At 65.1% G+C, this 55577-nt stretch carries 54 protein-coding genes and 1 pseudogene (2 of these 55 only partly in view); 28 read left to right on the top strand and 27 right to left on the bottom strand.

Going from position 1 to position 55577, the window contains the following annotated elements; all coding sequences use genetic code 11:
* Positions 1-43 (top strand): annotated as a pseudogene (locus tag ACQCSW_RS00545) (FUSC family protein) (its annotated part extends 140 nt beyond the left edge of the window); the annotation flags it as partial.
* Between the two features lie 56 nt (positions 44-99).
* Here the strand turns inward: ACQCSW_RS00545 and ACQCSW_RS00540 are convergent.
* The 8 genes from ACQCSW_RS00540 to purB all read right to left on the bottom strand — a co-directional run bounded on the left by ACQCSW_RS00540 (position 100) and on the right by purB (position 8544).
* Positions 100-726: a thymidine kinase gene (locus ACQCSW_RS00540; protein WP_354251184.1), complete on the bottom strand. Its 627-nt coding sequence runs from the start codon at positions 724-726 to the stop codon at positions 100-102.
* A gap of 115 nt (positions 727-841) precedes the next feature.
* On the bottom strand, positions 842-2647 hold the full coding sequence (locus ACQCSW_RS00535) for an ABC transporter permease (RefSeq protein ID WP_426988978.1): 1806 nt from the start codon (positions 2645-2647) through the stop codon (positions 842-844).
* Positions 2644-3711 (bottom strand): ABC transporter ATP-binding protein, encoded by a 1068-nt coding sequence (locus ACQCSW_RS00530; protein ID WP_426988976.1) that lies wholly within the window; start codon positions 3709-3711, stop codon positions 2644-2646. The genes ACQCSW_RS00535 and ACQCSW_RS00530 overlap by 4 nt, the downstream gene beginning before the upstream one ends.
* A 40-nt stretch (positions 3712-3751) precedes the next feature.
* Positions 3752-4828, bottom strand: coding sequence for an extracellular solute-binding protein (locus ACQCSW_RS00525; protein ID WP_426988974.1), 1077 nt, complete (start codon positions 4826-4828; stop codon positions 3752-3754).
* A 217-nt stretch (positions 4829-5045) separates the two neighbouring features.
* Entirely contained in the window at positions 5046-5480 is a 435-nt protein-coding gene (locus tag ACQCSW_RS00520; protein WP_082575848.1) for an acyl-CoA thioesterase, read from the bottom strand.
* A gap of 76 nt (positions 5481-5556) precedes the next feature.
* Positions 5557-6060 carry a GNAT family N-acetyltransferase gene (locus ACQCSW_RS00515; protein ID WP_426988972.1) on the bottom strand — a complete coding sequence of 168 codons (504 nt, stop codon included), beginning with the start codon at positions 6058-6060 and terminating at the stop codon, positions 5557-5559.
* Positions 6061-6157: 97 nt separating this feature from the next.
* Positions 6158-6829: a histidine phosphatase family protein gene (locus ACQCSW_RS00510; protein ID WP_426988970.1), complete on the bottom strand. Its 672-nt coding sequence runs from the start codon at positions 6827-6829 to the stop codon at positions 6158-6160.
* Between the two features lie 272 nt (positions 6830-7101).
* Positions 7102-8544, bottom strand: a complete 1443-nt coding sequence (gene purB, locus ACQCSW_RS00505; RefSeq protein WP_426988968.1) for an adenylosuccinate lyase — start codon at positions 8542-8544, stop codon at positions 7102-7104.
* Positions 8545-8732: 188 nt separating this feature from the next.
* Between purB and ACQCSW_RS00500 the strand changes: the two genes are divergently transcribed.
* Both ACQCSW_RS00500 and ACQCSW_RS00495 read left to right on the top strand, forming a co-directional pair.
* Positions 8733-9035, top strand: coding sequence for a hypothetical protein (locus ACQCSW_RS00500; RefSeq protein ID WP_426988966.1), 303 nt, complete (start codon positions 8733-8735; stop codon positions 9033-9035).
* On the top strand, positions 9035-10525 hold the full coding sequence (locus tag ACQCSW_RS00495; protein WP_426988964.1) for a hypothetical protein: 1491 nt from the start codon (positions 9035-9037) through the stop codon (positions 10523-10525). The genes ACQCSW_RS00500 and ACQCSW_RS00495 overlap by 1 nt, the downstream gene beginning before the upstream one ends.
* A gap of 23 nt (positions 10526-10548) precedes the next feature.
* Here the strand turns inward: ACQCSW_RS00495 and ACQCSW_RS00490 are convergent, their stop codons facing one another.
* Positions 10549-10977 carry a phage holin family protein gene (locus ACQCSW_RS00490; protein WP_426988962.1) on the bottom strand — a complete coding sequence of 143 codons (429 nt, stop codon included), beginning with the start codon at positions 10975-10977 and terminating at the stop codon, positions 10549-10551.
* A 72-nt stretch (positions 10978-11049) separates the two neighbouring features.
* Here ACQCSW_RS00490 and ACQCSW_RS00485 point away from each other — a divergent pair, with 72 nt between their 5' ends.
* From ACQCSW_RS00485 to ACQCSW_RS00465, 5 genes are all read left to right on the top strand, one after another.
* The gene (locus tag ACQCSW_RS00485; protein WP_426988960.1) at positions 11050-12168 is read left to right on the top strand and encodes a histidinol-phosphate transaminase; all 1119 of its coding nucleotides are present in this window, start codon (positions 11050-11052) and stop codon (positions 12166-12168) included.
* 150 nt (positions 12169-12318) lie between these two features.
* Complete coding sequence (locus tag ACQCSW_RS00480; RefSeq protein WP_426988958.1) at positions 12319-13587, top strand: thiamine pyrophosphate-dependent dehydrogenase E1 component subunit alpha; 1269 nt, start codon at positions 12319-12321, stop codon at positions 13585-13587.
* Complete coding sequence (locus ACQCSW_RS00475) at positions 13587-14567, top strand: alpha-ketoacid dehydrogenase subunit beta (protein WP_111908307.1); 981 nt, start codon at positions 13587-13589, stop codon at positions 14565-14567. Before ACQCSW_RS00480 ends, ACQCSW_RS00475 begins: the two co-directional genes overlap by 1 nt.
* 58 nt (positions 14568-14625) lie before the next feature.
* Positions 14626-16068, top strand: coding sequence for a dihydrolipoamide acetyltransferase family protein (locus ACQCSW_RS00470; protein ID WP_426988956.1), 1443 nt, complete (start codon positions 14626-14628; stop codon positions 16066-16068).
* A 19-nt stretch (positions 16069-16087) separates the two neighbouring features.
* The gene (locus tag ACQCSW_RS00465; RefSeq protein WP_426990588.1) at positions 16088-16705 is read left to right on the top strand and encodes a phosphatase PAP2 family protein; all 618 of its coding nucleotides are present in this window, start codon (positions 16088-16090) and stop codon (positions 16703-16705) included.
* A 331-nt stretch (positions 16706-17036) separates the two neighbouring features.
* On the opposite strand, the gene ACQCSW_RS00460 is transcribed toward ACQCSW_RS00465, so the two are convergent.
* From ACQCSW_RS00460 to ACQCSW_RS00445, 4 genes are all read right to left on the bottom strand, one after another.
* A complete protein-coding gene (locus ACQCSW_RS00460; protein WP_111908305.1) occupies positions 17037-17465 on the bottom strand; it encodes a universal stress protein in 429 nt (142 codons plus the stop codon).
* 53 nt (positions 17466-17518) lie between these two features.
* Positions 17519-18823 carry a PLP-dependent aminotransferase family protein gene (locus ACQCSW_RS00455; protein ID WP_426988953.1) on the bottom strand — a complete coding sequence of 435 codons (1305 nt, stop codon included), beginning with the start codon at positions 18821-18823 and terminating at the stop codon, positions 17519-17521.
* A 56-nt stretch (positions 18824-18879) separates the two neighbouring features.
* On the bottom strand, positions 18880-19725 hold the full coding sequence (locus ACQCSW_RS00450; protein WP_426988952.1) for a GerMN domain-containing protein: 846 nt from the start codon (positions 19723-19725) through the stop codon (positions 18880-18882).
* A 216-nt stretch (positions 19726-19941) separates the two neighbouring features.
* On the bottom strand, positions 19942-20499 hold the full coding sequence (locus ACQCSW_RS00445; RefSeq protein WP_426988950.1) for an NAD(P)H-dependent oxidoreductase: 558 nt from the start codon (positions 20497-20499) through the stop codon (positions 19942-19944).
* A 121-nt stretch (positions 20500-20620) separates the two neighbouring features.
* Here ACQCSW_RS00445 and ACQCSW_RS00440 point away from each other — a divergent pair, with 121 nt between their 5' ends.
* The 7 genes from ACQCSW_RS00440 (at position 20621) to ACQCSW_RS00410 (ending at position 30510) form a co-directional block, all read left to right on the top strand.
* Complete coding sequence (locus ACQCSW_RS00440) at positions 20621-21229, top strand: TetR/AcrR family transcriptional regulator (protein WP_426988948.1); 609 nt, start codon at positions 20621-20623, stop codon at positions 21227-21229.
* A gap of 361 nt (positions 21230-21590) precedes the next feature.
* Positions 21591-22574, top strand: a complete 984-nt coding sequence (locus ACQCSW_RS00435; RefSeq protein ID WP_426988946.1) for an ABC transporter permease — start codon at positions 21591-21593, stop codon at positions 22572-22574.
* A 2-nt stretch (positions 22575-22576) separates the two neighbouring features.
* Positions 22577-23551 carry an ABC transporter permease gene (locus ACQCSW_RS00430; protein WP_354251166.1) on the top strand — a complete coding sequence of 325 codons (975 nt, stop codon included), beginning with the start codon at positions 22577-22579 and terminating at the stop codon, positions 23549-23551.
* On the top strand, positions 23548-25755 hold the full coding sequence (locus ACQCSW_RS00425; RefSeq protein ID WP_426988944.1) for a dipeptide ABC transporter ATP-binding protein: 2208 nt from the start codon (positions 23548-23550) through the stop codon (positions 25753-25755). Before ACQCSW_RS00430 ends, ACQCSW_RS00425 begins: the two co-directional genes overlap by 4 nt.
* Positions 25756-25828: 73 nt before the next feature.
* Entirely contained in the window at positions 25829-27547 is a 1719-nt protein-coding gene (locus ACQCSW_RS00420) for an ABC transporter family substrate-binding protein (protein ID WP_426988942.1), read from the top strand.
* A 173-nt stretch (positions 27548-27720) separates the two neighbouring features.
* Positions 27721-28791, top strand: coding sequence for a Gfo/Idh/MocA family protein (locus ACQCSW_RS00415; protein ID WP_426988940.1), 1071 nt, complete (start codon positions 27721-27723; stop codon positions 28789-28791).
* A 189-nt stretch (positions 28792-28980) separates the two neighbouring features.
* On the top strand, positions 28981-30510 hold the full coding sequence (locus ACQCSW_RS00410; RefSeq protein WP_426988938.1) for a S8 family serine peptidase: 1530 nt from the start codon (positions 28981-28983) through the stop codon (positions 30508-30510).
* A 93-nt stretch (positions 30511-30603) separates the two neighbouring features.
* Here ACQCSW_RS00410 and ald read toward each other — a convergent pair whose 3' ends face one another.
* Positions 30604-31722 (bottom strand): alanine dehydrogenase, encoded by a 1119-nt coding sequence (gene ald, locus ACQCSW_RS00405; protein ID WP_426988936.1) that lies wholly within the window; start codon positions 31720-31722, stop codon positions 30604-30606.
* Positions 31723-31955: 233 nt separating this feature from the next.
* On the opposite strand from ald, the gene ACQCSW_RS00400 reads away from it, so the two are divergent.
* Positions 31956-33173 (top strand): PucR family transcriptional regulator, encoded by a 1218-nt coding sequence (locus ACQCSW_RS00400; RefSeq protein WP_426988934.1) that lies wholly within the window; start codon positions 31956-31958, stop codon positions 33171-33173.
* A 12-nt stretch (positions 33174-33185) separates the two neighbouring features.
* Here the strand turns inward: ACQCSW_RS00400 and ACQCSW_RS00395 are convergent, their stop codons facing one another.
* From ACQCSW_RS00395 to ptsP, 5 genes are all read right to left on the bottom strand, one after another.
* Positions 33186-33581 carry a helix-turn-helix domain-containing protein gene (locus ACQCSW_RS00395; RefSeq protein WP_426988932.1) on the bottom strand — a complete coding sequence of 132 codons (396 nt, stop codon included), beginning with the start codon at positions 33579-33581 and terminating at the stop codon, positions 33186-33188.
* A gap of 100 nt (positions 33582-33681) precedes the next feature.
* Positions 33682-34056, bottom strand: coding sequence for a hypothetical protein (locus ACQCSW_RS00390; RefSeq protein WP_426988930.1), 375 nt, complete (start codon positions 34054-34056; stop codon positions 33682-33684).
* Positions 34057-34080: 24 nt separating this feature from the next.
* Entirely contained in the window at positions 34081-34545 is a 465-nt protein-coding gene (locus tag ACQCSW_RS00385; protein WP_426988928.1) for a hypothetical protein, read from the bottom strand.
* Between the two features lie 115 nt (positions 34546-34660).
* Positions 34661-34939 (bottom strand): HPr family phosphocarrier protein, encoded by a 279-nt coding sequence (locus ACQCSW_RS00380; protein WP_056341927.1) that lies wholly within the window; start codon positions 34937-34939, stop codon positions 34661-34663.
* 65 nt (positions 34940-35004) lie between these two features.
* Positions 35005-36690 (bottom strand): phosphoenolpyruvate--protein phosphotransferase, encoded by a 1686-nt coding sequence (gene ptsP, locus ACQCSW_RS00375; protein WP_426988926.1) that lies wholly within the window; start codon positions 36688-36690, stop codon positions 35005-35007.
* 159 nt (positions 36691-36849) lie between these two features.
* Between ptsP and ACQCSW_RS00370 the strand changes: the two genes are divergently transcribed.
* Genes ACQCSW_RS00370 through ACQCSW_RS00360 form a run of 3 tightly spaced genes read left to right on the top strand, consistent with a single transcriptional unit; the run spans position 36850 to position 40839 of the window.
* Positions 36850-37578, top strand: a complete 729-nt coding sequence (locus tag ACQCSW_RS00370; protein ID WP_354251156.1) for a TetR/AcrR family transcriptional regulator — start codon at positions 36850-36852, stop codon at positions 37576-37578.
* A 49-nt stretch (positions 37579-37627) separates the two neighbouring features.
* Entirely contained in the window at positions 37628-39676 is a 2049-nt protein-coding gene (locus tag ACQCSW_RS00365; protein ID WP_426988923.1) for a PTS mannitol transporter subunit IICBA, read from the top strand.
* Positions 39676-40839: a mannitol-1-phosphate 5-dehydrogenase gene (locus ACQCSW_RS00360; protein ID WP_426988921.1), complete on the top strand. Its 1164-nt coding sequence runs from the start codon at positions 39676-39678 to the stop codon at positions 40837-40839. Before ACQCSW_RS00365 ends, ACQCSW_RS00360 begins: the two co-directional genes overlap by 1 nt.
* 441 nt (positions 40840-41280) lie before the next feature.
* Here the strand turns inward: ACQCSW_RS00360 and ACQCSW_RS00355 are convergent, their stop codons facing one another.
* The gene (locus ACQCSW_RS00355; RefSeq protein WP_426988920.1) at positions 41281-41583 is read right to left on the bottom strand and encodes a hypothetical protein; all 303 of its coding nucleotides are present in this window, start codon (positions 41581-41583) and stop codon (positions 41281-41283) included.
* Between the two features lie 346 nt (positions 41584-41929).
* On the bottom strand, positions 41930-42253 hold the full coding sequence (locus tag ACQCSW_RS00350) for a hypothetical protein (RefSeq protein WP_426988918.1): 324 nt from the start codon (positions 42251-42253) through the stop codon (positions 41930-41932).
* Positions 42254-42404: 151 nt separating this feature from the next.
* On the opposite strand from ACQCSW_RS00350, the gene ACQCSW_RS00345 reads away from it, so the two are divergent.
* Both ACQCSW_RS00345 and ACQCSW_RS00340 read left to right on the top strand, forming a co-directional pair.
* A complete protein-coding gene (locus tag ACQCSW_RS00345; RefSeq protein WP_426988916.1) occupies positions 42405-42737 on the top strand; it encodes a hypothetical protein in 333 nt (110 codons plus the stop codon).
* Positions 42738-42871: 134 nt separating this feature from the next.
* A complete protein-coding gene (locus ACQCSW_RS00340) occupies positions 42872-43393 on the top strand; it encodes an N-acetyltransferase family protein (protein WP_426988914.1) in 522 nt (173 codons plus the stop codon).
* Positions 43394-43401: 8 nt separating this feature from the next.
* On the opposite strand, the gene ACQCSW_RS00335 is transcribed toward ACQCSW_RS00340, so the two are convergent.
* The 4 genes from ACQCSW_RS00335 to rraA all read right to left on the bottom strand — a co-directional run bounded on the left by ACQCSW_RS00335 (position 43402) and on the right by rraA (position 48129).
* Entirely contained in the window at positions 43402-44841 is a 1440-nt protein-coding gene (locus ACQCSW_RS00335; RefSeq protein WP_426988912.1) for a sugar porter family MFS transporter, read from the bottom strand.
* A gap of 214 nt (positions 44842-45055) precedes the next feature.
* Positions 45056-45487: an SRPBCC family protein gene (locus tag ACQCSW_RS00330; RefSeq protein ID WP_426988910.1), complete on the bottom strand. Its 432-nt coding sequence runs from the start codon at positions 45485-45487 to the stop codon at positions 45056-45058.
* A 344-nt stretch (positions 45488-45831) separates the two neighbouring features.
* Positions 45832-47490, bottom strand: coding sequence for an MDR family MFS transporter (locus ACQCSW_RS00325; protein ID WP_426988908.1), 1659 nt, complete (start codon positions 47488-47490; stop codon positions 45832-45834).
* Positions 47491-47631: 141 nt separating this feature from the next.
* Complete coding sequence (gene rraA / locus ACQCSW_RS00320) at positions 47632-48129, bottom strand: ribonuclease E activity regulator RraA (protein ID WP_426988906.1); 498 nt, start codon at positions 48127-48129, stop codon at positions 47632-47634.
* A 129-nt stretch (positions 48130-48258) separates the two neighbouring features.
* Here rraA and ACQCSW_RS00315 point away from each other — a divergent pair, with 129 nt between their 5' ends.
* From ACQCSW_RS00315 to ACQCSW_RS00290, 6 genes are all read left to right on the top strand, one after another.
* Entirely contained in the window at positions 48259-49563 is a 1305-nt protein-coding gene (locus tag ACQCSW_RS00315; protein WP_426988904.1) for an MFS transporter, read from the top strand.
* A 102-nt stretch (positions 49564-49665) separates the two neighbouring features.
* Positions 49666-50274 (top strand): TetR/AcrR family transcriptional regulator, encoded by a 609-nt coding sequence (locus ACQCSW_RS00310; RefSeq protein WP_426988902.1) that lies wholly within the window; start codon positions 49666-49668, stop codon positions 50272-50274.
* A gap of 287 nt (positions 50275-50561) precedes the next feature.
* Positions 50562-51761: an NAD(P)-dependent malic enzyme gene (locus ACQCSW_RS00305; RefSeq protein WP_426988900.1), complete on the top strand. Its 1200-nt coding sequence runs from the start codon at positions 50562-50564 to the stop codon at positions 51759-51761.
* A gap of 116 nt (positions 51762-51877) precedes the next feature.
* On the top strand, positions 51878-52378 hold the full coding sequence (locus tag ACQCSW_RS00300; protein WP_426988899.1) for a DUF456 domain-containing protein: 501 nt from the start codon (positions 51878-51880) through the stop codon (positions 52376-52378).
* Positions 52379-52413: 35 nt separating this feature from the next.
* Positions 52414-53379: a hypothetical protein gene (locus tag ACQCSW_RS00295; protein WP_426988897.1), complete on the top strand. Its 966-nt coding sequence runs from the start codon at positions 52414-52416 to the stop codon at positions 53377-53379.
* A gap of 67 nt (positions 53380-53446) precedes the next feature.
* A complete protein-coding gene (locus ACQCSW_RS00290) occupies positions 53447-53824 on the top strand; it encodes a nuclear transport factor 2 family protein (RefSeq protein WP_426988895.1) in 378 nt (125 codons plus the stop codon).
* Between the two features lie 33 nt (positions 53825-53857).
* Here ACQCSW_RS00290 and ACQCSW_RS00285 read toward each other — a convergent pair whose 3' ends face one another.
* Positions 53858-54511, bottom strand: coding sequence for a LysE family translocator (locus tag ACQCSW_RS00285; protein ID WP_426988893.1), 654 nt, complete (start codon positions 54509-54511; stop codon positions 53858-53860).
* Positions 54512-54615: 104 nt separating this feature from the next.
* Between ACQCSW_RS00285 and ACQCSW_RS00280 the strand changes: the two genes are divergently transcribed.
* Positions 54616-55071, top strand: a complete 456-nt coding sequence (locus tag ACQCSW_RS00280; RefSeq protein WP_426988891.1) for an Lrp/AsnC family transcriptional regulator — start codon at positions 54616-54618, stop codon at positions 55069-55071.
* 61 nt (positions 55072-55132) lie between these two features.
* On the opposite strand, the gene ACQCSW_RS00275 is transcribed toward ACQCSW_RS00280, so the two are convergent.
* Positions 55133-55577, bottom strand: the 3' portion of a protein-coding gene (locus ACQCSW_RS00275) for a hypothetical protein (protein ID WP_426988889.1). Its footprint extends 221 nt past the window's final position; 445 of the gene's 666 nt are visible here — the last part of the coding sequence; the start codon falls outside the window, past its right edge — the gene reads right to left on this strand; the stop codon is at positions 55133-55135.

Genomic DNA, 55577 nt, shown 5'->3' with positions numbered 1-55577 from the left:
GGTGCTGGCACCTGCGCTCTGGCGGCGGGTGCGCCGGATGTGAGCCGAGCCGGATGTAAGCTGCGCCCGGATGTAATCTGGCGCCGGATGGGGACAAATTCAGGAGCCCAGGCGGCCGCCGGACTCCTCAAGGTAGCAGGAGCCGCACAGGGATTCGTACCAGACGTCCTGTCCGTCGATGGCCACCTGGTCGCCGTCGAACACCACCTCGTTGCCGACGCGCCGGGTGTTGAAGATGGCCTTGCGTCCGCACCGGCAAATGGTCTTGAGTTCTTCCAGCGTGTGGGCGACCTCCATGAGCCGGCGTGATCCCGGGAAGGCGCGGGTCAGGAAGTCTGTCCTGATGCCGTAGGCGAGTACCGGCACGTTGTCCAGGACGGCGATGCGGAAAAGGTCATCCACCTGGTCCGGGGTCAGGAACTGGGCCTCGTCCACCAGAAAGCAGGCCACTGGCTTCTGGTCCATGTGCTCCAGCAGGGCATCCGGGTCATCGCCGGCGGCATGGGCGGCGAAGAGCTCGCGCACCGGTGTGGTGGCGGAGATCAGGAAGTCCACCGACCGGGTCATGCCCAGCCGGGACACGATGTCGGTATCGCCTTTGGTGTCCACATCGGGCTTGGCGAGCAGGACGCGCTGGCCCCGCTCCTCATAGTTGAAGGCGGCCTGCAGGAGTCCGGTGGACTTTCCTGAGTTCATGGCGCCGTAGCGGAAGTAGAGCTTGGCCACGAGGGTCCTTTCAATGGTCCGGCTATCGATCCTATGCCGTACGCCCCAGGCACGCGGCTGCCGCCCGCCCCGTGGACGTTGCTCCGCCGCCGTCGGACTCTGTTCCGCCGGCCGGTCAGCGCACGGGAGCCGCAGGCTTCTTGTCGCCCGAAACGTCGCCCAACGAGGAACCCGGAACCGGCGCGGCCGGGATCCCGCGGGGGCGCTTCTGCGTTGCGCGGCCTCTGCTGGTCCGGCCGTAGACCAAGTACATCGTCAATCCGGTAATGACCATCAGCAGCACGGTGTATACGAACGTGTTGGCCACGCCGGCTACGCCTTCAGCGCCATCGGTGTTCGCCTTGATGACCAGGCCAAGGGGCTGGACCAGCGGGTGGGCCAGGAAGATGGCGGTGTCGTAGTCGTCCAGCATGCTGTTGAAATTCAGGGCTGTAATGGCGGCAGCGGCCGGAAGCACCAATGGCAGGAGGATGCGGCGGAACACGTAGAGGGTCTTTGCACCCATGATGGCCGCAGCTTCCTCCAGTGACGAGTTCACCGAGGCGAAAGATGCCTTGAGCATGCGGAGGGTGAATGGGATCTTGACGGTCACGAACGCGATCAGCAGGATCACTGTGGTGCCGGTGAGCACCGCACCGCCCACCAGCGGATTGGGGTGGTCGTAGCTGATGATCAGGCCCAGGGCGAGGAGCGCCGACGGCAGGATCCAAGGGATGTGGAGCAGGTACTCGAAAACCGTGGTGACCCAGTTCTTGTATTTTTGCAGCAGCCGGGCCACAAACAGCAGCCCGACCACCGCGATGATGGCGGCGAGTGCACTGTAAACGACGCTGATGATGAACGGCCGGAGCCCCGACTGCTGTGTCAGGACCCGCGCGTAATTGTCCAGGGTGAGGCTGCCGAAGGAGATCTGCCCGGTTTGGATGGCGGCGCCGTCGGCAAACGAGTACACCACAATCAGCACCACCGGCAGCGTGTACACCGCGAACAGCAGATAGGCGATGGTGTGGACGACGGCGTTGGCCGACGGGTTGCTGATCTGCTGTTTCTGCAGGGCCGACGAAACCTTGGAGACCGAGAAGTACGTGCCGCCCTTTTCCAGCCGTGACATTACCGCGAGCATCAGCATGGTGGCCACGCCAAGGATGACGGCAAGGAGGGCTGCCAGGTCCCGGGACGTGGGGCTGTTGGTGAAGGTCAGGATCATGGGAGTGATGGTCTGGAAATCCCTGCCACCCAGCACCTGGGGGGCACTGAGGGCACCCAGGCCGGTGAGGAAGGACAGGATGGTGACGGCGAACAGCGTGGGCTTGAGCATGGGAAGGACAACGCGGCGCAGAATGGTCCAGTCGGACGCGCCGAGGTTTTTGGCGGCCTCGATGGTCTGGTAATCCACACCTTTAAGCGCGTTGGCCACGAACAGCATGTGGTTGGTGGTGGTGGCGAAGGTCATCACTACCAGGACTGCAAAGAAGCCGGAGAACCACGCCGGATCCATAGTGGGAAACACTCTCACCAGCAGGGATGTGACGATGCCCTTGTCCCCGTAAATGAACTTGTAGCCTGCGGCCAGCACGATCCCGCCGTAGATGAACGTGGAGGCGTAGCCCAGGAACAGGATTCGTGACCCGCGGATCCTGAAGTACTGCGTGACCAGCACAATGAAAATCCCCACCACGTTGACCGTGACGGACAGGGCCACGGCCAGCAGGAAGCTGTTGCCCAGGGACTTCATGGCCCGCTGCGAGGAAAACAGTTTTTCGGCGGCACGGCCGGAGAAGCTGCCGTCCGGAAAGAACGTGGCAATCAGGACGTTGAGGTTGGGCCACACCAGGAACGCCGCGATGAACCAAGTGAGGATCACGCCCACGATCAGGACGAACGGGGAGCGGACCATACTCTTGGCGGACGGAGCGCTCATGGCAGGGACACTGCCTGGTCCTGTCTGTCGAGCGCCCTGCCGCTGTCCGGGTGGTACTGCAGGATGTGTCTGGGCTGGACGTAAAGGGTGGTCGGGGCGCCGGCCGCCGGGTGCACACCGCCGTCCTCCTTGACCAGCAGCCGGATCTCCGCGCCGTGGCTGCGCACAACATAGCGGCTGTGGAGGCCGTGGTAGGTGCGTGACACCACTTTCCCGGAAAGGCCGACGGCGGTTCCGCCGTTCGCGGGCGGGTTAAGGGACGCCTTTTCCACACGGAGGTAAGAGTTCGCTGCGAGGCTGAGTCCGGCGCCGGAGATCCGGTTCACCTCGGCCATGAACTCGCGAGTGAGGGCGGAACTGTCACCGATGAAGTTGCAGACAAATTCCGTGGCTGCCTGGTCGTAGATGCTCTGGGGTGTGCCCACCTGCTCCACCACGCCCTTGTTGAAGACAGCCACCCGGTCGCTCATGGCCAGGGCCTCATCCTGGTCGTGCGTTACGTAGACCGTGGTGATCCCGAACTCGCTTTGCAGGTCCTTGAGCTGCTGGCGCAACTGGTGCCTGAGCTTCGCGTCCAGGTTGGACAGCGGTTCGTCCAGGAGCAGGATCTTGGGCTTGAGCACCAGGGCGCGGGCAACTGCCACGCGTTGCTGCTGGCCGCCCGAAAGCTCCGCCACGTTCTTATGCAGCTGTTCATCGCTGAGCTCCACGCGGTGCGCGATGTCGCGCACCAGGCGGTCGCTTTCGGCTGATTTCTCCTTTCGGACCCGGAGGCCGAACGCGATGTTTTCCCAAATGCTCATGCTGGGGAACAGCGCATAGTTCTGGAACACCATGCCCACCTGGCGTTTGTCGCTGGGCAGCTTCGTGACGTTCTTCCCGTCCACGTTCACGGTTCCCTTGGAGGGTTCAATGAACCCTGCCAGCGTACGCAGCGCCGTCGTTTTGCCGCAGCCGGATGGACCCAGCAGGGTGAAGAATTCTCCCGGCCTGACATGGAGGTCAAGGTTGGGGATGGCAGTAAAATCGCCGAACGTGACTTCGATGTTGACCAAGCGGATCATGGCAAAACCTGTCTGAGTGGGACTGGGAGGGTAGGGACGATTACTGCATGTACTCCAGCTCGATTTTCTCCACCCACGAGCCCATGTTTTCCTGGACGAATTCCCAGTCAATGTCCTGCTGCTTGAGGCCGGCGAAGAAGTCCACCACGTCAGGGTTGGCCTGCGCTGCTGCGCTCTTGTTCACTGGCATCGAGTTGAACTGCTTGGCCCAGGCGCCCTGGACGTCCGCGCTGCCGAACCAGTCGATGAACTTCTGCGCCTCTTCCTTCTTGTCTGTCCCCTTGACCAGGGCCACCTGCTCCACGGCGAGGGGAACGCCGACCGACGGCTTGACGGTCTCCACGTTGACCTTGAAGGTCTTCTCACGTTCGGCGATGATCGAGGACGGCATCTGGCCCATGTCCGCTTCGCCGCTGGCTATGCGGGCAAAAAGATCAGTCTTGGGCACCGCGGGGCTGCCGTGCTGGAAGTATTGCTCCGCCTGCTTCCAGCCCTCATCGGAAATGCCGAGGTCACCGGAGTCGTCCTTGTAGCGGGTGAGGATACCGGCGAACACCAGCTGCGCCGTGGCTGTACCTATGCCCGTGACCCGCTCGTAGCGGTCCTTGAATTCGTCCTTGGTCCAGAGATCCGTCCAGTCCTTGGGAGCGGCATCGGCGGTGACCTTGTCTGAGTTGTAGCCCAGGAGGATGGCCTGCTTTACCAGCGGCCAATAGGCCTCCCCGTCACCGAGGGCTTGGTCAACTTCGCCTGCCCACGCCGGTTTGTAGGCCTCAAGGGCGTCCGCGGCCTTGATCTGTGCGAAGTACATGTTGTTCAGTCCAAACGCCACATCAGCAATCGGGTTGTTCTTTTCGGCGATCAGCTTGTTGGTGGCGTCTGCTCCGCCGGCGCCTACAACTTCGACCTTAAAGCCGGCTTTCGCGGCCTCCGCGGTCAACCACTCACCCCGGCCTTCACCATTGGAATTCGTATAGACCACCAGCGTTTCGCCGGAAGGAGCACCGGAAGAGGGGGAGGGATCGCCGGACGCGGCGGGGGTTGCCGCACCGGCGCCGCAGCCGGCCAGCAGGGTAACGGCGACGGCGGCTGCCATCAAAGTCTGCAATTTACGCACGATCAGGACTCATTTCTGGACTTGTCTCGAAGCATTGTCCGGCAAGCCTATAGCTGGGCACGACATCTGGGGGCCTTTAAAGCTATCGATTCGATAAACAACCCAGCTGTCGAGTCTGGCCCCATTGCCGGAACATTCAGGGCACAGCGCGTAAACGCGCGGTGAATGTTGTGGAGGCAGGCGGGGGCCGGACGGCGCAAGGCGCGTCCCGCCGTCGTCAGTCCTGAATGAGGGTTTCGGTCAGGTGATGAGTGGGAATCCTGTCCCGCTCATACGTGATTTCGGTGTAGCCGTGGGGCTCGGGCTTGCCGGCCGGGCTGAGGTTCACAAAGACGATCTCTTCGATGGTGAGGATGCTCTGGCGCGTGATCATGTTGCGGACTTCGGCGCGCATGGTCAATGACGTCCGGCCGAAGCGAGTTGCGGTCAGGCCCATTTCCACCAGGTCTCCCTGCACCGCGGAGCTCACGAAGTTGATCTCCGAGATGTACTTCGTGACCGCGCGGCCGTTGCCGAGCTGGAGGATGGCGTAGATCGCGGCTTCCTCATCGATCCATTTCAGCAGGCTTCCGCCGAAGAGGGTCCCGTTGGCGTTCAGGTCCTCCGGCCGGATCCATTTGCGGGTGCGGAAGGTGATGTCAGTGGATTCCATATGGCGAGGTTAGCGTGCCGCGGCGCAGGTTACGTGGTGGCAGTTGTTGTGTAACGGACCGCCGCCCGGATTTGGCTCAGGCCATGGCAGTGTGGGCGGCGCTGTGCGAGTCAATCGACTTGGCGTAGCAGTATGAATGCTCCACTCCCACGTAAGCGCCAAAGTTGGGGACGGATTCGAAGCCGGAGTTCTGGTAGAAGTTCCGGCCGTCCGGCTGCGCCGAGCCTGCTTCGGCCTTGATGCGTGTGATGCCCTGCTTGTGTGCCTCGGCTTCGAGGGCAGCCAGGATGGAGCTGGCCACGCCCGATCCGCGCGTATACGGGAGCACGTAGAGCCGCTTGATTTCGGCCTGGGCGCTGTCCAGGAGCCGGAGCCCGCCGCAGCCCACGGGCTGTCCCGAGCCTTTGTCGTACGCCACCAGGAACACGGCACAGTCAGCGCCCGACGGCGGGGTCCCCGGTTCGTGGTCAGGCGTACCGAAGCGGGCGTCCAGTTCTGCCTGCTGGGCCCTGCGCAGATCGGCGCCCACGGGGTTGGACCAGGTGACGGACCGGATGTTGAGCCGCGGATTGGTCTGCATGACTGCCTCGTTTCGCCGAAGGGTGATGCAGATCAAGCATACGAGCTCACCATTAACGCCGTGTTTCCTGTGCGTAAGGGGATGGAGAACTTGCCTGCTACCCCTGGGTGCCGGTGGGGTCCTCGGCTGTCGGATCCGCAAGAGCGAGGCCGCCCACCGGGCTCCCGTCCCAGTGGATCAGCTTCCAGCCGGCGCCGGGGTCCCCTTCCAAGGCCACGATGCCGGTGTTGGACAGGACATGCCGGGCCGCGAACTCATGGTCGGCGCCGGCGGCGCGGAGCCCTGTCCAGGTGCGGATGGCGGCGCCATGACTCACCACGGCCGCGACGGCGGAGCCCCCATTGCTGGCCGCGCGCTCGGCAATCCGGTTGATGGCGGCGTCGAACCGCTCGAAAAACTCGTGGCCGTCCGGGCCGGCAGGCATCCTGCGGTCCAAGTCACCGGCGGCCCACGCGAACACTGTCCCCATGTATCGCATGTGCGACTCGTGGTCGGTCAGTTTCTCCAGTGCCCCTGCTTCGATTTCGTGCAGTCCATCCAGGACTTCAGCCTCAATCCCGTGGAGCCGGGACAGCGGGGCGGCCGTGATCTGGGTCCGCAGAAGCGTTGATGCGTATAGGGCGCCTATCTGCTCGTTGGCCAGGGACCGTGCCATGGCCTCTGCCTGGCGTTCGCCCAGCTCGGTCAGCCCGGGCCCGGGGTGCGCGGTGTCCAGCTGGCCGAGTACGTTGCCGGGGGTCTGTCCGTGGCGGATGAGGAGCAGCTTCATGACTCCAGTTTCGCATCCGGCGGCGAGATCCGTCGTCTGCCTGCCTGCCTGCCGGTCCGACGTCGTGCGTTCCTGCCCAGTTGCCGGTGCCCGCGGGTGGCAAGACACGGTGTGTCGCCCGTGCTACGCCTGTGGCCGGGCCGGCAACTGGGCGGGAACGAACCGGGCGCGGCCACCGCAACCCAAAAGGAAGGCGCCGGGCCCTCAAAGGACCCGGCGCCGCCGTCGTACGTTTATGGCCGGTAGTTCTATACGCTCAACCACCGGGCTGCTTACTTGAGGTGGTCCACCAGCTGGTCCGCGATGCCGGTGTACTTGCCGGGCGTGAGGGCGAGCAGCCGCGCCTCGGCCTCGGGGGAGAGTCCCAGGCTCTGAACGAACTCCTGCATGCGGGTGGCATCCACACGCTGGCCGCGGGTGAGGTCCTTGAGCCGCTCGTACGGGTTTTCCATGCCTTCAACGCCGGCGATCGCCTCGGCGCGCATGACCATCTGGATGGCCTCACCCAGGACTTCCCAGTTGGTGTCCAGGTCGCCGGCGAGCACGTCTTCGGCAACGTCGAGGCGGTCCAGGCCCTTGGCCACATTGGAGATCGCCAGGAGGGAGTGGCCGAATGCCACACCGATGTTGCGCTGGCTGGAGGAGTCGGTAAGGTCGCGCTGCCAACGGGAGGTCACCAGCGTGGAGCCCAGCACGTCCAGGAGGCCGGAGGAGATTTCCAGGTTGGCCTCGGCGTTCTCGAACCGGATGGGGTTGACCTTGTGCGGCATCGTGGAGGACCCGGTGGCGCCGGCCACGGGGATCTGGGCGAAGTAGCCGATGGAGATGTAGCTCCACATGTCCGTGCAGACGTTGTGCAGGATCCGGTTGAACCGGGCGACGTCGGCGTAGAGCTCGGCCTGCCAGTCGTGGCTTTCGATCTGGGTGGTCAACGGGTTCCAGGCCAGGCCCAGGCCCTCGACGAAGGACTTGGCCACCTGCTGCCAGTCAGCGCCGGGGACAGAGGCCACGTGGGCTGCGTACGTGCCGGTGGCGCCGTTGATCTTGCCCAGGTATTCGGTCTTCGCGATCCGGTCCAGCTGGCGGGTCAGGCGGTGCGCGATGACGGCCAGTTCCTTGCCTAGGGTGGTGGGCGTAGCGGGCTGGCCGTGCGTGCGGGACAGCATGGGGACCGCGCGGTTGTCCTCGGCCATCTTGCTGATCTGGGCAACGAGGGCGCGTGCGGCGGGCAGCCACACGTCCTCCACAGCACCCTTGACGCCCAGGGCGTAGGAGAGGTTGTTGATGTCCTCGGACGTGCAGCCGAAGTGGACCAGGGCGGTCAGGTTCTCGATGCCGACGGCGGGCAGGCGGCGGCCGATGTAGTACTCCACTGCCTTCACGTCATGGACGGTGACGGCTTCGATTTCGGCCAGCTCGGACACCGAGGCGGAGTCGAATTCGGTGACGATCGCGCGGAGCTTTTCCTGCTGTTCCGCAGTGAGTTGGCCTGCGCCGGGGAGGACGTTGTTGCTGGTCAGGTGGATGAGCCATTCGACTTCCACGGCCACACGGTCACGGTTCAGGGCTGCCTCGGACAGGTAATCAACGAGGGGCGCGACGGCGGACTGGTAGCGGCCGTCCAGCGGACCCAGGGCGATCTGGTCCGGTGACGCGGCGAGGGCCAGACGTCCGGAGGGCGTGCGGGTATCAGCTGTGGCGGCAGTTTCAGGCATGTGCTGATTGTTTCATGAACTCTTCACTGCCGCTTAAGCGGTCCGTCTGATGTGAACAGCGGCGTGACTTGTCCACATAGCCGACGGCGGTGCTTCCGCCGTGTGGGCGGCTTTCCGTAGCGTCGGGGTTCAGACATTGTCATTGACGGATCAGATATTCGTACGGGTACCCGGGAGGGGGAACGGGCATGGGCAGTGACGTGACGGCAGCGGACATGGCGGCATGCATGTCCCGCGGTTATGAGGTTCAGCAGTTGGCGGCCCGGGTTGACCTTTGCTTGGGGAGGGTGGAAAAGGTCCTCGGCGGCTTTCGCGAGATCCACCTCCTGGACTGGCAGTCGCCCGCGGGGCGGGCATACCGGAATTCGGTAGCCCTCCAGGAGGTGGCGCTTGGAACTGCGCGCGTGCGGCTCGAGGATGCATTGGCTTCGGTGAGACGCCATGCGCAGGCGGTGGGAACTTCGGCCGGCAACCAAGCGGGGCGGTACTGATGGGCGAGGTGACGCCGTCGGGCAGCGGCGGACCAATACAGCTGACAGGGCCTGCCATGGACGGGGGCCTGGAAATCAGGGGCGGCGTTGGCGGAATCAGTTTTCAGTTGGAGGAACTCATGGGCGGCGCCGAAAAGCTCGACGCCGCTGCGGAGGAGTTGGCTGCCGTGGAAGTGGAGGTTCGCCGCATCTGGGAAGACCTGTGCCCGTACCAGGACGAAGCGCGTCCCACCGGCACGGCGGCCCTGATTGGCGTCGGAGAGGCGCAGTGGAGCGTCCAGGCGGTCAGGACGGAGCTGCAGCGCATCAGCCAGCAGGTACGGGACTGCAAAAGGGACTACGAGACGGCGGAAGCATGGGCGGGATTCTCGCGCGGTATGGGCGGCGGCCTGACCAGCACCGAAACTCTCGGTCGGCAAGCGGTAGATCTCGGGTTGGGCTTTGTTCCAAACAGGGAAGTCGCGGAACTTGCCACTGGCCCCTTGGCCATGGCTGCCTTGCTGGCAGTCTCGCCGGAACGCTTTTTCGTGGCACTCGGGGTAGACATGGCGGCCGGCAGGCACGTCGCGTCCGCCGTTCCTTTGCTCAATGGCGCGGCAGGAAGTTCCGTCCGTACCCTGCAGCCGCGTCCGGTGACGGTGGACCGGAAGGAGACGCTGTCTGTTGAATTCGATGGTTCTCTGGCCGCGCTGCTTGAACGGGCGCGGGTCATCGGTGAGCGAGGTGAGGGCTACGTGGAAGTCATCGAGGTGGATAACGGGGGACAGAAGGCCTACGTGGTGGTCATTCCCGGAACGCAGGCCGGCGGTGAACTGGGCGGGGCCAACCCCTTCGATGAAGCGGGCATCGTTGAAGGTTTGGGTCACCGCTCCGCGGAAGTCAACGCGGCCGTGCTGGAAGCTTTGCGGGCCACTGGCGCCGAGAAAGGATCGCCAGTAGTGGCCGTCGGCTACAGCCAAGGGGGAATCCATGCCATGAACCTCGCCGCCGACGAACTGTTCCTCAGCGAGTACGACATGAAATATGTGCTCACGGCAGGGTCCCCCGTAGGTGGCATTGTTCCGGACGCCGACGTCACTGCTCTCCATCTGGAGCACAGGCAGGATTGGGTGCCCGGAACTGACGGCACACCGAACACGGACGCTGGAAACCGGGTTACGGTGACCCTCAACAACCCTGTAACCACGCCTGAAGGTGACGATTTCGGTATTGGTCCGGGCCATCGGCTCAGCAACTACACGGGAGGCGCGCGGCTCGTCGCGGAGAGCGACGATCCCTCCCTCATGGCGTCAACCGCGGTTCTTGCCGGCGTGCTGGGAGCCGGCGGCACGGCAACGGCCACACGCTTCGCACTGACGCGAACGAAGCCCCCCGAGCCGGCGAGCGTGCGCGGGCCGGAGCCGACGCCCATGCCGCAATCCCCGCCGCAACCGCCAGAAGCGGACCGGCCGGTATCGTCAGGAAGCCGGTATGCCGAGCGACGCCGTTGAGCAGCGCCGCTGACCGATTCGGTCTAGCGCCGGCGGCCGCCTGGCACCCTGCCCGCCACCAGCGAAATGAGCGTGATAATAATGGCGGCGAGGACCGCCGTCCAAAAGAACGAGTCGATGGTGAAATGCACCGGCGTGTAACTGCTGAGCCAGGACGTCAGATACAGCATGGCGGCGTTGATGACGATGGTGAACAGGCCCAGCGTGAGGATGGTGATGGGCAAGGACAGGAAGCTGACCAGGGGGCGGACAAACGCGTTCACCACGCCGAAGATTAACCCGATGAACAGGTACGCGAGAATGAGGCCAATGGTCTCCGTGCCCTGCATTACGCCCGTGTTGGCCACCGCCTCGGTAGTGGCCGAAGTAGAGATATCCAAGCCCGGCAGTATCCAGCTGGCAATCCAGAGGGCCAGCCCGTTGATGAGGACCCGAACAATAAATGAGCGCATACGCCCATGCTGTCACACTGACCCTGAGCCCCGCCCCGGCCCGTGCCGTTCGGGCGAAGTAGGCTAGTTTGCATGACTTCATCACAGATCCTGCCCGGCGAAATCCGGCCGCGCCCCGTGGTGGGCCGGCTTCCCCGCTACGCCGCAGGCAAGCCTCCCGTCGCCGTGGATGGGCTGGCCAGCTACAAGCTTTCCTCCAACGAGAACCCCCTGCCCCCGCTGCCGGCAGTGCTGGAGGCCATTTCCAACCAGACGGACTTCAACCGCTACCCCGACCCGCTCAGCAGCAAGCTTCGTGCGGCGCTCGCCGAGTTCCTGGCGGTGCCGGCCGAGGACGTGGTCACCGGCGCCGGAAGCCTCGGCGCCCTCAACCAGCTGCTGTCCACGTTCGCCGGCCAGAACGACGACGGCAAAGCGGACGAAGTGATCTATGCGTGGCGCTCCTTCGAGGCCTACCCCATCAGCGTGGGCCTGGTGGGCGCGGAAAGCGTCCGCATCCCGCTGACGGCAGAGGGACGTCACGACCTGGATGCCATGGCTGCAGCCGTCACGGTCCGCACCAGGGTCATCCTGCTCTGCACCCCGAACAACCCCACCGGTCCCATCCTGACCACTGCCGAAACGGAGCGGTTCATCCAGGCGGTCCCGTCCGACGTCGTGGTGGTTATTGATGAGGCCTACCAGGAATTCGTCCGGGCCAACGATGGCGTGGACGGCATCGGGATGTACCGCAAATACGCGAACGTTGTGGTGCTCCGGACGTTCTCCAAGGCGCACGGGCTGGCGGGCCTCCGCGTGGGCTACAGCGTCTCGAACCCCGGATTGACCCAGCACTTGCGCGTGGCCGCCACGCCCTTCGCCGTGTCACAGATCGCCGAACAGGCTGCCATTGTCTCGCTGCAGAATTACCCGCTGGTTGTAGAAAGGGTACAAAGTATTGTGGACGAACGAACCCGGGTAACCTCCGGGCTGCGTGAACTCGGCTGGTTTGTACCCGAGGCGCAGGGCAACTTCGTCTGGTTGAACCTGGGCGAAAACAGCTCAGAATTTGCCGAGCTGGCGGGCGCACAGGCGCTGTCGGTACGCGCTTTCGGCGGTGAAGGCGTGCGGGTCAGCATCGGCGAGCCGGAGGCCAACAGCCGCTTCCTCGAGCTCTGTGCGAACTATACAAAGGCGCCACGACGTTCCTAGCGCTTAACATGTATCAGGAGCGGCACCTACTGAAGATAAAGTAAGGATCAGTAAGCCAATATATATGCCAGCAGGGGAATGCATTCCTCAAGTGGCATATATCCCAGCGACATTGCAAATGCATCCGCATGCGGCAAGCAAGGAGACGGTATGGGCGCCACACATCTGCCCTCCACCGAGTTCGATGAGACAGCGGCAGACGACCAGCTCGAGGCCGCGGCCGAGGCCCAACTGGGCAACCCGGCCGAGCCTATGGTGCAGCTGCTGGCGCCTGACGGGACCCTGGGGACAGACCCGGTTTTCTCGGCGTACGCCGAGCGGCTGGACGGTGAAAAGCTGTGTGGCTTCTACGCTGACATGGCCAAGATCCGCCGCTTTGATGTGGAGGCAACCGCACTCCAGCGCCAAGGCCAGCTGGCGCTGTGGGTCCCGCTGACCGGCCAGGAGGCCGCGCAGATCGGCTCCGGGCGGGCCAGCCAGCCGCAGGACTACATCTTCCCCACCTACCGCGAGCATGGCGTGGCGCTGACCCGCAATGTGGACCTCGCGGAGCTCCTGCGCCAGTTCCGCGGCGTCTCGAACGGTGGCTGGAACCCGAAGGACACCAACTTCCATCTCTACACCCTGGTCCTCGCCGCGCAGACACCGCACGCCGTCGGGTACGCCATGGGGATCCAGCGGGACCAGAAGCTCGCGGCCGCTGCAGTCGCCGCGGATGGGGCGCAGGACCGGCCGGCCGAGCCCAAGGCTGCCGTGATGGTCTACTTCGGTGACGGTGCCAGCTCCGAGGGCGACGTCCACGAATCCATGGTGTTCGCCTCCTCCTACAACGCGCCGGTGGTGTTCTTCTGCCAGAACAACCACTGGGCCATCTCCGTTCCCAGCTCGGTGCAGACCCGCATTCCGCTGTCCAACCGTGCCAAGGGTTACGGTTTCCCGGGAGTCCGGGTGGACGGCAACGATGCGATCGCCGTCCACGCCGTGACCGAGTGGGCGCTCGAACATGCCCGCGAGGGCAACGGTCCGGTGCTGATCGAGGCGTTCACGTACCGCGTCGGTGCGCACACCACAGCTGATGACCCCACGAAGTACCGGGAATCCGCAGAGGAAACCCTGTGGCGCGCCAAAGACCCGCTTGACCGCCTGGAAAAGTACCTGCGGGCCGAGGGACTTGCCGATGACGCGTTCTTTGAACAGGTCAAGGCCGACGGCGACGAACTCGCCGCCTATGTCCGCAAGACCACCTACGACCTCGAGGCCCCGGACATCCGGACCGCCTTCGCCAACACCTACGTCGAGGCCCACCCCCTGGTGGCCGAGGAACTGGCCTGGTTTGAGGAATACAGCGCAGGGTTCGCCGAAACGCCGGAGCGCGACAGCGCGGACCCCGATGAAGCATCGACAGGAGTGGCCCGCTGATGACCACCATGACCATAGCCAAGGCCATTAACGAGGGCCTGCGCGCCACCCTGGACAACAACCCGCGGACCCTGCTCATGGGCGAGGACATCGGGGCCTTGGGCGGCGTCTACCGCGTCACCGACGGCCTCCTCGCGGAGTTCGGCGCGGACCGTGTGGTGGACACGCCGCTCGCGGAGTCCGGCATCATCGGCACGGCCATCGGCCTTGCCCTGCGCGGCTACCTGCCCGTCTGCGAGATCCAGTTTGACGGGTTTGTGTTCCCCGGCTTCAACCAGATCACCACCCAGCTGGCCAAGATGCACGCCCGCAGCAACGGCAACCTCACCGTTCCCGTCGTTGTGCGGATCCCTTACGGCGGCGGTATCGGCTCCATTGAGCACCATTCGGAATCACCGGAGGCGCTGTTCGCCCACACGGCCGGCCTGCGGATCATCACACCGTCCAACGCCCACGACGCCTACTGGATGATCCGGCAGGCAGTGGAGTGCCAGGACCCAGTGATCGTCTTTGAACCCAAGCGCCGCTACTGGCTCAAGGGCGAGGTCGACACCGATTCGCCCGGCGCTTCGGCCGATCCCTTCAAAGCGCATGTGCTCCGCGAGGGCACGGACGCCACAGTGGTGGCCTACGGACCGCTCGTGCCGGTGGCCCTTGCCGCTGCCGACGCCGCTGCCGAGGACGGCCACAGCATCGAGGTCATCGACCTGCGCTCCATTTCGCCGATCGACTTCGACACCGTCACGGCGTCCGCCAAGAAGACAGGCCGGCTCGTTGTGGCGCATGAGGCACCGACCTTCGGCGGCATCGGCGGCGAGATCGCAGCCCGCGTCAGTGAGCGGGCGTTCCTTGCGCTGGAAGCACCCGTGATCCGTGTGGGCGGCTTCCACATGCCGTACCCGGTGGCGAAAGTCGAGGAAGACTACCTCCCCGACATCGACCGCATCCTCGAGGCGCTGGACCGCGCCCTGGCCTACTAGGCGCAGGCACCTTTCCCGCTCACGCTTCCCGCTCACGCTTGCCGCGAAAGAGGACACCATGACTCTGAACAAGTTCAACCTGCCCGACGTGGGCGAAGGCCTTACCGAGGCGGAAATCGTCTCCTGGAAGGTGAAGCCGGGGGACACCGTTGCCATTAATGACGTCCTGTGCGAGATCGAGACCGCCAAGTCGCTCGTTGAGCTGCCGTCCCCCTTCGCCGGCACCGTCACCGAACTGCTGGTTCCCGAGGGCGTGACCATCGACGTCGGAACCGCCATCATCAGCGTCTCTGACGCCGTCTCCGGCGACCCGACGCCGGCCGATGTCCCGGCCCCCGCGACTCCGGTCCAGCCGTTGTACGGCAAGCTTCCCGCGGACGACGCCGGCACCTCGGGCAGTGCCCTGGCCGGCGGTCCGCTGGTGGGGTCGGGCCCTAAGGCCGACGCCGTCAAGCGCCGTCCCCGGAAGGCGGCACCCGCCGCCCCGGTCCCGGTGGGCGAGCCTGTCGTCGCTCTGGTGGTGGAGCCTGTCGAGGCCCAGGCAATCACCGAAGCCGTCGATAACCGACCCACTCTCGGCGGAACGATCACTGGCCTCGTGAACCGCGTCCTGGCCAAACCTCCGGTCCGCAAGATCGCCCGGGATCTGGGGATTGACCTCGCCGATGTGGTGGCCACCGGCTCGCGCGGCGAAGTCACGCGCGAGGACCTGGTCAGCTACCAGTCCCAACGCGATGCAGAGCTGGATCAGGCCGAGGGGTTCTGGGGCAAGGCAGGCAAGCCCCAGGACCAGCGGATTGAACGGATTCCGGTCAAGGGCGTCCGCAAGGCAACGGCCAAGGCCATGGTGGAGTCGGCTTTCTCGGCGCCGCACGTGAGCATCTTTGTTGATGTTGATGCCAGTCGGACCATGGAATTCGTCAAGCGGCTGAAGGCTTCACGCGACTTTGAGGGAATCAAGGTTTCCCCGCTGCTGATCCTTGCCAAGGCCGTCATTTGGGCTGCAGCCAGGAACCCCAGCGTCAACGCCACCTGGGTGGACAACGTGGACGGGACCGACGCCGCGGAGATCCAGGTCAAGCACTATCTGAACCTGGGCATCGCCGCGGCCACCCCGCGGGGGCTGATGGTTCCGAACATCAAGGACGCGCAGGACCTGTCGCTCAAGGAGCTGGCGCTGGCGCTGAACAACCTGGCAACCACCGCCCGGGCGGGCAAGACCCAGCCCGCCGAAATGCAGGGCGGAACGCTCACCATCACCAACATCGGGGCGCTGGGGATCGATACCGGAACGCCGATCATCAACCCGGGCGAAGTGGCCATCGTGGCCTTCGGAACGATCAAGCAGAAACCGTGGGTTCTGGACGGCGAAGTCATTCCGCGCTGGATCACCACACTCGGCGGCTCGTTTGACCACCGGGTAGTGGACGGGGACCTGTCCGCCCGCTTTATGGCCGACGTCGCCGCCATCCTTGAGGAGCCGGCGCTGCTGCTGGACTAGGGACGCCGGGACTAAGAACATCAAAACCGAGAACCAGGCCGCCATTCGCGCAAGGAACCGAACAGCCAGATGGCTGACAGAGGTGTTCCAGCCGCCGGTGGTGGTGACGATTCAGCTGCTGATCAGCCCAGTGATCGAGGCCGGGTTCCCCGGCACCATCGGATATGGAGCCTTAGCTGCCTTGTTTGTGTGCGTGCTGCCGTTGGTCGCGCTCCTCGTGCTCGTGAGGCTGGGCAGGGTCACGGACCACCACGTCAGCAACCGCAAACAGCGCGCGCCCGTTCTGCTGATGGCGCTAGGGTCTGTGGTCGCAGGCCTGGTGGTGCTGCAAGCCGCCGGTGCGCCGCGAAGCGTGATGGTCATGGTGCTGGCCATCGTCGCCGGCATCATCGTGTTGGCCGCCGTGAGCCCCTTCTGGAAGATGAGCGGCCACGCGGCCGCGGTGTCGTCGGTGGCAGTTATTTCCGTCCTGATGATGGGGCCGGTGTGGCTGCCACTGGTGCTGCTGATTCCAGCCGTCGGTTGGTCGCGGGTGGTGCTCCGCGCGCACACCGTGGCTCAGGTGGTGGCCGGATCGCTGTTTGGCGGGCTGGTGATGGCCGGCCTGTGGTGGCTCCTGCGCGGCTGGCTCCTTTAGCGGTAAGCCTAAGTGTCAGTAACCCTAGGCGGAGTAGGCCGTCAGCATCTCGACCATCTCGGGATTCCTGCCCATGGCGCCGGCCAAGGCAGCCGATGTTGCGAACGTCAGGCCGCCGATGATCAGGGCCACGCCTGAGAGGGCCGCGAAGAATTTCCAGTCGCCGCGCAGGACGCTCTGCCCCTTTGGCTGGAGTGGAGAGTGGTTGTCCGCTCCGTTGAGGGCACTTCCATTTTATCGCCTGCCGGGTGCTGAAACCGGCTTTAAAGGGGGTGAGAACGGACACCACGCACCGCCGCGGCGCGGCTGGTGCATGGTGTCCCGTTGTCAGTTAGTCGGCGTCGTAGGTGTTGGCGATGTAGACGTCGCACGGGGCATTGTGGGCTACGCTGTTGGCCACGCTTCCCAGTACACGGCCAATGCCGCGCATCCGCCGGTTGCCCACCACGATCATCTTGGCGCCCAGGCGCTCGGCTTCCTTGATGAGCGCATCGGCAGGCTTGCCGCGGGCGGCCGAGTAGGTCACCTTGATGGAACCGGCCAGGGCCTCGGCCACTGTCTTGGCAACATGCTCGGCACCGTCGGCGTCGGAAACGATCCACTGGTCGCTGCCCGAGCCGAAGACCTCGGTACGGTCGCTGTCGAAGGCTGAGACGACGTGCAGCGAGGCGCCCACGGCGGCGGCGAGATCCCGGGCCGATTCGGCGGCCTTCTTGGCGGTCCCGCTGCCGTCAACCCCGACAACAATAATTCCGCTCATGCTTTGTACTCCTTGTTCAGTATCAATCTTGGCCACACTCAGTGTGGCCAACGTTACAGCCCTGCAAGGGCTTGGCGCAGTACCGGGGCTAAGCGGCGGACACCTTCCTTGATGGCGTCGGGCGGCACTGCGCTGAACGCCAGCCGCAGCTTATTGGACGGCGAATCAGACGGGGTGAAGGCAGCCCCGGGGATAAAGACGACGCCGGCGTCGATCGCCTTCTGCAGCAGGGGATAGGTATCCACGCCTTCCGGCAGCGTGACCCAGACGAAGAAGCCGCCCTCCGGGCTGGTCCAGCTGGTGCCGGTGGGCATGTGTTCATCCAGGGCGCCGAGCATTGCCGTGCATCGTTCGGCGTAAAGCCCGCGGTAGGTCTCGATCTGGCCTTTCCAGTCATAGTCCCTGAGGTAGGCGGACACCAGCATCTGGTTCAGCGTCGGAGGGCACAGTGTGACAGATTCGGATGCCAGGTAGTAGCGCCGCTGGAGGTGCTCCGGGACCAATGCCCAGCCGATGCGAAGACCAGGGGCAAAAATCTTGGAGAAGGATCCCATGTAGATGACATCGGCTGGGTTGGCCGCGCGGAGCGGTTCCAGCGGTTTCCCGTCGTACCGGAGGAGACCATAGGGGTTGTCTTCCAGCACCAGAATATTCGCGTTCCGGCATATATCAACAACCCGCTGACGGCGTTCCTGCGCCAGGGTAATCCCTGAGGGGTTGTTGAAGTTGGGGATGGTGTAGAGGAACTTGATGTTCTTCCCGGCTGTCTGAAGCGCGGCGATCCGGGCCTCTAACAGCTCAGGCACCAGGCCGTCGTCGTCCATCTCCACGGTGGCCACCTCCACCTGGTAGGCCTCAAACGTATTGAGGGCGCCCACATACGTGGGGTTCTCCACCAGCACCACGTCCCCCGGGTTGCAGAAGACCTTGGTGGCCACATCCTGGGCCGACTGGGAGCCTGCCGTGATCACCACGTTCTGCGGGAGCGCGTCCAGAATTCCTTCTGCCGCCATCACCTCGCAGATCTGGGTGCGCAGTTCTTCCGTGCCCTGCCCGCCGCCGTACTGCAGGGCGGTGAGCCCTTCGTCGGCGATGATGCTTGCAGCCGTGGCGGCCAGCCGCTGAAGCGGAAGGGATTGCAGGTATGGGCTGCCCCCGGCAAGGGACACGAGCCCGGGGCGCATCGAAATGTCAAAAACGTCCCGCACGGCTGATTGCTTAATGTTGGCTGCGCGCTCCGAAAACAGCGCCTCATGGGGATGGGCGGCGCGGTGTGCGGACGTGGCCGCGCGCTCGATGGCATCAATGGCTTCGGCCGGTAGCTGCACTGCGCCGGCATCAAGTGTTTCATAGCTCACATCCACAGGATACAGCCGACAGTTGCCGATCAGGCAACATCTGTTGATCAACCGCCCTAGTTGAGGCGCAGTGCTTCGGCGAGCCCCACGCCGTTGACGTAGACCTCGGCGCGGATGGCGCCCACCGAGGCGACGGCAGTCTGCGTGAGTTGGGCCTCGATGCGGGGGATGTCGCACACCCCCGCTGGACGGATCGAGCCGGACAGGTAGACCGTCACGGCCGTGCCGTCGAAGGTGCCGGACAGGAACGTCAGGGTTGAGCCGGACAGGGAGTTGTACAGCCCGGGCGCAGGTTCTGCGGCTCCGTCCAGCAGGGCGCGCATGGCGTTGGCCAACGGTTCCGTGGATCCGGCCACGGTGCGGCGGACGCCGGAAAGGCTGTCATTGCAGCCAAAGCGCACACCTCCGGCACCGCCGTCGTCGAGCAGTACGTAGTAGGCAGTCACCGTCTGGAATCCGGCGGACCGGCCAGCAGCCGGCCCGGTCGGCGGCGGCGCCGAGGGCTCCGGGGCAGGCGATGGGCTTGCCCCGAGGGCCGCACCCGTTCCCGGTACCGCACCGCCGCCGGAGGCAGCCGTCCCGGACGCTGGAGCGGTGCCCGGGATCCGACCCGGTGTTCCCGCCGCCCCGCCGGACGCGTGGTTTGAAGGCTCGGGGGACGAAGCGGCGGATGGGCTGGTGGCTTCGGGGGGCGCCCCGGCGGCCGGCGGGGGTGCTTGCGGCCGGGGAATTGGGACCAGGGGAGCCTGGGCGGGGCCGGATCGTTCAATGGTGGTTGCGCCTGCCGGCGCACCGCTGCCGGCGGGCGGGTTGGCGGCGGGGGCGCAGGATCCCAGCCACAGCGGAAGCGTAAGTGCTGCCGCCGTCGCCATCAGCTTTCCGTCGCTCCGCCTGCCTGCCATGTCTGCACCGCGTTCCCGTCCCCGCGCTATTCCGTGCATTAAACGTTACGGCGGTCCTTCAACCCTGAACATGCCCGCGCGGTTCCGGTTGGAATAAGACTTGGTCACGCGCGCGGGGCCCGAGTCCCTTCCTGCTCACGGCGAGATAACAAATGCCCCGGACACCTTTCGGTGCCCGGGGCATTTGGTTGCTTGGCGCTGCTGCGTGCGGCTGCCTTACGTTGCCGGCTGCGCGGCGGCGAGTGCGTCGAAGACGCCCTTGATCTGCTCCACTACCTCGGCGTCGTCCTTCGGGTGCAGCTCGGCAAAGCGGACCATGGAGCCCGGCACGGCAAGCTTGACGTCCTCAAGCACCTGCGCGCCGGCAATGCCCACTGCCTTGCGGGCTTCGTCCTGTGCCCACACGCCACCGAACTGGCCAAATGCGGTACCAACGACGGCGGTGGGCTTGCCTGAGAGGGCGCCGGCACCGAAGGGGCGGGACAGCCAGTCAATGGCGTTCTTCAGCGATGCGGGCACCGTGCCGTTGTGTTCCGGGGTCACCAGAAGAAGCGTGTCGGCTTTATTGGCGGCGGCGCGGAGGGCAGCAGCGGCGGCGGGAACCTGGCCCTCGACGTCGATGTCCTCGTTGTAGAACGGGATGTTGCCCAGGCTTTCGTGGATGACCACGTCAACCTGCTCGGGAGCGTTCAGCTGGATGGCTTCGGCGAGCTTCTGGTTGGTGGATTCGGCGCGGAGGCTGCCAACAAGGGTAAGGACGGTGCTCTTCGACATACGGACTCCTGTAGTGGGGCCGCGGCTGGGCCGCTGGCCAGTGGAAGGGTGGAGGCTTGGTGCCTTCATGGACTAAACGGACCGTAGTCCGATTATTATTCCCGGGGCTAGGATATGGACTGTGAGCTTTATCCCGCTGCTGCCCGGTTCGCTCTCCGGCCCGCCCGCTGAGCGCAGTGACGCTGCGCGGAACCGGGAGCGGCTGTTGGGCGCGGCGCGGGAGCTGATTGCCGAGTGTGGCGCGGATGCCCTGACCATGGACAGGCTGGCTGAGCGGGCCGGCGTGGGCAAGGGCACCGTTTTCCGCCGGTTCGGCAGCCGCGCGGGGCTGATGATGACGTTGCTGAGCGATTCCGAGGCCGCCTTCCAGTCCCGCTTTATGTTCGGCCCGCCGCCCTTGGGGCCTGGCGCTCCGGGCCTGGAGCGCCTCATCGCCTTCGGTGCGGAGCGGATCGCGTATGTGATGGAGCATGGGGACCTGGCGAGGGCCGCCGAGGCTTCGGCCCACAGCCGCTATGAGGTCCCGGCAGTCATGCTGTGGCAACGCCATATTGAGCACCTCCTCCGGAAGGAGGGCATGGACGCGGACCCATTGCTGATGGCCATGTCCCTGGCCGCAACGCTGGATCCGGACCGGCTCCTGCATGCCGTCCGTGTCCAGGGTCTGACGGCCGAGCGGCTGGCTGACTCCTGGCGGGAACTTGTCACGCGGGTGGTGCGCGGGCCGTAGAGTACGCCTAAATCCTGCGACTCGTCCAGTCAAATCAATTCCACTGAATTATTCATAACAATCTGATACGGAGCGCGCGGATTCCGCGCAGGTGCCCGCATTTCCGAGGCTACTCTGTGGTAGTTTCCTCTGGAATGTGACCCGCAACATAGTCCACCCGGACTTGTTCTGCGCTGGTCGCGAGAGGCCGGCTACACGCTGGCGGAGACCCGGTGGCGGCGAGACCCGTTGCTTGCCGGGGAAATCGGAAGGATCTGGAACGTGGATGTAGTGAAGGCAGGAAATCCGTTGCCAGCCCAGGGGGATCCCTTGGAGTGTTCGTCCACAGTCCTGGTGGCAAAGATCCTGAAGTAGCTGCCACATGATCAGGTACCTCGCCAAGCGCGGCATCACCTACGTCTTTATGATTTTCCTGACCACGTCTGCCGGCTATTTCCTGGCGGTGAGTTCCCTCAAGCCGGCGCTCCTGGAACAGGAGCGCATTCCCCGTCCCACACCCGAGCAGGTCGCCAATTCCATGCGCCTGAAAGGACTGGATCCGGACCTCAGCCCGTGGGAGCGCTACGTTGAGTGGCTCATCGGGATCGTGACCCGCTGGGACTGGGGACGCAGCCCCAACGGCGCCTTCATCAACGCTGAATTCGGGGACCGCGTCTGGATCTCCACCCGGCTCTTCCTTGCATCCATCGTTCTGACGCTGGTCATCGGCGTCGCCCTGGGGGTGTATTCGGCGGCCCGGCAGTACAAGTTCCAGGACCGGGCGATCACGTCCTACAGCTACCTCGCGTACATCGTGCCCGCCCCCATTGCCTACTTCCTGGTGCAGCTCGGTGCCATCAACATCAACGAGACCGTCGGGGAGCGCATCTTCTTCGTGACGGGCATCTCCACGCCGGGCATGCAACCCGGGTGGGCGCAGTTTGTGGACATGGTGGCCCACTATGCAGTTCCGACGATCGCCATCACGCTCGTCGGCTGGGGTTCGTACCAGATAGCGCAGCGCCAGTACCTGCTGGATAACGTAAATGCGGACTTCGTCCGGACGGCACGCGCAAAGGGGCTGACGCGAAATCAGGCCATCACCCGGCACGCCCTCAGGGTTTCCTTCATTCCGGTGGCCCAAAGCATCGCGTTCACTATCCCGGCCATCTTCGCCGGCGGCTTCTTCGCCGAGAAGATCTTCGCGTGGCCCGGAGTGGGCTCGTGGAGCATTGACGCCATCTCACTGCAGGACGTCAATGCGGCCACGGCCACCCTCGCCTACGGCTCGGTAATCTTCGCCCTGGGCGCCATACTCGCCGACTTCGCCACCACGCTTGTTGACCCGAGAGTGAGGGTGCAGTAGCCATGACCAACCTCAACGCCGTTGATCCGGCAGCGGTGGCGCAGGACGCGCACCTCGAAAGCGCCGATGTGGTGATCGCCAAGTCCACCATCATTTTCCGCCGTTTTATGCGGAACAAGACTGCCGTCGCCGGGCTGGCGGTTTTCCTGGGCCTGACCATCTTCTCCTTCGTCGGCGGGTTCTTCACTCCTTGGGACAAGGAGACCATCGACCCCTTCAATATCGGCATGCCGCCTTCCGGTGACCACTTGCTGGGCACGTCACAGGCCGGCATCGACCTCTACGCCATGACTGTCGAAGGCACCAGGATCTCCATCCTGATCGGCCTGATTGTGGGCCTCGTGTCCGTCCTCGTCGCCGCGGTCTACGGCTGCACCATGGCCTATTTCGGCGGAAAGGTGGACAAGGTGATGCTATTCGTCCTCGAGGCCCTCATCATGATGCCTGCCCTGCTGGTGGTGGCAGTGGCCACCAGCGGCGGAGGGGACGGCCTGAAGAAGAACCTCCCCAGCTGGCTCCTGCTGATTATCGTGCTCCTGGTGTTCAGCTGGATGGGGACCGCGCGGCTTATCCGCTCCATGTCCATGTCGCTGATGCAGCGGGACTTCGTCAAGGCGGCCCAGTACATGGGCGTCCCGCCGCGGCGCATCGTGTGGCGGCACCTGGTCCCCAATATCGGGTCGCTGCTGGTCCTGGACATCACCCGCGGCGTCACCGGGGCGATCCTGGCCGAAGTAGCCTTCTCCTTCATCGGCATCGGTATCAAGGTGCCGGATGTGAGCCTCGGAGTGCTGATTGGCGGAGCCACGTCCCAGGTCCAGACCTTCCCGTGGATGTTCTGGGTCCCGCTCACCGTGATGTTCCTGCTCACGGGGTCCCTGGCCATGATGAACGATGGCCTGCGTGACGCCTTTGACCCGAGCTCCAGTTCGGTTGGCCGGGCCAAGAAGAACAGCGTAGAGAAGAAGAGCAAATGAGCACCTTCGTTGAGCCGGCTGACCCGGCCACCACAGTGTCCGAGCGGCTCCACATCGCCGGTCTCCACTCACCGTCGGACGCTGTCCTGTCCGTCAGGGACCTGAACGTCAGCTTCAACTCCGAAAACGGGGCTGTGCATGCTGTTCGGGGCGTCGACTTCGACCTGATGCCCGGCAAAACACTGGGAATCGTGGGGGAGTCCGGGTCCGGCAAGTCGGTAACATCGCTGGCAATCATGGGCCTGCTGCCCGCCACTGCCGAGATCTCCGGCTCGGTCCGGCTTAACGGCAAGGAACTGCTGGGCCTCAGCGACAAAGCCATGTGTGCCTACCGCGGCAACGACATCGCCATGGTGTTCCAGGACCCGCTGTCCTCCCTCACCCCGGTGTACACGGTGGGAACCCAGATCACCGAGGCCCTCACCATCCACAACCCGGGCATGAGCAAGGCGGCGAAGGAAACCCGCGCCGTCGAACTCCTGGCGATGGTGGGCATTCCCAGCCCCAGGAACAGGCTCAGGGCCTTTCCGCACGAGTTCTCCGGCGGCATGCGCCAGCGCGTGATGATCGCCATCGCCATCGCCAACAACCCGCGCGTACTGATCGCGGACGAGCCGACGACGGCCCTGGACGTCACCATTCAGGCCCAGGTGCTTGAGGTGCTGCATAAGGCGCAGGAGGAAACGGGCGCCGCCGTCGTGATGATCACGCACGATCTGGGCGTGGTGGCGGGCATCGCCGACGACATCATGGTGATGTACGCCGGCAAGCCTGTAGAAACCGGCGGCGTGGATGACATCTACTACGATCCCCGGATGCCCTACACGATGGGCCTGCTCGGGGCAGTGCCCCGCGTGGACGTCTCGGAGAAATCCTCGCTGGTCCCCATCGATGGCATTCCGCCGAACCTCGTCCACACCCCTACCGGCTGCTCCTTCGCGCCGCGGTGCCCGCTGGTGACCGATGCCTGCCTGGACGGCGAGCCTTCCTTGGACCCGGTGCCGGGAAGTGGCTACCACCAGGCGGCCTGCATCAAGTCCGGTTCCCTCGGCGCGGACGTGGATGTCCGCGAGATCTTTTCGGCCCCGCCGGTCCCGGTCTCCCGCTTTGACCTCATCCCCCGCGGGGAACGCTCAACCGTGCTGGAACTCAAGGATGTCCGTAAGCACTTTCCGCTGACCAAGGGCGCGCTGCTCAAGCGGCGTATCGGCACCGTGAAGGCTGTGGACGGCCTGAGCTTCGACATCCGCGAAGGCGAGTGCTTCTCCATCGTGGGGGAGTCCGGTTCGGGCAAGACCACCACCCTGCTGGAAATCATGGAGTTCCATAAGGACCAGGACGGCGAGGTGATCATCGGCGGCATCAGCAACAAGCAGGCGGCCGACGCCAAGACCAAAAGCGCCATGCGCAGGGAAATGCAGATGGTGTTCCAGGATCCCACCGGCGCCCTTGACCCACGCTTCACCGTCTACGAGGTCCTGGCCGAGCCGCTCCAGAACGCCGGACTCAGCAAGTCGGACATCAAAAAACGCATCATGGAACTGATGAAGCTGGTGGGCCTGCAGCCGGACCACGTCAACCGGTTCCCCAACCAGTTCTCCGGCGGCCAGCGGCAGCGCGTCGGTATCGCCCGGGCCCTGGCCGTGAACCCCAAACTGGTGGTCCTGGACGAGCCGGTGTCCGCGCTGGATGTCTCGGTCCAGGCCGGCGTGATCAACCTCTTGGACAAGCTCCGCGCGGAGTTGGGCCTCAGCTACCTGATGGTGGCCCACGATCTCTCCGTGGTCCGCCACATCTCCAACCGGGTGGCGGTAATGTACCTGGGGAAGATCGTGGAGATCGGTGAGGTTGACCGGGTTTTCGACAACCCCCGCCACCCGTATACGCGGGCCCTGCTGTCCGCGATCCCTGTCCCGGACCCGCAGTTCGAGCGCACGCGGGAGCGGATCATCCTCCAAGGCGACCTGCCGTCCCCGTTGGATGCTCCGAAGGGCTGCAACTTCGCTACGCGCTGCCCCGTCTTCGCGGCGCTTCCCGCGGCTAAACAGGAGAAGTGCCTCACCCTCGAACCGCCGCTGGAGGCCGTTCGGGCGTCTGCCGCGGCACAGGCCCTGGCGGCTGGCCCGGTGCCCCCGTCGGACCAGCAGTTCGCCTGCTTCTTCCCGGACGGCGAGCTGGATGAGGACATGCTGGTGGTCCACTAAACGGTGGAACCCCATGCGCCCTAGATTTTTTCGACCCATCACAAGCATCACCCGCACCTATGAAGGGAAAACCATGAGGAATCTGACCAAGATCGGCGGCGCTGCGGCCATTGCCGCCGCCCTGGCGCTGACGGCCTGCGGCGGTGGAGGAACACCAACCGGACCGGAAACCGCTCAGGGGCAGGGGACAGGCAGCGACCTGGCCAAGCTCATCAGCATCAACGAGAAGCCGGCCGCGGATCTTGAGCAGGGCGGCAAGGTCACCCTGCCGCTTGGCGACATCGGGCCGGATTTCAACGGGTTCTCCAACAACGGCAACAGCGCGGACAACTCCGCCCTGCAGATCCCCATGAACCCGGTGGCCATCAACAGCGGCGGCATCGGCGGCTGCTGGAAGGTCGACTTCGTCGGCAAGGTGACACCGAACAAGGACTTCTGCGAGTCCGTGGAGAGCAAGGTGGTGGACGGCAAGCAGACCGTCACCATCAAGGTCAATGACAAGGCCACGTACAACGACGGCACGCCGATCGACATCAAGGCCTTCCAGAACACCTGGAACATCCTGAAGAGCCCGGATGCCGGCTACGACATCGTGAGCTCGGGGGCCTACGAGTTCGTTGAGTCGGTTGAGGCCGGCAGCAGCGACAAGGAAATCATCGTCAAGACCACCCAACCGGTCTACCCTGTGGATGCGCTCTTCTTCGGCCTGATCCACCCTGCCGTGAACACGCCTGAACTCTTCAACGAAGGCTTCAACGGCGAGATGCACCCCGAGTGGATGGCCGGACCGTTCAAGCTGGATCAGTACGACACCGCAGCCAAGACGGTGACGCTGGTTCCCAACGACAAGTGGTGGGGCACAAAGCCGGTCCTGGCAAACGTCGTCTTCCGCCAGCTGGAGACCAGCGCACAGATCGCCGCTTTCAAGAACGGCGAGATCGACGCCATGTCAGCCAACACCATCTCCCTCTACAAGCAGCTGGAGGGTACCAAGGACTCCGAGGTCCGCCGCGGCCAGCGTCTCTTCGCAGGTGGCATGAACATCAATGCCCAGAAGGTCACTGATGTGGCAATCCGTAAGGCCATCTTCGCGGCAGTTGACCGCGAGGCGCTCCGCAAGGTCCGCTTCAATGGCCTGAACTGGGAAGAGCCCAGCTCCGGTTCCATGATGGTCCTGCCGTTCTCGGACTACTACCAGGACAACTACCCGGTGAAGGAAACCGGCGCGGACGTTGCCAAGAAGGTCCTGACGGACGCCGGCTACGCGCCCAACGCCGCCGGAATCATGGAGAAGGACGGCAAGCCCGCGGCCTTCAAGATCAGCAACTTCGGTGACGACCCCACCACCCTTGCCTTCACCCAGACGCTGCAGAAGCAGCTTCAGGCCGGCGGCATGGATGTTGGCATTGACCAGCGCGCCTCTGCCGACTTCGGCAAGGTCATCGGCGGCCGCGACTTCGACATGAGCGTCTCCGGCTACACCGTTGGCCCGGATGCCACCGACGCCGTCAAGCAGTACTACGACTCCAAGACCAACGAAAACGGCCTGGGCGACGCCGAGCTGGACAAGAAGATCGCCGATCTCGCCTCCATTGAGGACAACGCCGAGCGCAACAAGGCAGCCATGGACGTTGAAAAGGAGCACATGGCCAAGTACTTCTCCATGGGTGTTGTGATGAACGGCCCGCAGATCTCCTTCGTCCGCACCGGCCTGGCCAACTATGGCCCGTCCCTGTTCCAGAGCCTCTCCCAGGTTCCGGACTGGTCCACCCTGGGCTGGATCAAGAAGTAATACTTCCCACCTGGACGGCACCATCTGAATAAACGCTCCACGGCAAAGGCCGGCACAACCCGCACACCGGGAAGTGCCGGCCTTCGTCGCTTGGCCTGGTTTCCAGCAGGATGTGAGAGCGCGTGCGGGCGAAAGGTAAAGGATGTGAGAGAGCCTGCGCGTACCGTTTCCCTATGACCTGGACTGAACCCGAACGCCGTATCCGGACCGCCGTCGTCGGCTATGGCCTGTCCGGGAGCGTTTTCCACGCGCCGCTCATCGCGGCGGACCCCCGCTACGCGCTGGACGTCATCGCAACGTCCGACGCCGGCCGGAAGGCTGCTGCGACCCATCGGTACCCGGGCACCAAGATAGTGCCCGACGGCGACGCTGTGCTTGCGCTGGCCGGGGACCTTGACCTGGTGGTGCTGGGGACCCCGCCGGCCACTCACTTTCCGCTGGCGAAGGCCGCGCTGGAGGCCGGGCTGGATGTTGTGGTGGACAAGCCTTTTGCCGTCAGCAGTGCACAGGGGCGGGAGCTGATCGCCCTCGCGGAGCGGCTGGGCCGCGTGCTCACGGTCTTCCAGAACCGGCGCTGGGACGGGGATTTCCTGACCGTCCAGAAGCTCCTGGCCGGCGAATCGCTCGGCAGCGTGACCCGGTTTGAATCCAGCTTTGAACGCTGGTCCCCGGACATTTCCAAGGCCTGGAAAGCCGACGCCACGGCATCTGACGGCGGTGGCGTGCTGTTCGACCTCGGCACGCACCTCATCGACCAGGCCCTACAGCTGTTCGGGCCGGCCACCTTTATCCATGCAGAACTTCGGGTCCGGCGTCCTGAGGAGAAGGCCGACGACGACGCGTTCGTGGTCCTCCGGCATGAGTCCGGCGTCCTCAGCCACCTGACCATGAACATGCTCTGCGCGCAGCAGGGCCCACGCTTCCGCATCCTCGGCTCTAACGGCGCCTTCACCAAGCACGGGATCGACCCGCAGGAACCGTACATTGTTGCCGGCGGCGGCCCGCTGGACACTGAATACGGCGTTGAGGCGCCGGAATGGGCAGGGTCCCTGGGCCGCGACGGCCACCTCGATCCACTGCCCACGGAACGAGGCGCCTACCCCGAGTTCTACCGGCTGCTGGCGGACAAGATCCTCGACGGTGGAGCCTTCTCAGGCCGGTCCCTCCCCGTGGACCCGGCCGACGCAGTGCAGGTGCTGGAGATCATTGAATCGGCCCGGGCAGTTGATTCCGCCGGCTCGTGAAACCTGCGGCTATTGAAATGTTGTGAAGTGAGTCACTAAGGTCTGTTGTTGCGGGCCACACCTCATTGTTGGGCTGGTGTACCCGGAAGGATCCTAGGCAAACAGCCGTCAGGATCGTGACTACCGACCCTTGCCAGGGGCCGCTTGCTATCGCGGGTTTGCCCAGGCTGGCAGAAATGGAGCAACACCATGCAAAGATTTACGAAGCTTGTGGCGCCTATCGGCGCGATAGCGCTCGCCATTGGCCTGTCGGCCGCCGCAGCTCCTGCGGCGGTATCGGCCGGCGTGCAGTCGACGCAGACCGGCACACAGGCCTCCACGCAGGCCGGAACCCAAACCTACATCGTCCTGTACAAGGCCAATGGGGTTTCCGGTGCGTCCCTTGCGGCAGTGCAGGCCGCCGGGGGCACGGTGGTGCAGGCCTATCCGCAGATCGGCGTGGCGGTGGTGAAATCCGACCGTGTGGGCTTTGGCCAGACCTTGAAGGCTGCGGACCAGTCCGTCCAGGGGGCGTCAGCCACGGGAGCTTTCGGCGTGGCACTGGGGGATAACGGCACCGCTGACGCAGCTGTGGCCGTCGACCCAGGCACCCCAGCCCCGGGAATTGACAACCTCTCAGGGCTGCAATGGGACATGGATCAGATCCAGGCCCCGGCGGCCCGGGCCATCAACGGCGGCAGCGCCTCGGTGGTGGTAGGCGATATTGACACCGGGCTGGATTGGACGCACCCGGACCTTGCCCCCAATGTCGACTTCTCCAAGAGCGCATCCTGCGTTGGCGGTGCTCCGAACACCGCACCGGCTGCATGGATGGATGACAACGGGCATGGAACCCACACTGCAGGCACGATCGCTGCGGCGAAAAACGGCATCGGCATGGTGGGTGTGGCGCCGAACGTGAAGATCGCCGGAATCAAGGCCGGCAACGCCGCCGGGTTCTTCTTCCCGGAGGCCGTAGTGTGCTCGTTCATGTGGGCGGGAATGAACGGAATCCAGGTAACCAACAACAGTTACTTCGCCGATCCGTGGCTTTTCAACTGCAAGAACGATCCCGGCCAGCGTTCCATCTGGGAGGCTGAGCGCCGCGCCATCCGCTTCGCCCAGCAGAGCGGCACCACCGTGGTGGCAGCCGAGGGCAACGAATCGGACGATCTCGCGCACCCCACCCAGGATGTCACCAGCCCGGATGACAGCACGCCCGTCACGAGGGAAATCACCAATGCCTGCGCGGTTGTTCCGGTGGAAGTCCCGGGCGTCATTGGCGTGACAGCCAATGGCAACAAGCTGTTCAAGTCGTTCTACTCCAGCTACGGCGTGGGTGCCGTGAGCGTGATTGCGCCCGGAGGCGATTCGAGGCTGCAGCTCACTGCCGCAGCGCCCAACGGACGCGTCCTTTCCACCTGGCCCTCTGGCCTGCCTTGCACCCGGACGGTGACCGATTCCGGAGCAAAGTATTGCTACCTGCAGGGAACGTCCATGGCCTCACCGCACGTTGCAGGTGTGGCGGCGCTCATTGTCAGCACCGGCGTGAGCAAGCCGGGAGCTGTTGCCGCGCGGATCAGCAACACCGCTGACGGCATGGCATGCCCGGATACGGCCATGTATGCGCCGTTCCCTTCGGCGTCCAACGGCGCGCCCCAGGTGTGCCAGGGCAATGTTGGCTACAACGGTTTCAACGGTCACGGCCAGGTGAACGCCCTGCGGGCCATTACCGGCTGAACCAATAGATGAAGTACGACGACGGGTCCCCGGCTTTCATGCGAAAGCCGGGGACCCGTCGTCGTCAATCACTGCAAACGGTGAGGCAAAGAGTTAGGCGGAGACGAGCTGGTGCCAGTCAGCCACGAGCGGCAGGCCGTGTGCCTCGGACACGGACTTGTGGGCAACCTTGCCGTCGGCGATGTTGAGGCCGGCAGCCAGGGCGGGGTCGCGGTCGAAGGCAGCCTTGACGCCCAGGTTGGCCAGCGCCACACCGTAGCGCAGGGTGACGTTGGTCAGCGCGTACGTGGAGGTGTTGGGAACGGCACCCGGCATGTTGGCCACGCAGTAGAAGATGGTGTTGTGGACCTTGTACGTGGGTTCCTGGTGCGTGGTGGGACGGGTGTCCTCGAAGCAGCCGCCCTGGTCCACCGCGATGTCCACCAGGACCGAGCCCGGCTTCATGCGGGACACCAGGTCATTGGTGACCAGCTTGGGAGCCTTGGCGCCCGGGATCAGCACGGAGCCGATTACCAGATCCGCGTCGATGACTGACTTCTCGATCTCGTAGCTGTTGGACGCCACGGTCTTCAGGCGGCCCTGGTACTGGGCGTCGAGTTCGCGCAGGCGGTTGATGTTGATGTCCAGGATGGTGACGTCGGCGCCTAGGCCCAGGGCCATGGCGGCGGCGTTGGTGCCTGCGACGCCGGCGCCGAGGACTACCACCTTGGCCGGGCGGACACCCGGGACGCCGCCCAAGAGCACACCCTTGCCGCCGGCGGGTGCCATCAGGGAGGTGGCGCCTACCTGCACGGACAGGCGGCCGGCAACTTCGGACATCGGGGCCAGCAACGGCAGCGTGCGGCCTTCCTGTACGGTCTCGTACGCGATGGCGGTGACGCCGGAGTTGATGAGCTCCTGCGTGAGCTCCGGCTCGGCAGCGAGGTGGAGGTACGTGAAGAGGATTAGGCCTTTGCGGAAGCGGTGGTATTCCGCGGCGATGGGTTCCTTGACCTTCATGACCATGTCGGCGCGGTCCCAGACGTCATCGGCCTCGGCAACTATTTCGGCGCCGGCGATGGCGTATTCCTCGTCCGTGATGCCGGAGCCCAGGCCTGCGCCGCGCTCCACCAGGACCGAGTGGCCGTGGGTACGGAATTCGTTGACGCCGGCCGCCGTGATGGCCACGCGGAATTCGTTGTTCTTGATCTCTTTGGGGACACCGATGATCATTTGTGGCTCCATATTCTCGGGCCGCGTAGGCCCTTGCATTGCGGGGAAGTTGTGATTCCAGAATAGATCCGTTTGTGACCCAGCTGACAGGAGGGCGAGGACCGGGGCAAGCAAACTCCGCTTCATTCCGGGAACTTCTGGTGTCACGGATCGACAAATGTTCAGCGTGAGGGCGTCAGGTGTCGCCTGCTGTTCGTTCGCCCGGATGCCTGCCGGAGCAGTAGTGTTACCCCATGCAGCAGGACGTGGAACAACTGGTGGAGCAGGTGGCGCAGAAGCTTGGGCGGGGACTGTCGCTGGAGGACCTGGACGGCCTGCTGCTCGCTTACAGCTCCAACCAGTCCCATGCGGACCGGGTCCGGGTGAATTTCCTGTTGAGCAAGCGGGTCCCGGCCGATGTCAGCGCCTGGCAGCTTTCCCACGGTATCGCCACGGCGGTCCGCCCGGTAGCGATTCCCGCCAATCAGGAGCTTGGGATGCTCGGCCGGGTGTGTGTTCCGTTGATGGTGCGCGGTTTCCGCGTCGGCTACCTCTGGGTGCAGCAGGACTCGGTTGAGGAAAATCCGGCGGCGATCCTCTCCCAGCTGCCGGACGTGGCGCCGGAGATCGAGCTGCTATCCGGCCTGCTGCTGGAGTCCAACACCGCCGAGTCCGAGTTCCGGCGTGGCCGCGAACGCGAGTTCCTGGCCGCCTGTTCGGGCGAGGCCAACGCGGTGGCGGCAGTGGCGGGCTGGAAGGAAATCCAGGGCAGGGGGCCGTGGCAGATGGTCACAGTGCTCGACGCCGATGGCTGGGCCGGCGGCCCGGACCCGATCGCCTCCACGTTGATCCACCGGTCAGCCGCCCTGCAGGCCACGGTGGGAGTGGATGTGGCGCTGTTCAGCGCAGGCACGGAAACCCATTCGGTGGTGCTGTTCCGTGAGTCGGTGGGCCGGGCCAACCATGCGCAGGTCCTGGTCCACTACCAGCTGGAACTGGCCAAACGTTCGGGCCGGCCGGTGCACCGCATCATCTTGGGCATCAGCGAGGGTTTTGCCAAGCCACGCGAGCTTGCCGAGGCATACCGGCAGTCCCGGCTGGCGGCGCAGGCGGCGGCTGTGGACCCGCAGCTCGGCGAACTGGTGGACTGCCGCGCCACCGGGGTGTACCAACTGCTCGCATCGGCGGGCGGGGGAGCCGGCGCCTGGGCTGACTCCGGGTCCGTTTATGTGCGGATGCTGGAGGACCACGACCGCAACGATGAGCTTCTCCCCGTACTTGAGCTCATCTATGACAACGACGGCTCAGTCCAGGACGTGGCCACCGAACTCCACCTGCACCGCAGCAGCATCTACAACCGGCTGGGCCGCATCCGGCAGCTCCTGGGTGTGGACCCACTGAAGGGGATGTCCCGGCTGGAACTCCATGCGGCACTGAAAATGCGGCGCTGGGCGGCGCGCCCTCGGATCTAGCCCACGCCGGAGCTAGGCCTGCGCTGGCTTCTCTTGCTGATCCAGCTTCTTCTGCCGGTCCAGCCACGCCATGACGGCCGCCAGCCTGATCCGGCGGTGCGTGCCTCGGTACTCCACCGGAATCTCGCCGCGATCGGTCATGTTGCGCAGGTAAGTGTGGGAAATCCCGGCGAGTTCGGCGGCCTGGGAGGTGGTGAGCATTTCCTCCACACTGCTGACGGTCACCGCTTCGCCGCGGCCGAACCGGCTGAGGAGATCCACGACGGCGTCCCTCGCCTGGGGCGTCAGGCGGTGGACCGTGCCGTCCACAAAAACCGTAATGTCGTTGCCGCCCGCCAGTGCACGCTGAAGTTTCCCTGCATCCTCGGGCGGAAGCGCGGCCGCCATTCTGGGAGCTATCAGTGCCATGCCAACAGCCTAACCCCCGCGCTTCCGTGCCCGATCCGAGGCGTACCGGGCCCCATTGGATTCGCGCCCATAGCAAGTCACTGCCAGCGGAGGATTCTGCTCAGTCATTCCCATCTACGCGCAGGCGAGCCCCGGAATCGCGCCGGCCGCTTATCCGGAACGCGCGAATGATCGAGCAGAATCCGCCGCCCGCACCGGGCGAATGATCGAGCAGAATCCGCCGCCCGCACCGGGATCTCACGTTTGGACTCCGCGGCGGAGCTCGTAAGCGTTCGCCAGTTCGGGAGGCCAGAGCGCGCCGCGCCTCGGGGTCGAGTTTGAGGGCGCCGACGCTGTCCAGCGCAGACCGGGCCAGGCCGTGGTCTCCGGTACGCTCATGCAGCCCGGCGAGGTACACCAGCAGCGGCAGCTTCTCGGCGTCCGTCGCCTCCGGATGCCGCTGGAGCCCGGCCTCGATCACGGAGATTGCCGTCACCTCGTTGCCATGGGAGTCTCCCTGTCACGCCGCGTTCAACAGGACACGGTCGAGCCGCCCCGCCGGAGCGGCCACCGTTCCGGAAGCATCAGGGGCGTCCTCGGAATCGCCGAGAGCGCTCACCCGCAGCCAGTTGCCGCCCGGATCCACCACGGAATAGCCTGCCGTGGTGCCCTGCTTGCGGCGTGGGCGGGTAATCCGCGGAATCCCGGAAATCGGCAACTTTCCGTAGGCGGCCCGCAGCCCGGCGGCGAACTCTTCGAAGAGCAGGCCGGTGTCCGGCACCAGCAGGATCACGCTGCCTAGGGAATTTTCGGGCTCGAAGCTTTCCAGCCCGAAGAAGTGCAGGTCGATGCCGCCACGCTTGAAGCACATGTACGGATTCGGCCGCTCCTGCCGGTAGGTGACCTGGAGGCCGTGCGCTTCGTAGAACGGCGCCACGTCGTCCAGGCGGCGGCACGGCAGGATGGGGACGGCACGCTCGTTCATACCCTGAACCTACTCCCGGGGAGCCCTGGCCGTCGCCCGTTTCGATGGTTCCCTGTCCACCAGATGTATGCGAGCGTCGACCCGGAAGGGAACCATCGAAACGGCGAAGCAGAACCTATTCGGCGTCGAGGTCCGTTTCCAGGAGCTTGACCAGTGAATCCAGTGCAGCGTCGGCTCCGTCACCTTCGGCCCGGAGCACCACAACATCGCCCTTGGCGGCGCCCAGGGTCATCAGCGACAGGATGCTGGATGCGTCAAGTGCGTCGTCCTCCGGGTCGCCCTGCATGGCAATGGTGACCTCTACTCCCACGTCTCCGGCGGCTTCCGCAAACAGGGCGGCGGGGCGCGCGTGCAGGCCGGAGCGGCTGGCGATGGTGGCGATGCGTTCGGGCATGGTTCCTCCTGGTGGGTGCTTCTTGGTGTCTGGCTAGGGGCGGGCGGTTGGTTGCAGGCGTGTGGTCAGAGGCCGAGTTCTTCGAGGACGGGCAGTTTTTCCCGCACCCAGGCCTTGGCTTCGGTGGCGCTGGGCGCGGAGAGGGCCAGTTTGGCCAGCTGCTGCGCCTCGGCCAGCGAGACGGTCTTCAGTACCGCGGCCACGCCGGCCAGGGACCGCGCGGTCATGGACAGCGTGTTGACGCCCAGCCCGGTAAGTACGACGGCGAGGGCCGGGTCAGCGGCCGCCTCACCGCAGACGCCCACGGGTTTGTTGTGGCCTTCCGCGCGGGAGCCTTCCACTGTCAATCCCACAAGGCGCAGCACGGCAGGCTGCCACGGGGTGTTGAGGTTGGCCAGGGGGCCCAGCTGGCGGTCGGCAGCCATGGCGTACTGGGTGAGGTCGTTCGTGCCCAGGCTCGCGAATCCCACCTCGCGCAGGATGGATTCGGCCGTCAGTGCCGCGGACGGCACCTCCACCATCACGCCCGGGTTGGTGATCCCGGCAGCGGTGCACATCGAGGCAAAATGGGCTGCTTCCTCCATGGTGGAAATCATCGGGGCCATAACCCAGACGTCAGCCTCCGAGTCCTTCTCGGCCAGGGCGATCGCCTGCAGCTGGCGCTCCAGAACGCCCGGGGTGGTGAAGTCGGTGCGGTAGCCGCGGACGCCGAGGGCCGGGTTGGGTTCGGTGGCATCGGTCAGGAACGGCAGCGGTTTGTCGGCACCGGCATCGAGCGTTCGCAGCACCACCTTCTTGCCGGGGAACGCGTCAAACACGCCCTTGTACGCGGCTGCCTGCTCCTCCACGGAGGGTTCGGTATCACGTTCCAGGAAGCAGAATTCCGTGCGGAACAGCCCCACGCCCTGTGCGTTGAGGCCGGCAGCAGCCACGGCATCCTTGCCGCCGCCCACATTGGCGAGGAGTGGGACGAGGTGCCCATCCGCCGTCGTGCCGTTGCCGTCAAATACGGCCAGCAAGGACGCGTTGGTTGCCCATGCTTCGGCGGCAGCGCGCTGCGCGTCATCCGGATCCACCGAGATGGAGCCGGCGGCGCCGTCGACGAACACTTCGGTGCCGTCGGCCAGTTCGTCCACGCCTGCTGCCGCCACGACGGCCGGCAGGCCCAGGGAGCGGGCGATGATGGCGGTGTGGGACTGCGGTCCGCCGCCGGCGGTGACCAGGGCCAGTATCTTTTCGGGGTCCAGGGTGGCGGTGTCGGCCGGCGCCAGGTCTTCGGCAACCAGGATGAAGGGCGTGCTGAAGGACGGGATGCCGGGGGCGGGCACGCCGCGGAGCTCGGCAACGATGCGGGCACGCACGTCCAGGACGTCGGTGGCGCGCTCGGCCATGTAGCCGCCCAGGTTGTGCAGCATTTCCGCGACGGAGGCGCCGGCTTCCCAGATGGCGCGCTGCGCGGAGGTGCCGCGGGCGATCAGTTTGCCGGCGCCCTTCAGGAGCATGGTGTCCTTGGCCATCAGCGCGGTGGCCTCCAGGACAGCCTTGCCGTCGCCGCTGGCTGATTCCGCCCGGGCCTTGAGTTCGTCATGAACGGCGCCGGCCGCTGCCTTAAGGGCGGCGGTTGCTTCCTCGGCGGACGTCTCCCCGCTCAGCTGTTCGCCTGCCGGGGGTTCGCTGATCGGTTTGGGCATTTGCTTGATGGTGCCGATGATGCGGCCTGGGCTGACGCCAACTCCTGGGAAATTCTGCACTGAAGGTCCTCATTCTCTGCCGGTAGCCAGGCCCGCCAAGGTTCCCGGCTCCATGCCGGGGGCGCCGCGACGGCTACGTCTGGCGGCGCGAAACGTGCCTGAAAAAATTGTATGTGATTCAGTTCATATAGCAATGCTATAGGTGATAGGGTAGCGGTTATGAGTTTGGATGGCCAGCTTCCCCCCAAAATGCGACTTCTGCGTGCGGCGGCCGAATTGCTGGCAAAATCTGCGGGCTCACCGGTGTCCACCCGCCAGATCACGCAGCTGGCGGGCGTCACGGCGCCCACGCTGTACCACCACTTCGGTGACAAGGAAGGCCTTTTTGACGCCGTCGTCACCGCGGGATTTGAAGAGTATGTTGCGGGCGAGAGGGATTTCGCCCCGTCCGGACATCCGCTGGAGGATATCCGGCGGATGTGGGACAACCACGTCCAGTTCGGCCTGAACCAGCCGGAGCTGTACTTGGTGATGTTCGGCAATATCCGCCCGGAAAGCCGCCCCGCCATCGTCGCCGATGCCGAGGCGCTGATGGAGGAGATGCTGAACAAGGCCGCAATGGCGGGCCAGCTGGACGTCCAGCCGCGGGAAGCGGCCAGGTCCATCCTGGCCGCCAACGTGGGTGTGACCCTGATGCTGATCGCGGAACCCGCTACCGAACGGAACCTTGAACTGTCCACCATGACCCGGGACGCCATGATCTTTGCGGTGTCTGCGGCACAAGCCGAAGGGGCCGCCCCGGAAGACTCCGGCAAGTCCTCGGTGGTGGTGGCAGCGATTGCCCTGAACGCCGCGCTTCAGGCATCGCACTCAGACCAGCTCTCAAGCTCGGAACTCAAACTGTTCCTCGAATGGCTTCACCGAATCTCCACCAGCACGTCGTCGTAAGTATCGGACCCATCCTGCGCTGCTGCAGGAATGACGGTTAGGAAAGCACATGGCAACAGAGACAGTTGCGAAACCCCGCACCAGCCTGCGGGTCGGCGTCCAGAAGTTCGGGACGTTCCTGTCCGGCATGATCATGCCCAACATTGGCGCGTTCATCGCGTGGGGGCTCATCACGGCCCTCTTCATTGAGAAGGGCTGGATCCCGGTCCCGGAACTGGGCGGCTTCGGCGCCAACGCCGAGGGAGCACCGAATGTGGGCCTGGTTGGCCCCATGATCAAGTACCTGCTGCCGCTCCTGATCGCTTACACCGGGGGCCGGATGGTCTATGACGTCCGCGGCGGCGTGGTGGGTGCCATCGGGACCATGGGCGTCATTGTGGGCGCCGGCATCCCGATGTTCATCGGCGCCATGATCATGGGCCCCCTCGGCGGCTGGACCATGAAGAAGATCGACCTTCTGTGGGAGGGCAAAATCCGCCCGGGCTTCGAGATGCTGGTCAACAACTTCTCGGCCGGTATCTGGGGCGCGCTGCTGGCGATGCTGGGCTTCTACGGCATCTCCCCGTTGGTTCAGGCCTTCAGCACCGGTGCCGGCAACGTGGTCCAGTTCCTGGTCAACAACGGCCTGCTGCCGCTCACCAGCATTTTCATCGAGCCCGCGAAGGTGCTGTTCCTGAACAACGCCATCAACCACGGCGTGCTGACCCCGCTGGGTATCCAGCAGTCGCTGGATCAGGGCAAGTCCATCCTGTTCCTGCTTGAAGCCAACCCCGGCCCCGGCCTGGGCATCCTGCTGGCGTACATGTTCTTTGGGAAGGGCCTTGCCAAGGGTTCGGCCTCCGGCGCAGCGATCATCCACTTCCTCGGCGGCATCCACGAAATCTACTTCCCGTACGTCCTGATGCGCCCGCTGCTGATCCTGGCCGCGATCGCCGGCGGCATGACGGGCATTGCAACCCTGGCCGTCACCGGCTCTGGACTTGTCGCGCCGGCGGCGCCTGGCTCGATCATCGCCGTGCTCGCCCAGACCTCCCGTGACAGCTACGTCGGTGTGGTCCTCGCGGTTGTGCTCGCTACCACGGTGTCGTTCCTGGTGGCCTCGGTGATCCTGAAGACCACCAAGCACAGCGACGAGGTGGACCTGACCGACGCCACGTCCAAGATGGAAGTGATGAAGGGCAAAAAGAGCTCCGTCTCTTCGGTGCTGACCGGCGCCGGTGCAGGTAGAGGCGTGGGCACGGCTGTCCTGGCCGGCCCCATCAGGAACATCGTGTTCGCCTGCGACGCCGGCATGGGCTCCAGTGCCATGGGCGCCTCGGTGCTGCGGAACAAGATCAAGGCCGCCGGGTTCCCGGACGTCAAGGTCACCAATGCCGCGATCGCCAACCTTAGCGACACTTACGATGTTGTGATCACCCACCAGGACCTGACCGAACGCGCCAGGCCCGTCACGTCCAGCGCCGCCCATTTCTCCGTGGACAACTTCATGAACAGCCCGCGGTACGACGAGATTGTGGAGCTGGTCAAGGGGCACAACACGGAAGGTGCTCCCGACGCCGGTGCTGCCGCCGGCCACGGCGCCCACGTCGCCGCCGCCCCCGTGGACGCGGCACCTTCCGCTGGCGGCGGCACACAAGCAGCCGAGGCTGCGGAGACGGCGGCGCCGTCGGGCATCCTCGTGGCAGACAGCGTCATCCTCAACGGCACCGCCACCACCCGCGATGCCGCCATCGACGAAGCCGGCCGGCTCCTGCTGGCCCGCGGCGCCGTGGACGAGGGGTACATCACGGCAATGCACGAGCGTGAGGAATCCGTGTCCACCTACATGGGCAGCTACCTGGCCATCCCGCACGGCACCAACGCGGCCAAGGACCACATCCTGAAGTCCGCCGTATCCGTGATCCGCTACCCGGAGGGCATCGACTGGAACGGCAAGCAGGTCAAGTTCGTGGTGGGCGTGGCAGGCATCAACAACGAACACCTCCATATCCTGTCCTCCATTGCGAAGGTCTTCACCAACAAGGCCCAGGTGGCCGAGCTGGAGGCGGCGACGTCCGTGGATGAAGTGCTGGCGCTGTTCGGAAAGGTGAACGCATAGTGAAGGCGGTACATTTCGGAGCCGGGAACATCGGCCGCGGCTTTGTGGGGCTGCTGCTGCACCAGGCCGGCTATGAGGTGGTGTTCGCGGATGTTGCGGAGGCGCTCATCGGCCAGCTGGCGGCAGCAGACAGCTACAACGTCCACGAGGTGGGGGAGAACCCCACCGTCCGGACCGTGGACAACTTCCGGGCGCTGAACTCCGGCACGCAGGACGCGGAACTGGTGCGGGAAATCGCCACGGCGGACATCGTCACCACGGCCGTGGGTCCGCACATCCTGAAGTTCGTGGCGCCCGCCATCACCAGGGGAATCGCGGCGCGGGACGCCGGGCTGGCGCCGCTGCAGGTCATGGCGTGTGAGAACGCCATCAACGCCACGGACATTCTGCGGGCCGAAGTTGCCGGGCTCTGGGACGACGCCGCCGGCTCCCTGGATTCCGCGGCGGTGTTTGCGAACACCGCCGTGGACCGGATCGTGCCCAACCAGGAGCCCGGGCAGGGCCTGGATGTGACTGTGGAGACGTTCTACGAATGGGTCATCGACCGAACGCCCTTTGGCGATGCGGCGCCGGTCATCCCGGGCGCAACGTTCGTGGACGAGCTCTCGCCGTACATCGAACGGAAGCTCTTTACGGTCAATACCGGACACGCCTCCGCTGCGTACCTCGGATTTGAGGCCGGCCTGGAGAAAATCTCCGAGGCCATGGCCGACCAGGACGTCGCGGAAGACGTCCGCGCCGTCCTCGAGGAAACCAAGCAGCTTCTCGTGGCCAAGCACGGCTTCAACAACGACGAGCAGGAAGCCTACGTCCAGAAGATCCTGGTCCGGTTCTCCAACCCGCACCTGCCGGACACCGTGAACCGGGTGGGCCGCGCCCCGATGCGCAAGCTCAGCCGGCATGAACGGTTCATCGGCCCCGCGGCTGAACTGGCCGAACGCGGGATCGTGCCCGAGGCGCTCCTGGGTGCCATCGCCGCGGCCCTTCGCTTCACCGACCCCGCCGACGCCGAGGCCACCGAGCTCGCGCAGATCCTGGCGTCCTCATCGGCGGCAGACGCCACGGCCAGGATCACCGGGCTCGCTCCGGAGCACCCCCTGTTCGCGGCCGTGTCCACGCTGGTGGAAGAACGCCAGGCGGAAGGGGCGAAGGCCACCGCCTAACGGCCCCGTCACCGCCACCCCGTCGCCCGCCACCCCTTCACCCAACGGACGCTCTCTCACTTCCCGCAGGTTTTTTGGGAACCCTCTCGCAGCTCGTGCAGGTTTTCCGCGAGCCCTCTCGCAGCTCGTGCAGGTTTTCCGCGAGCCCTCTCGCGCACCGCGCAACTCTCAATGCACGACGCCGGCACTAACCCGGGTACGTAGGGCATCCAGTACCGGCTCGGAAGCTCGGCGGCTGCTTCGGGGAGGCCATCCGGGCCGTGGATCTGTCCCTTCTTCCACTGGAGGAACGCGTGGTCGCTAGTCGCGTCCTGCTGCCGGGCCTGGCCCGGTAGCAGGTGCCATGCCTTCTGACGGCGGCGACGAAGCGCAGATATCTGTACCAGCTTCCGCATGGGGAGCAAGAGTCACACGCAGGCAGGTTCAGAATCGACCTCCCATTTATCGTCCCGGCAGGACCGTGTACAGGTCGACCACCGTTTCCTCAGGCGCGGTTGTAAACCCTCCTTCGATGCCCGCCTGCATCCGGGGAAGAAGGATGTCGTCCCGGAACTTCTCCCAACTCTCCTTCGATTCATGCACTGCCAGGATCGTCCAGCCACCAGCGGAGGCACCGCCTGCATGGAAGGTCTGACCCTCGGGGAGTTGCCCTTCTCCAGGGTGGACAGCAGCCATCGAGGCAAGGTACTGCGCCTGAGTGCCACCGGGAAAGAAATGAACGATTCCGTACGATGTAGTAGCCATCTCTGCTCCTATGTCGGACCGCGGTGGTCCATATGGCCAGTCGTATCCCCTGTCCCTTACGGTGTCAATGGTTTCCCGCGGGAGGGCTAACAGGTGGTTTTGGACCACCTTTGGGGGCATCGCGGACGACCAGGATAGGCCAGGCAAACGGAGCCGGCGACGAGGGCGTTCTGCCGGCAAGTGGACGTTCCAGAGTGCTTCAGGCAAGCAGTAAAACCTGTGCATGCCCCGCTGGCCGCTGGCAGAGACACTGGCGGACAACCCCGCTACTGCGTCGGCGAGACTTCCCGATCTATTGCCAGTGTTTGACCTCCACAGGTCAATTGAACGCCGTCGCGGGTGGTGCTCAACTGGCAGGCCTGGTCTGTGACCCGGAATAGGGTGCCGCCGCCCCGGCAGCCAGGGTCGTTGTCCAGCCCACTGTGCGGCGCCGTATTTTCTGCGGGATGCGCCGGATCAGGGCCGGGATCACGAGCAGCTGACCCGCGGCGCCGGTAAGGAACGCCACCACCAGGAGCCAATAAGCGATTGACGTCCCCGGCACCCCCACATAGAGGAGAAGGTCCTGGGCCGCAGCAGCCCGGTCCGCCGTATCAACTTCAGCATCAGCCCAGCCGGCCAGGACGGCCACGGCAATAAGGACGGCACCGCAGATCTCCCGTCGGCTCATCCGGTGACTACCCCAGAACCGGGTGCGGACACGTCTTGGCGGATGGTCCAGCGGCCGATCGCCGCGGCGGCCCCGACCGTGGGCCCACAGCCCCGACAACCCCGGGTGCGAGCCGAAGCCCAGCAGCCCCGTCAGCATCCAGAACACGAGGGTGGGCACCGCGAAGAAGGCCGCGACATGGATCCATTGGTTCCGGACCGGCCGGAGCAGGTACGCCAGCACCCAGGCCAAGGGCTCGGTGGAAATGATGCGCCGGCTGCGGCGTCTGGCGGATGAGCTGGGCAAAACCATCGTCCTGGTGGTCCATGACATCAACTTTGCGTCCTGCTACTCGGACACCATCCCGGCCATGAAGGACGGCCGCCTGGTGCACCAGGGCACCCCGGAGGAGATCATGCAGGCCGCCATGCTGTACGACGTCTATGACATTGACATCCGGATTGAAGAGATCGACGGCAACCGGATCGGCGTTTACTTCGCCTGAGGCACTGACGAACTGAGGCCCTGACCCCCGCGCAGCTGCTGCGCCGCACGCGCTGTCACCGCGTTCACGCATGCAACGTACGACGCCGGCACCCGGCGTGGGTGCCGGCGGCCGGGCTGTGGAATGCTGGGGTGATGACCACGAACGCAGGTGCGCCCGCCGCCTTGCTGAGTGCCGACGTCGACGGCGGGACCTTCCGCCTCAGGCACGCCGTGTCCACGGACCTGCCCGCCATCGTGGCACTGCTGGCCGACGATTCCCTGGGCGCCACCCGCGAACTGGGCCACGACATGGCGCCCTACGAGCGGGCTTTCGAAGCGATCGACGCCGACCCGTCCCATTTACTCGTGGTGGGGGAGTACGTGCCGGTTGGGGCAGCTGACGGCCCCGTGGTGGCCACTTTCCAGCTGAGCTTCCTGCCCGGCATCTCGCGGCAGGGCTCCTGGCGCTCGCAGATTGAGGCGGTCCGCGTGGCGGACAGCCTTCGCGGCCAGGGCCTGGGAAACCTGATGGTGGGGTGGGCGATCGACGAATCCAGGCGCCGTGGCTGCACGCTGATGCAGCTGACCACACACAAGACGCGGACGGCCGCCCACCGCTTCTACGAACGACTCGGCTTTGACGCCAGCCATGAGGGCATGAAGCTCACGCTCTGACCCGGGCGTTATGCCTTCTTGGAACCCTTGGGGACAAACAGCGTCTCGGCCTGCTCCAAGGACATGCCGTTGGTCTCCGGCACCTTGAACATCACAAAGAAGAACGACGCCGCCGCGAACAGCGCGTACATGGCGTAGGTCAGGGGCAGGGAAGCGGCGGCCATCACAGGGAAGCTGAGCGTGATGGCAAAGTTGGCCACCCACTGCGCGGCTGCGGCCAGGCCCAGGGCGCGGGCACGGATCCGGGACGGGAAGATCTCACCAAGGAGGACCCAGACCAGCGGGCCCCAGGACGCGCCGAAGCTGACCACAAAAACGTTGGCCGCCACGAGGGCCACCGGACCCCAGGCGCCGGGCAGGGAGATCTCGGAGCCTGAGCCCACGGCGGCGGAGAACGCCAGGGCCATGGTGCCCAGTGAAACAGCCATGCCGATGGAACCGGCCAGGAGAATGGGCCGGCGGCCGATCCGGTCCACCAGGGCGATGGCCACGAGCGTGACCAGGATGTTGGTGATGGAGGTTGCCGCCGAGATGGTGAGCGAGTCCTTCTCTTGGAAACCGACGGCCTTCCACAGCGTGGTGGAGTAGTAGAAGATCACGTTGATGCCGACGAACTGCTGCAGGACGGAGAGGACGATGCCCACCCAGACCACTGCCTGCAGGCCGAAAGTCTTGCCGCGGAGCGAGCCCTTCTGGCCGGACAGCTTGTCCTCTTCGATGGCGTCCTGGATCTCGCGGATGTGCCGGTCGGTGTCTTCGGACAGGGCGATGGAGTCGAAGACCTTGCGGGCTTCGTCTTCCTTGCCCTGGAACACGAGGAACCGCGGGGATTCCGGGAGGGTGTAGGCGACCCAGCCGTAGACCACGGCAGGAACCGCTGCGGCGAGGAACATCCAGCGCCAGGCTTCCAGGCCAAGCCAGAACGCCTGGTCGGCGCCGCCGGCGGTGGTGGCGAAGAGTGCGTCGGCCAGGAGAGCGGCGAAGATGCCGGTGGTGATGGCCAGCTGCTGCAGCGACGCCAGCCTGCCACGGACCTGTCGCGGGGAAATCTCGGAAATGTAGGCCGGCGCAATCACCGAGGCCAGGCCGATGCCCAGGCCACCCACCAGGCGCCAGAAGATCAGGTCCCAGACGCCGAAGGCGAAGCCGGTTCCGATGGCGCTGACCAGGAACAGCAACGCGCCGAGCTTCATGGCGGGGATGCGGCCATAGCGGTCGGCGACTTTGCCGGCGAGAAATGCGCCTGCCGCGCAGCCCAGCAGGGCGATGGCCACGGCGAAGCCGGTCACGGCCTCGGAAAGCGCGAACTCATCCTTGATGGCGTCTACTGCACCGTTCACCACGGAGGAGTCGAAGCCGAACAGGAAGCCGCCTACCGCGCCTGCGAGTGCCAGCCAGATCACCCGCTGCGGGATCTTGGCGGTTGTCTGCTCCTTGGCGGTGGGCATGCTGCTCCCTGGGTTTGGGGGTCGGGTGGATGCGGTGCGGACGTCGTCGGCTGAGGTACCGGCTCAAAGGCCGGCGCACACGCGCTAAACAGTGTGGCACGTCACGGCCCGCCGTTCCACTTTGGGTCTTGTTACCCCGGCCGAATCCACCACCGGGAAACAGAGGACGACGACGGCGCCCGCCGCCGTCGTCTTCCGCCCTGCTCCTGCCGCCTCAGGACTCCAGCTCGCGCTTGAGGTTCTGGACAACGGCCTTGTTGTTGCGCGGAACCATGAGCGCCATCACCGGCGTCATGAGCATCTTCAGGCCCGTCGGGCGCATCTCAACCGACCGCGTAAACCGCGTCCCCTTCCCCGCTGTCTGGATGGTGTACGTGATGAGAGGCTTGAGCCCGGCAAACTCGCCGCGATACACAACACGCGCGCCCGGCTCGACTTCAATCGCCGTCAATGTGCCGTGAGTGGCCCCCATGAAGGGCTTGAACTTGAGCGGGTACGTCTTGCCGACGACGGGAACAGCATCGGTTCCGGGCGGCACTGAATCAACGTCTGTATGCCACTTGGGTTCGTTCCGGAGATCCGCCACGAATCGGAAAACTTCATCCGTATTCCGAGCTACAGTGACCGTTTCCACTGATCTGACCATGGTTCCTCCTCGATGGTTTTGCTGGGGTGCAGATGACAACTTTCTGCGCAGCTACCGGCCATAGATTGCTCGCTTAGGTGCAGTTGTACGCCGCTCGCAGTTCGCCGTCAACGGGCGGCGTTTGCGGGGCTGGTGGATTCGCGGAAGGGGTCTATGGAGGCCGTTAGGGGTTCTTGACGCTGTGTTCAAGACTTGGAGGCAGGCCGCCGTCGCTGCAATGCAATGCCGCATCACGCCGGGCCGGCTTTTGGTGCCTCCGGTAGCCCAAATTCCCGGAACTGCAGGAAACAGAAACGGGAGGCAGGTCGAAAACCTGCCTCCCGTGACATTCATTCCGCAGGGAACTACGCGACTGTGGCGTCTTCCCTGGCCTTCGCGGCCTCAGCCGGATCCGTGAGCTTCTTGTTCGGCAGTGCAAAGCTGATCAGGAACGCGATCCCGGTGAGGACGGCTGCGGTGATCATGACGGTGTCGATCGAGTATGCGAAGCCCTCCGTAATGGGCCGGGTGAGCACGCTGTTGGCGGAGTGGAGCCAGCTGGTGTCATTGAGCGATTCGTTCGATGCCCCGTTCTGGAAGAACTCGTAAAGTTTGGCGTTGGCGGGGTCCGCCGCCACTGCCGGGTCGCGCAGCACGGCCTGGTAGTCGGCACTGGACATGGCTGACTTCATCGTGTCGGCGATCGGGCTCGCGGCCAGGCTGAACAGCATGGAGATGAACACGGCGGTGCCCACTGCGCCGCCCATGGAGCGGAAGAACGCGGCGGACGACGTGCCCACGCCCATGTCCTTCGGGGGCACGGAGACCTGCATGGCCAGGGTGAGCGGCTGCATGCAGAAACCCAGGCCCATGCCGAAGAACACGGCGATCACGCCGGGAACCCAGAGGCCCGTATCCACGCCCAGGAACAGGCCCATCGTCACGGCGGCGGCGGTAAGGATGCCCGTACCCACGATGGGGAAGATCCTGTACGTGCCCGACGCCGAAATGGTGCGGCCCGCGGTGATGGAACCGGTCAGGATGCCCATTGTGAAGGTGATCATCATCAAGCCGGCTTCGGTAGGTGTGAGCCCCTTGACCAGCTGCAGGTACATGGGCAGCATGGCGATGGCGCCGAACATGCCGATGCCGATGATGAAGTTCAACAGCGAGGACAGGCCAAAAGTAGCGTTCCTGAAGAGCCGGAGCGGGATCAGAGCGTAGTCCCCGGCGCGCTTTTCAGCCAGCAGGAACCAGATGATGCCCACCGCGCCCAGACCGTAGCAAAGGAAGGAGTTCAGCGACATAAAGCCCCAGCTGCGGCCCTGTTCCGCCACTAGGAGCAGCGGGACGATGGCGAGCGTGACGGCGGCCGCGCCGAAGTAGTCGATCTTCTGCTTCACGTGCTTGGCCGGCAGGTGCAGGAACATAAACACCACGGCCAGGGCCGCCAGGCCGATCGGCAGGTTGATAAAGAACACCCAGCGCCAGCCGTCAAAGCCCAGGATGTTGGCCGAACCTGCGAACGCGCCGCCCACCACCGGGCCGAGCACGGAGGAGATGCCGAACACCGACATAAAGTAGCCCTGGTACTTGGCCCGGTCCTTGAGGGAGACGATGTCGCCGATGATGGTCAGCGCGAGGGCCAGCAGCCCGCCGGCGCCCAGGCCCTGGACGCCGCGGGCGATGGCCAGTTCCGTCATGGAGTGCACTGAGCCGGCGTAGAGCGAGCCGACCAGGAAGATGACGATGGCGATCAAGTACAGCGGCCGGCGGCCGAAAATATCGCTCAGCTTGCCGTACAGCGGCGTGCTGACGGTGGACGTGATGAGGTATGCGGTGGTGGCCCACGCCTGGAGGGACAGCCCGTCGAGGTCGTTGGCGATGGTGTAGATGGAGGTGGACACGATGGTCTGGTCCAGGGATGCCAGGAACATGCCCAGCATGAGCCCCACCATCACGGTGACGATCTGACGCTGTGTCAGGGTTTCGCCGGCGGCACGCACAGCGGTTGTTTGGGACATGGCTTCTCCAGGAAAGAATAAGGGATCACGTTCGATAGTTGCTTTCAGTAACTATGTTAGGTCGCGTTTCATTCCCACTGCCAGATATTTCTTCCGCAGCCGCAGGACCCGGCCAGCGCCGCCGCAGCTGGAGGCCCCCGATCAGCGCTCCACGAGGATGCCGTCCGGATCGCACCAGACGGTGACACCGGGACGGAAGGTCACGCCGTCGAGCACTACATCCACATCAATCTCACCGGCGCCGGCTTTGGCGCTCTTGCGCGGGTTGCTGCCCAGCGCCTTGACGCCAAGATCCAGGTGGGCGATCGCCTCGCGGTCGCGGATGGCGCCGTTAATCACGACGCCGGCCCAGCCGTTCGCCACGGCGCTCTCGGCGATCATGTCCCCCATCAGGGCTGTGCCCAAGGAACCGCCGCCGTCCACCACCAACACTGCGCCATTGCCGGGGGTGGCCAGTGTGGACTTGACCAGGGCGTTGTCCTGGAAGCAGCGGATGGTCCGCGCCGGGCCGCTGAAGTGTGAACGGCCGCCGAGGGACTGGAACTGGAGTGATACGGACGCCAGTTCCTCGCCGCGCTCGTCGTACAGATCGGCGGTGTTGACAGGGCTGTTGGTGTTGCCTGCAGCAGATGCGGTCATTGGATCTCCAGGTTTTCAGTGTCGTGGTGGGCTGCGCGCCCGCGGGCGCGCTCCGTACGACAAGCGGGGCGATGCAGCCCACGATAGTCTGATTGTCAGAATCACCAACCGTTCCAGGGGGAACCAGTTATGAGCCTGCCCGACACACCCGCAGCACCGGATCCCAGCCCTGCGTCGGTTCCCGGAGCGGCCGCGGAACGCTCGACGGCGGCGCTCGCCGAGCCGACGCAGAAGGTCACCGCGCGTTGGGTCACCGGGCTGGTGCTGGTCAACGTCGGCATTAACGCAGCTTTCTTCGGGCCCATCAATGTATTTATCGGCCAGCAGGCCATCGGCATCGACGAGGCCAATAAGGAAGCCATCCTGTCCCTCGTGACAGGGTGTGGCGCCGCCGTGTCGCTGGTGGCCAATCCGCTGTTCGGTGCACTTTCCGACAGGACGGTCTCAGGGTTCGGCCGGCGTGCGCCCTGGGTCCTAGCGGGCGCCATCCTGGCAACCGCCGCCTTGCTGGCAATGTCCGGTGCTACTGCTGTTGCCCTGATGGTCCTGTTCTGGTGCCTGGTCCAACTGGGCGCCAACGCTGCGTACGCCGCCATCACTGCCGCCGTCCCGGACCGGGTGCCGGTGCTGCAGCGCGGTGGTGTGGGCGGCCTGGCGGCGATGGGCCAGACTGGGGGCATACTCCTTGGCGCGGTCTTTGGGGCGGTTGTCTCGGGAAACTTCATGGTGGGTTACACCATGTGTGCGGCCGCCCTGCTGTTCTCCGTGCTGCCGTACTTGTTCCACCGGAATGACCCGCCGCTCCCGCGTGAAGCCCGCCCGCCGTTCTCGTGGGGCAGCTTCCTGCGCGGCTTCTGGATCAGCCCGGCACGCCACCCGGACTTCGCCTGGGCCTGGCTCACCCGCTTCCTGGTCAACGTCTGCAACCAGCTGACTATTGTGTACCTGCTCTTTTTCCTCCGGGACGTCATCAAGCATGAGGACCCGGCGCTGGGCGTCTTGATGCTCACGGGAATCTACGCGGTGATGGTCATGATCACCGCAGTGCTGGCCGGACCCTGGAGTGACCGGGTGGGTAAACGTAAGCCGTTTGTGATCGGCTCGTCCGCCACGATCGCCATGGCGGGACTGATTATGGCCTTTTTCCCGGTGTGGCCGGGGGCCTTGGTGGGGGCCGCCGTCCTGGGCGTCGGCTTCGGCGCGTACCTTGCAGTGGACTTCGCGCTGCTGACCCAGGTGCTGCCACAGGCAGCTGACCGGGGCAAGGACATGGGGGTCATCAACGTGGCCAACTCGCTGCCGCAGGTGTTCGCCCCGTTGATCGCCTTCCTCTCCCTGCAGTTCCTCGGCGGGTACGTCACGTTGTTCACCACGGCCGCCGTCATCGGCCTGCTGGGCGCTGTTTTCGTGGTCAAAATCAAGGGGGTCGACTGATTCGGCTTTTGTTTGTGCCGTATAGTTGAGGCGGACTGCAGGAACCGTGGGATGAGGACTCTCCCTGCTGCTGCACCATAAGAACACAACCCCGGAATCCTGATGCCCGAGACTCTTCCAGCCCATCCGTCCATGGCCGCCCGGCCCTCCACGCCGCGTCAGCGGCTGCGCTACACGCGCATCCTTGAGTCCGCCGGAGGATTTGCCCGCAAGGGGCTGGATTCGGTGGATCTCACGGAAATTTCGGAAAAGTCCGGCGTGCCGCTGGGCACCCTCTACCGGTATTTCCCAACCGCCAACCACCTCATGCTGTCCCTCTACCGCCAGCAGCTGGACGAGCTTCAGGTGCGGGCCCGCACCTCAGCGGCCAGCTTCGGCGGCCGGGCCCTCACCGGGGTGGTCATGGAGATCTTCCATATGCGGGTGATGCAGCCCGCCGTCGAGCAATGCCTGAGCCGCTGCGTCTACCTCAAGGACAAGGACACCACGGCCCTCCTGCATGAAATCGATGCCCTGAGCGAAACGGCGGTGGCCATCGCCTCCGACGACGCCGTAGCGGCCCGGGTGCTCCTGCTGACCGTCACTGGTCTGGTCCAGTCCGTCCGCAACCGCCGGCTTTCGCTCTTTGAGGCCGAAGAGGACCTCAAAAAGGCCTGTGCATTGCTTGCTCCGGTGGCTGCCGGGGCCCGCGCTGCCCATCGATCGGCGTAACCGGTCTAGACCAGCCGGCCAATAAATACGTCTTTATGCCGTGACGTGGGTCACAAAAACGCGTGATTAAACGATTTGGCACGCCTCGGGACCCTTGAATGCACTTTCTGGGGCGTGAGCGCTGTTTATTATTGCAGGACCGGAGTGGCTGGCAACCCGCATCTGCAAGGGCTTCACACCGGGCCCGCCACCTCTGGGCCCAAGAAGCAACGAATTCCACCTTGAGCCTGCCTGTGCTTGAGCCTTTCTGCGCCGTGCGCCCACGGCTAGCCCCAGGAGACAACGACGTGTCCATTGACGTAATCGCACCTACCGACAATTCAGCAGCCACCGCCCTGACCGAGGCCGAGATCTTCGACGCCCACCAGGGCGGGAAGCTCTCGGTGACCAGCACGGTCCCGCTGTCCAACAAGCGCGACCTGTCCATCGCCTACACCCCCGGTGTGGCCGAGGTCAGCCGCGCCATCCACAACAACCCGGAACTCGCCAAGACCCTCACCTGGGCGCAGCGCCTGGTGGTTGTGGTCAGCGACGGCACCGCGGTGCTGGGCCTGGGCAACATCGGCGCCGCCGCCTCACTGCCCGTGATGGAGGGCAAGTCCGCCCTGTTCAAGACCTTCGGCGAGCTGGATTCCATTCCCCTGGTCCTGAACACCACGGACGTTGATGAGATCGTGGAAACCCTGGTCCGTCTTCGCCCCAGCTTCGGCGCGGTCAACCTTGAGGACATCTCGGCCCCCCGCTGCTTCGAGCTGGAAGAGAAGCTGATCGATGCGCTGGACTGCCCGGTCATGCACGATGACCAGCACGGCACCGCCGTGGTGGTCCTCGCCGCCCTGACGAACGCAGCCAAGGTCACCGGCCGCGGACTCGCAGGCCTCCGCGTGGTGGTTTCCGGCGCCGGAGCCGCAGGCATCGCCGTCGCCGAAATCCTGCTCGCCGCCGGCATCACGGATGTTGTCCTGCTCGACTCCAAGGGCGTCATCAACCGGGAGCGGGCCGACATTGCCGCCGACCCGCAGAGCAAGAAGTCCCAGATGGCACAGCGCAGCAACCCCCGCAGTGTCACGGGCGGCCCCGGCGAAGCGCTGCTTGGCGCTGACGTGTTCATCGGGGTTTCCTCCTCGAAGCTGGACGAGGCGCACCTGAAGCTGATGAACGACGACTCCATCGTGTTCGCCCTCTCCAACCCGGACCCCGAAGTCCTGCCCCAGGTGGCCGCCAAGTACGCCGCCGTGGTGGCCACCGGCCGCAGCGACTTCCCCAACCAGATCAACAACGTCCTGGCGTTCCCCGGAATCTTCCGCGGCGCGCTGGACGCCGGTGCCCGCCGGATCACGCCCGCCATGAAGCTTGCCGCGGCACGAGCCATTGCCGAACTCGCGGAAGCTGACCTTTCGGTGGACTACATCGTGCCCAGCCCGCTGGATCCGCGCGTTGCCCCGGCAGTGACGGCCGCCGTCGCCGCCGCCGTGGAAGCCGAGTAACCTCCGCGGCCACAGTGCCATAACGCCCGACGGCGGTGCCTCCCCGCGCAGGGGACGCACCGCCGTCGGGCGTTAAGCTGCGGAACTGACCTCTGCGCCGACCTAAACTGGGGCTCATGAACTCCGAAACCGTGGTGAGCATCCTGTGCGGCCTGGCGATCCTGGTGGGGGTGGTGGGCACCATCATCCCCATCCTGCCCGGCAGCTTCCTGATCGGGCTCAGCCTGTTGGCCTGGGCCATCTGGGGTGGCGCCGGGACCGCGGGCTGGGTGGTCTTCGCGGTGGGGATGGTCTTTGTGCTGGCGGGCACGGCCGCCAGCGCGGTGCTGACCGGACGGAAGCTCAGGCAGCACAGCATCCCCAGCCGCAGCGTGGTGATCGGCCTGGCGGCGGGCGTGGCCGGCATGTTCATCATCCCGGTGGTGGGGCTTTTTGTGGGCTTTGCCGCGGGCCTGCTGCTCAGCGAGTTCCTCCGCACCCGGAACCTCGGCACGGCAACGTCCACCAGCTGGGCAGCCCTGAAGGCCACCGGCCTGGGCATGCTGGCGGAGTTCGGGCTGGCGTGCCTGGCGGCCAGCACCTGGGTGATCGGGCTCTGGGTCGTGGCCGCCACATAGGGCTTCCATCGAGGTCCGCCACGTAGCATGGAGAGATGACCGCGGGGGATGCCAGAGGACCGATCTACCGGGACACCCGTGACCTGACACCGTTCGGGAACGTCCACATGCAGACCCCCGTCCGGGAGCTCGCCGGCAGTGTGGGCGGGCTGATCCACGGTGTGCTGGGCGGCCGGGACGCCGCGCTGCTCGCCGTGGACGGCGATGTTCCCAGGCTCAAGCGGATGCCCGGCAAGGCAGCCAAAGCCGTGCACGATGCCGTCTTCACCAGCAAGGAACCTGAGCGGCTCATCGCCCTGGGCCGCGCCTATCCGGGCTGGTCCGGGCTCTGCTCCGTTATGGCCGGCCTCCTGGCGTACCAGCACGGCGGCTACCTGCGCGCTTCCGAACTCCTCCAGCGGGGCTTGTCCATCAGGAACGATGACGACGCCAACCAGTATGCCGCCACGTACCTCACGCGTGTGGTCACGCGGGTGGAGGTTGCCGAGCGCATCGAAGTCCCCGTGCTGTTCAGCCAGGAATCGGTCTTCCTGGCCCTGTCGCACTCCCTTCGGGAGACGGGCCAGCTGGAAGCCGCGCTGCAGACGGTGTCCGGGTTGCCGCCGTCGTTGCCTTCAGCGCTGGCGCGCTGTGCGCTGGCGTTCGCGCTGGGTCGCGACAAGGAAGTGGTGATCTGGACCGAGGGGCTGCTGAACTCCGACGACCTCTCGGCGGCCCTGCTGTTGCTCCGCGGGCGCGCGCTGCGGCGGCTGGGCGCCCACCCACAAGCGCACGAGGCCCTGAAGGAGGTCCTCCGCCGTCGGAAAACGGACGTGGTGCTCCGCAACGACGCTCTCACCGACCGTGCCCTGCTGGTGCTGGACAACGGCCGCAAGTCCCTCAACCCGCGGGACTGGCTCCGCGGCCGGCCGGCAGAGCTGGAAACGTTCGAAGTCATCCGCAAGGACGTTGATGAGCGACGGCTGTGGGAGCAGGAGTGGGAAAACCTGGACGGGAAATGAGCTTGGGGTTGCGGGCGGCCTCATGGACTTGCTTGTGGACCAGGCCGCCCCGGAGTACAACGGAGGCATGAGCGACGCAGTCCGGTCCTGGTTGGAGAAGTACATCGCGGCGTGGACCACCAACAACCCGGAGGACATCCGGGCGCTGTTCACCGAGGAAGCCGTCTACGCCACCCGGCCGCACGATGCCGATGCATGGCGGGGGCGCGAGCAGATCGTGGACCGCTGGCTGGAGGCGCGGGACGACCCCGGGAATTGGACCTTTGACTGGTCGCTGTTGGGGGCGGACAGCGGGCTGGGGGCGGACGGCGGGCTGGCCTTTGTGCAGGGCTTCACGCACTACCTCGGTGACCGTCCCAGCTACGACAACCTGTGGGTCATCCGCCTTGAACCGGACGGGCGGGCCTCGGAGTTTACGGAATGGTTCATGGAGCGCAAAGCCTAAAGCTCTCTGCCTGGGCTTTCTGCCCGAACGTGGTCAGGCCTGCCCGGTGAGCCCGGCAACCAGCGGAACCAGTTGCTCTGAGAGGAGCACTACGCCGAGGGCAACCATGATGATGCCGCTGGCCAGGGTGACTGTCCGCGCGGCACCGGGCCGGGACTGCAGGAGTTTGCGGGCCAGCAGCGCCACACACGTGTAGACGGTTCCGGCCAGCAGGACAAACGTCAGGCCCAGCAGGCCGGACTGGACCGGGACCGGGAGGGCGGCTTCCGGGCTGACGAACTGCGGCACCAGCGCCACGTAGAACAGCAGGCCCTTGGGGTTGATGCCGCTGGTGCCCATGCCCTGAAGGAAGGTGCGGAGCTGGTTGGCGGGCTTCCCGACGGCGTCTGCCGGACTGAAGGAGGCGCCGCGCCAGGAGCGGAGCGTGCTGATGCCCAGCCACAGCAGGTACGCCGCGCCGGCCACTGTGAGCCAGCCCAGGACGCCGGGCAGGCCGGACAGCAGGGCCGCGAGACCTGCCACCATCAGCAGCGTGTGCAGGACGTAGCCGCCGCAAAGTCCGGCCACGGCCGGGACGAAACTGCGCTGCCGCAGCCCGGCGGTGATTGAGTAGGCCCAGTCCACGCCGGGGGTGCAGGCGAGGGCGACAGCCACCACAATAAAGGCGAAAAACAGCTGGGGATTCATGGCGGGCTCCTGTCCGATGGGTACAGGACAAACCTTATGAAGTTTCCGGCCATAAGTGCTTACCCTTTTCGCCCTCACGGAGTGAGAATTGGTAAGATTATTGCGTGATCGACCATATTGACAGAAGTATTTTGCGCCACCTCAAAGAGGACGGCCGGATGACCGCCACGGCGCTGGCCGCGAAGGTCGGGCTCACGGTGGCGCCGTGCCACCGGAGGCTACGGGACCTGGAGGCGTCGGGGGTGATCCGCGGCTACAAGGCGGACATCGATCCGGCCGCCGTCGGGCTGGGTTTCGAGGCCATTGTGTTTGTCACTTTGCGCCAGGTGGACCGCTCCACCATGGAGATCTTCGAGAATCGGGTGGCGGACAATCCCAACATCGTGGAGGCCCAGCGGCTGTTCGGCTCACCCGACTATCTGCTGAAGGTCATTGCCGAGGACCTGCCTGGCTACCAGCGCTTCTACGACGCTGAACTCACGTCACTGCCCGGGGTTGAGCGGCTGACGTCCACGCTGGTGATGAAGAACCTCAAGTCGAACGCCGGCCCGCCGGTCTAGTGAGTGTGCTGGCGTCAGCCTGCCTTGATTCAGTTAGGCGGTGTTTCAGTCAAGCGGTGTTTCAGTCAAGGGGCCAGACGTGGACGATGATCACCTGGATGTCCTTGGTGCCGTCGTACCTGAGGTCATAGTTCACTTCCAGCCCTGTCGAGGTCCCGGACGTGACGGAATAATCACTTTTGTCTTCCGGGTGTCTTTCCATCGACGAAATCCACCGTTCCGCCACCACGCTGTCGATTCCATAACGCTCCACCCCATCCCGGATCAGGCTGGCGAACTCGTCCAGCGAGCCGGCCGTGAGGAAGTAAGTGACCTCGCTGAAGTCGGTCCGGCTGTCCGTGGTGTTGAAGCGGATGCGGTCGGATTCCCCCGTGATTTCGCCGTTGGGAGCCACGATGGTGAGTTCGATTTTGCCCGATCCCCTCGTGTTGACCTCCGGCCCGTTGCTGGCCTGGGCGACCCCCACCGACGCCTTCTCCAGCCAGCCGGAAGTCATGTCCAGCCGC

It is taken from the genome of Pseudarthrobacter sp. Y6, assembly GCF_050156205.1.
Lineage (GTDB): Bacteria > Actinomycetota > Actinomycetes > Actinomycetales > Micrococcaceae > Arthrobacter.
Note: the sequence above shows the minus strand (reverse complement) of the source record. Positions and strands in the feature narration are given on the sequence as shown.

What these genes read in the sequence shown, in the direction of transcription:
- ACQCSW_RS00290 (WP_426988895.1), top strand. Translation starts at nt 53,447, where the DNA reads ATGAGCGACGCAGTCCGGTCCTGGTTGGAGAAGTACATCGCGGCGTGG.
- ACQCSW_RS00355 (WP_426988920.1), bottom strand. Translation starts at nt 41,583, where the DNA reads ATGGCTACTACATCGTACGGAATCGTTCATTTCTTTCCCGGTGGCACT.
- ald (WP_426988936.1), bottom strand. Translation starts at nt 31,722, where the DNA reads ATGATCATCGGTGTCCCCAAAGAGATCAAGAACAACGAATTCCGCGTG.
- ACQCSW_RS00475 (WP_111908307.1), top strand. Translation starts at nt 13,587, where the DNA reads ATGACCACCATGACCATAGCCAAGGCCATTAACGAGGGCCTGCGCGCC.
- ACQCSW_RS00425 (WP_426988944.1), top strand. Translation starts at nt 23,548, where the DNA reads ATGAGCACCTTCGTTGAGCCGGCTGACCCGGCCACCACAGTGTCCGAG.
- ACQCSW_RS00370 (WP_354251156.1), top strand. Translation starts at nt 36,850, where the DNA reads ATGAGTTTGGATGGCCAGCTTCCCCCCAAAATGCGACTTCTGCGTGCG.
- ACQCSW_RS00485 (WP_426988960.1), top strand. Translation starts at nt 11,050, where the DNA reads ATGACTTCATCACAGATCCTGCCCGGCGAAATCCGGCCGCGCCCCGTG.
- ACQCSW_RS00470 (WP_426988956.1), top strand. Translation starts at nt 14,626, where the DNA reads ATGACTCTGAACAAGTTCAACCTGCCCGACGTGGGCGAAGGCCTTACC.
- ACQCSW_RS00480 (WP_426988958.1), top strand. Translation starts at nt 12,319, where the DNA reads ATGGGCGCCACACATCTGCCCTCCACCGAGTTCGATGAGACAGCGGCA.
- ACQCSW_RS00530 (WP_426988976.1), bottom strand. Translation starts at nt 3,711, where the DNA reads ATGATCCGCTTGGTCAACATCGAAGTCACGTTCGGCGATTTTACTGCC.
- ACQCSW_RS00500 (WP_426988966.1), top strand. Translation starts at nt 8,733, where the DNA reads ATGGGCAGTGACGTGACGGCAGCGGACATGGCGGCATGCATGTCCCGC.
- ACQCSW_RS00365 (WP_426988923.1), top strand. Translation starts at nt 37,628, where the DNA reads ATGGCAACAGAGACAGTTGCGAAACCCCGCACCAGCCTGCGGGTCGGC.
- ACQCSW_RS00520 (WP_082575848.1), bottom strand. Translation starts at nt 5,480, where the DNA reads ATGGAATCCACTGACATCACCTTCCGCACCCGCAAATGGATCCGGCCG.
- ACQCSW_RS00510 (WP_426988970.1), bottom strand. Translation starts at nt 6,829, where the DNA reads ATGAAGCTGCTCCTCATCCGCCACGGACAGACCCCCGGCAACGTACTC.
- ACQCSW_RS00300 (WP_426988899.1), top strand. Translation starts at nt 51,878, where the DNA reads ATGAACTCCGAAACCGTGGTGAGCATCCTGTGCGGCCTGGCGATCCTG.
- ACQCSW_RS00325 (WP_426988908.1), bottom strand. Translation starts at nt 47,490, where the DNA reads ATGTCCCAAACAACCGCTGTGCGTGCCGCCGGCGAAACCCTGACACAG.
- ACQCSW_RS00415 (WP_426988940.1), top strand. Translation starts at nt 27,721, where the DNA reads ATGACCTGGACTGAACCCGAACGCCGTATCCGGACCGCCGTCGTCGGC.
- ACQCSW_RS00340 (WP_426988914.1), top strand. Translation starts at nt 42,872, where the DNA reads ATGACCACGAACGCAGGTGCGCCCGCCGCCTTGCTGAGTGCCGACGTC.
- ACQCSW_RS00385 (WP_426988928.1), bottom strand. Translation starts at nt 34,545, where the DNA reads ATGAACGAGCGTGCCGTCCCCATCCTGCCGTGCCGCCGCCTGGACGAC.
- ACQCSW_RS00460 (WP_111908305.1), bottom strand. Translation starts at nt 17,465, where the DNA reads ATGAGCGGAATTATTGTTGTCGGGGTTGACGGCAGCGGGACCGCCAAG.
- ACQCSW_RS00420 (WP_426988942.1), top strand. Translation starts at nt 25,829, where the DNA reads ATGAGGAATCTGACCAAGATCGGCGGCGCTGCGGCCATTGCCGCCGCC.
- ACQCSW_RS00395 (WP_426988932.1), bottom strand. Translation starts at nt 33,581, where the DNA reads ATGGCACTGATAGCTCCCAGAATGGCGGCCGCGCTTCCGCCCGAGGAT.
- ACQCSW_RS00435 (WP_426988946.1), top strand. Translation starts at nt 21,591, where the DNA reads ATGATCAGGTACCTCGCCAAGCGCGGCATCACCTACGTCTTTATGATT.
- ACQCSW_RS00450 (WP_426988952.1), bottom strand. Translation starts at nt 19,725, where the DNA reads ATGGCAGGCAGGCGGAGCGACGGAAAGCTGATGGCGACGGCGGCAGCA.
- ACQCSW_RS00490 (WP_426988962.1), bottom strand. Translation starts at nt 10,977, where the DNA reads ATGCGCTCATTTATTGTTCGGGTCCTCATCAACGGGCTGGCCCTCTGG.
- ACQCSW_RS00410 (WP_426988938.1), top strand. Translation starts at nt 28,981, where the DNA reads ATGCAAAGATTTACGAAGCTTGTGGCGCCTATCGGCGCGATAGCGCTC.
- ACQCSW_RS00310 (WP_426988902.1), top strand. Translation starts at nt 49,666, where the DNA reads ATGCCCGAGACTCTTCCAGCCCATCCGTCCATGGCCGCCCGGCCCTCC.
- purB (WP_426988968.1), bottom strand. Translation starts at nt 8,544, where the DNA reads ATGCCTGAAACTGCCGCCACAGCTGATACCCGCACGCCCTCCGGACGT.
- ACQCSW_RS00335 (WP_426988912.1), bottom strand. Translation starts at nt 44,841, where the DNA reads ATGCCCACCGCCAAGGAGCAGACAACCGCCAAGATCCCGCAGCGGGTG.
- ACQCSW_RS00315 (WP_426988904.1), top strand. Translation starts at nt 48,259, where the DNA reads ATGAGCCTGCCCGACACACCCGCAGCACCGGATCCCAGCCCTGCGTCG.
- ACQCSW_RS00295 (WP_426988897.1), top strand. Translation starts at nt 52,414, where the DNA reads ATGACCGCGGGGGATGCCAGAGGACCGATCTACCGGGACACCCGTGAC.
- ACQCSW_RS00350 (WP_426988918.1), bottom strand. Translation starts at nt 42,253, where the DNA reads ATGAGCCGACGGGAGATCTGCGGTGCCGTCCTTATTGCCGTGGCCGTC.
- ACQCSW_RS00445 (WP_426988950.1), bottom strand. Translation starts at nt 20,499, where the DNA reads ATGTCGAAGAGCACCGTCCTTACCCTTGTTGGCAGCCTCCGCGCCGAA.
- ACQCSW_RS00330 (WP_426988910.1), bottom strand. Translation starts at nt 45,487, where the DNA reads ATGGTCAGATCAGTGGAAACGGTCACTGTAGCTCGGAATACGGATGAA.
- ACQCSW_RS00535 (WP_426988978.1), bottom strand. Translation starts at nt 2,647, where the DNA reads ATGAGCGCTCCGTCCGCCAAGAGTATGGTCCGCTCCCCGTTCGTCCTG.
- ACQCSW_RS00380 (WP_056341927.1), bottom strand. Translation starts at nt 34,939, where the DNA reads ATGCCCGAACGCATCGCCACCATCGCCAGCCGCTCCGGCCTGCACGCG.
- ACQCSW_RS00285 (WP_426988893.1), bottom strand. Translation starts at nt 54,511, where the DNA reads ATGAATCCCCAGCTGTTTTTCGCCTTTATTGTGGTGGCTGTCGCCCTC.
- ACQCSW_RS00495 (WP_426988964.1), top strand. Translation starts at nt 9,035, where the DNA reads ATGGGCGAGGTGACGCCGTCGGGCAGCGGCGGACCAATACAGCTGACA.
- rraA (WP_426988906.1), bottom strand. Translation starts at nt 48,129, where the DNA reads ATGACCGCATCTGCTGCAGGCAACACCAACAGCCCTGTCAACACCGCC.
- ACQCSW_RS00400 (WP_426988934.1), top strand. Translation starts at nt 31,956, where the DNA reads ATGCAGCAGGACGTGGAACAACTGGTGGAGCAGGTGGCGCAGAAGCTT.
- ACQCSW_RS00515 (WP_426988972.1), bottom strand. Translation starts at nt 6,060, where the DNA reads ATGCAGACCAATCCGCGGCTCAACATCCGGTCCGTCACCTGGTCCAAC.
- ACQCSW_RS00430 (WP_354251166.1), top strand. Translation starts at nt 22,577, where the DNA reads ATGACCAACCTCAACGCCGTTGATCCGGCAGCGGTGGCGCAGGACGCG.